Annotated in this window: 50 protein-coding genes and 1 pseudogene (1 of these 51 running past the window's edge); 27 read left to right on the top strand and 24 right to left on the bottom strand. The window is 71.9% G+C overall.

Annotated features, from left to right (window positions below; genetic code table 11):
* From ACZ6D7_RS41730 to glgB, 3 genes are all read left to right on the top strand, one after another.
* On the top strand, positions 1–306 hold a 306-nt coding region (locus tag ACZ6D7_RS41730; RefSeq protein WP_469502619.1), incomplete at its 5' end, for an alpha-glucosidase C-terminal domain-containing protein.
* 85 nt (positions 307–391) lie between these two features.
* Positions 392–1,762: a maltokinase N-terminal cap-like domain-containing protein gene (locus ACZ6D7_RS41735; protein WP_469502622.1), complete on the top strand. Its 1,371-nt coding sequence runs from the start codon at positions 392–394 to the stop codon at positions 1,760–1,762.
* 13 nt (positions 1,763–1,775) lie between these two features.
* Entirely contained in the window at positions 1,776–4,163 is a 2,388-nt protein-coding gene (gene glgB, locus ACZ6D7_RS41740; protein WP_469502624.1) for a 1,4-alpha-glucan branching enzyme, read from the top strand.
* 16 nt (positions 4,164–4,179) lie between these two features.
* On the opposite strand, the gene ACZ6D7_RS41745 is transcribed toward glgB, so the two are convergent.
* The 4 genes from ACZ6D7_RS41745 to ACZ6D7_RS41760 form a co-directional block, all read right to left on the bottom strand.
* Positions 4,180–6,468 carry a HelD family protein gene (locus tag ACZ6D7_RS41745; protein WP_469502626.1) on the bottom strand — a complete coding sequence of 763 codons (2,289 nt, stop codon included), beginning with the start codon at positions 6,466–6,468 and terminating at the stop codon, positions 4,180–4,182.
* 131 nt (positions 6,469–6,599) lie between these two features.
* Positions 6,600–6,917, bottom strand: a complete 318-nt coding sequence (locus ACZ6D7_RS41750; protein ID WP_469502628.1) for a thioredoxin family protein — start codon at positions 6,915–6,917, stop codon at positions 6,600–6,602.
* A complete protein-coding gene (locus ACZ6D7_RS41755; protein WP_469502633.1) occupies positions 6,911–7,339 on the bottom strand; it encodes a MerR family transcriptional regulator in 429 nt (142 codons plus the stop codon). The genes ACZ6D7_RS41750 and ACZ6D7_RS41755 overlap by 7 nt, the downstream gene beginning before the upstream one ends.
* Positions 7,340–7,368: 29 nt before the next feature.
* Positions 7,369–7,878: an Lrp/AsnC family transcriptional regulator gene (locus ACZ6D7_RS41760; protein ID WP_469502636.1), complete on the bottom strand. Its 510-nt coding sequence runs from the start codon at positions 7,876–7,878 to the stop codon at positions 7,369–7,371.
* Positions 7,879–7,923: 45 nt separating this feature from the next.
* Here ACZ6D7_RS41760 and ACZ6D7_RS41765 point away from each other — a divergent pair, with 45 nt between their 5' ends.
* Both ACZ6D7_RS41765 and ACZ6D7_RS41770 read left to right on the top strand, forming a co-directional pair.
* On the top strand, positions 7,924–8,859 hold the full coding sequence (locus tag ACZ6D7_RS41765) for an NAD-dependent epimerase/dehydratase family protein (RefSeq protein WP_469502639.1): 936 nt from the start codon (positions 7,924–7,926) through the stop codon (positions 8,857–8,859).
* A 1-nt stretch (position 8,860) separates the two neighbouring features.
* Positions 8,861–9,766 carry an aldo/keto reductase gene (locus ACZ6D7_RS41770; RefSeq protein WP_469502642.1) on the top strand — a complete coding sequence of 302 codons (906 nt, stop codon included), beginning with the start codon at positions 8,861–8,863 and terminating at the stop codon, positions 9,764–9,766.
* 125 nt (positions 9,767–9,891) lie between these two features.
* Here ACZ6D7_RS41770 and ACZ6D7_RS41775 read toward each other — a convergent pair whose 3' ends face one another.
* On the bottom strand, positions 9,892–11,316 hold the full coding sequence (locus tag ACZ6D7_RS41775; RefSeq protein ID WP_469502782.1) for a cation:dicarboxylate symporter family transporter: 1,425 nt from the start codon (positions 11,314–11,316) through the stop codon (positions 9,892–9,894).
* A gap of 122 nt (positions 11,317–11,438) precedes the next feature.
* On the opposite strand from ACZ6D7_RS41775, the gene ACZ6D7_RS41780 reads away from it, so the two are divergent.
* Positions 11,439–13,097 (top strand): sensor histidine kinase, encoded by a 1,659-nt coding sequence (locus tag ACZ6D7_RS41780; RefSeq protein ID WP_469502645.1) that lies wholly within the window; start codon positions 11,439–11,441, stop codon positions 13,095–13,097.
* 59 nt (positions 13,098–13,156) lie between these two features.
* Positions 13,157–13,855 (top strand): response regulator, encoded by a 699-nt coding sequence (locus ACZ6D7_RS41785; RefSeq protein WP_469502788.1) that lies wholly within the window; start codon positions 13,157–13,159, stop codon positions 13,853–13,855.
* Positions 13,856–13,864: 9 nt separating this feature from the next.
* Here the strand turns inward: ACZ6D7_RS41785 and ACZ6D7_RS41790 are convergent, their stop codons facing one another.
* Both ACZ6D7_RS41790 and ACZ6D7_RS41795 read right to left on the bottom strand, forming a co-directional pair.
* Complete coding sequence (locus tag ACZ6D7_RS41790) at positions 13,865–14,314, bottom strand: PPOX class F420-dependent oxidoreductase (RefSeq protein WP_469502792.1); 450 nt, start codon at positions 14,312–14,314, stop codon at positions 13,865–13,867.
* 146 nt (positions 14,315–14,460) lie between these two features.
* Complete coding sequence (locus ACZ6D7_RS41795; RefSeq protein ID WP_469502648.1) at positions 14,461–15,486, bottom strand: ATP-dependent 6-phosphofructokinase; 1,026 nt, start codon at positions 15,484–15,486, stop codon at positions 14,461–14,463.
* A 195-nt stretch (positions 15,487–15,681) separates the two neighbouring features.
* Here ACZ6D7_RS41795 and pta point away from each other — a divergent pair, with 195 nt between their 5' ends.
* The 3 genes from pta to pyk all read left to right on the top strand — a co-directional run bounded on the left by pta (position 15,682) and on the right by pyk (position 20,524).
* Entirely contained in the window at positions 15,682–17,772 is a 2,091-nt protein-coding gene (pta, locus tag ACZ6D7_RS41800) for a phosphate acetyltransferase (RefSeq protein ID WP_469502651.1), read from the top strand.
* Positions 17,769–18,977 carry an acetate kinase gene (locus ACZ6D7_RS41805; protein WP_469502655.1) on the top strand — a complete coding sequence of 403 codons (1,209 nt, stop codon included), beginning with the start codon at positions 17,769–17,771 and terminating at the stop codon, positions 18,975–18,977. Before pta ends, ACZ6D7_RS41805 begins: the two co-directional genes overlap by 4 nt.
* Before the next feature lie 116 nt (positions 18,978–19,093).
* Positions 19,094–20,524, top strand: coding sequence for a pyruvate kinase (gene pyk / locus ACZ6D7_RS41810; protein WP_469502658.1), 1,431 nt, complete (start codon positions 19,094–19,096; stop codon positions 20,522–20,524).
* Positions 20,525–20,653: 129 nt separating this feature from the next.
* Here pyk and ACZ6D7_RS41815 read toward each other — a convergent pair whose 3' ends face one another.
* The 4 genes from ACZ6D7_RS41815 to ACZ6D7_RS41830 all read right to left on the bottom strand — a co-directional run bounded on the left by ACZ6D7_RS41815 (position 20,654) and on the right by ACZ6D7_RS41830 (position 25,043).
* A complete protein-coding gene (locus ACZ6D7_RS41815; protein ID WP_469502660.1) occupies positions 20,654–22,042 on the bottom strand; it encodes a hypothetical protein in 1,389 nt (462 codons plus the stop codon).
* A complete protein-coding gene (locus ACZ6D7_RS41820) occupies positions 22,032–22,661 on the bottom strand; it encodes a DUF6114 domain-containing protein (protein WP_469502664.1) in 630 nt (209 codons plus the stop codon). The genes ACZ6D7_RS41815 and ACZ6D7_RS41820 overlap by 11 nt, the downstream gene beginning before the upstream one ends.
* A 119-nt stretch (positions 22,662–22,780) precedes the next feature.
* Positions 22,781–23,416 (bottom strand): DUF6230 family protein, encoded by a 636-nt coding sequence (locus ACZ6D7_RS41825; protein ID WP_469502667.1) that lies wholly within the window; start codon positions 23,414–23,416, stop codon positions 22,781–22,783.
* A 649-nt stretch (positions 23,417–24,065) separates the two neighbouring features.
* Positions 24,066–25,043, bottom strand: a complete 978-nt coding sequence (locus ACZ6D7_RS41830) for a tetratricopeptide repeat protein (RefSeq protein ID WP_469502669.1) — start codon at positions 25,041–25,043, stop codon at positions 24,066–24,068.
* A gap of 238 nt (positions 25,044–25,281) precedes the next feature.
* On the opposite strand from ACZ6D7_RS41830, the gene ACZ6D7_RS41835 reads away from it, so the two are divergent.
* On the top strand, positions 25,282–25,911 hold the full coding sequence (locus tag ACZ6D7_RS41835) for a TetR/AcrR family transcriptional regulator (RefSeq protein WP_469502673.1): 630 nt from the start codon (positions 25,282–25,284) through the stop codon (positions 25,909–25,911).
* Between the two features lie 21 nt (positions 25,912–25,932).
* On the opposite strand, the gene ACZ6D7_RS41840 is transcribed toward ACZ6D7_RS41835, so the two are convergent.
* The 4 genes from ACZ6D7_RS41840 to ACZ6D7_RS41855 form a co-directional block, all read right to left on the bottom strand.
* Positions 25,933–27,633 (bottom strand): acyl-CoA mutase large subunit family protein, encoded by a 1,701-nt coding sequence (locus tag ACZ6D7_RS41840; protein WP_469502676.1) that lies wholly within the window; start codon positions 27,631–27,633, stop codon positions 25,933–25,935.
* A 115-nt stretch (positions 27,634–27,748) separates the two neighbouring features.
* The gene (locus tag ACZ6D7_RS41845; protein ID WP_469502679.1) at positions 27,749–28,090 is read right to left on the bottom strand and encodes a DUF3817 domain-containing protein; all 342 of its coding nucleotides are present in this window, start codon (positions 28,088–28,090) and stop codon (positions 27,749–27,751) included.
* 43 nt (positions 28,091–28,133) lie between these two features.
* Positions 28,134–28,643 (bottom strand): MarR family winged helix-turn-helix transcriptional regulator, encoded by a 510-nt coding sequence (locus tag ACZ6D7_RS41850; protein ID WP_469502682.1) that lies wholly within the window; start codon positions 28,641–28,643, stop codon positions 28,134–28,136.
* An 11-nt stretch (positions 28,644–28,654) separates the two neighbouring features.
* Positions 28,655–29,929, bottom strand: a complete 1,275-nt coding sequence (locus tag ACZ6D7_RS41855; RefSeq protein ID WP_469502685.1) for an MFS transporter — start codon at positions 29,927–29,929, stop codon at positions 28,655–28,657.
* 115 nt (positions 29,930–30,044) lie between these two features.
* Here ACZ6D7_RS41855 and ACZ6D7_RS41860 point away from each other — a divergent pair, with 115 nt between their 5' ends.
* On the top strand, positions 30,045–31,034 hold the full coding sequence (locus ACZ6D7_RS41860; RefSeq protein ID WP_469502688.1) for an ArsR/SmtB family transcription factor: 990 nt from the start codon (positions 30,045–30,047) through the stop codon (positions 31,032–31,034).
* Between the two features lie 23 nt (positions 31,035–31,057).
* On the opposite strand, the gene ACZ6D7_RS41865 is transcribed toward ACZ6D7_RS41860, so the two are convergent.
* Positions 31,058–32,092 (bottom strand): matrixin family metalloprotease, encoded by a 1,035-nt coding sequence (locus tag ACZ6D7_RS41865; RefSeq protein WP_469502691.1) that lies wholly within the window; start codon positions 32,090–32,092, stop codon positions 31,058–31,060.
* A gap of 181 nt (positions 32,093–32,273) precedes the next feature.
* On the opposite strand from ACZ6D7_RS41865, the gene ACZ6D7_RS41870 reads away from it, so the two are divergent.
* The gene (locus ACZ6D7_RS41870; protein ID WP_469502694.1) at positions 32,274–33,023 is read left to right on the top strand and encodes a hypothetical protein; all 750 of its coding nucleotides are present in this window, start codon (positions 32,274–32,276) and stop codon (positions 33,021–33,023) included.
* Between the two features lie 43 nt (positions 33,024–33,066).
* On the top strand, positions 33,067–33,702 hold the full coding sequence (locus ACZ6D7_RS41875; protein ID WP_469502698.1) for a TetR/AcrR family transcriptional regulator: 636 nt from the start codon (positions 33,067–33,069) through the stop codon (positions 33,700–33,702).
* A 209-nt stretch (positions 33,703–33,911) separates the two neighbouring features.
* Here the strand turns inward: ACZ6D7_RS41875 and ACZ6D7_RS41880 are convergent, their stop codons facing one another.
* Positions 33,912–34,205, bottom strand: coding sequence for an MTH1187 family thiamine-binding protein (locus ACZ6D7_RS41880; RefSeq protein WP_469502701.1), 294 nt, complete (start codon positions 34,203–34,205; stop codon positions 33,912–33,914).
* Positions 34,202–34,546: a DUF3817 domain-containing protein gene (locus ACZ6D7_RS41885; RefSeq protein WP_469502705.1), complete on the bottom strand. Its 345-nt coding sequence runs from the start codon at positions 34,544–34,546 to the stop codon at positions 34,202–34,204. The genes ACZ6D7_RS41880 and ACZ6D7_RS41885 overlap by 4 nt, the downstream gene beginning before the upstream one ends.
* A 169-nt stretch (positions 34,547–34,715) precedes the next feature.
* Between ACZ6D7_RS41885 and ACZ6D7_RS41890 the strand changes: the two genes are divergently transcribed.
* The 4 genes from ACZ6D7_RS41890 (at position 34,716) to ACZ6D7_RS41905 (ending at position 37,372) form a co-directional block, all read left to right on the top strand.
* Positions 34,716–35,348 carry an AIM24 family protein gene (locus ACZ6D7_RS41890; RefSeq protein ID WP_469502796.1) on the top strand — a complete coding sequence of 211 codons (633 nt, stop codon included), beginning with the start codon at positions 34,716–34,718 and terminating at the stop codon, positions 35,346–35,348.
* Between the two features lies 1 nt (position 35,349).
* Positions 35,350–36,000, top strand: coding sequence for an AIM24 family protein (locus ACZ6D7_RS41895; protein WP_469502709.1), 651 nt, complete (start codon positions 35,350–35,352; stop codon positions 35,998–36,000).
* Complete coding sequence (locus ACZ6D7_RS41900) at positions 35,997–36,803, top strand: AIM24 family protein (protein ID WP_469502712.1); 807 nt, start codon at positions 35,997–35,999, stop codon at positions 36,801–36,803. The genes ACZ6D7_RS41895 and ACZ6D7_RS41900 overlap by 4 nt, the downstream gene beginning before the upstream one ends.
* 92 nt (positions 36,804–36,895) lie before the next feature.
* Positions 36,896–37,372 (top strand): MarR family winged helix-turn-helix transcriptional regulator, encoded by a 477-nt coding sequence (locus ACZ6D7_RS41905; RefSeq protein WP_469502715.1) that lies wholly within the window; start codon positions 36,896–36,898, stop codon positions 37,370–37,372.
* Between the two features lie 12 nt (positions 37,373–37,384).
* On the opposite strand, the pseudogene ACZ6D7_RS41910 reads toward ACZ6D7_RS41905, so the two are convergent.
* The 3 genes and pseudogenes from ACZ6D7_RS41910 to ACZ6D7_RS41920 all read right to left on the bottom strand — a co-directional run.
* Positions 37,385–37,495, bottom strand: a pseudogene (locus ACZ6D7_RS41910) (ATP-binding protein); the annotation flags it as partial.
* A gap of 13 nt (positions 37,496–37,508) precedes the next feature.
* Positions 37,509–38,819, bottom strand: coding sequence for an MFS transporter (locus tag ACZ6D7_RS41915; protein WP_469502719.1), 1,311 nt, complete (start codon positions 38,817–38,819; stop codon positions 37,509–37,511).
* A 138-nt stretch (positions 38,820–38,957) separates the two neighbouring features.
* Entirely contained in the window at positions 38,958–42,722 is a 3,765-nt protein-coding gene (locus ACZ6D7_RS41920; RefSeq protein ID WP_469502722.1) for an nSTAND1 domain-containing NTPase, read from the bottom strand.
* A 160-nt stretch (positions 42,723–42,882) separates the two neighbouring features.
* Between ACZ6D7_RS41920 and ACZ6D7_RS41925 the strand changes: the two genes are divergently transcribed.
* Entirely contained in the window at positions 42,883–43,305 is a 423-nt protein-coding gene (locus ACZ6D7_RS41925) for a hypothetical protein (protein WP_469502725.1), read from the top strand.
* 16 nt (positions 43,306–43,321) lie between these two features.
* On the opposite strand, the gene meaB is transcribed toward ACZ6D7_RS41925, so the two are convergent.
* Entirely contained in the window at positions 43,322–44,278 is a 957-nt protein-coding gene (gene meaB, locus ACZ6D7_RS41930) for a methylmalonyl Co-A mutase-associated GTPase MeaB (protein WP_469502728.1), read from the bottom strand.
* A gap of 36 nt (positions 44,279–44,314) precedes the next feature.
* A complete protein-coding gene (locus tag ACZ6D7_RS41935; protein ID WP_469502730.1) occupies positions 44,315–45,514 on the bottom strand; it encodes an acetyl-CoA C-acetyltransferase in 1,200 nt (399 codons plus the stop codon).
* A gap of 148 nt (positions 45,515–45,662) precedes the next feature.
* Between ACZ6D7_RS41935 and mce the strand changes: the two genes are divergently transcribed.
* The 7 genes from mce (at position 45,663) to ACZ6D7_RS41970 (ending at position 55,558) form a co-directional block, all read left to right on the top strand.
* A complete protein-coding gene (gene mce / locus ACZ6D7_RS41940; RefSeq protein ID WP_469502733.1) occupies positions 45,663–46,103 on the top strand; it encodes a methylmalonyl-CoA epimerase in 441 nt (146 codons plus the stop codon).
* A 234-nt stretch (positions 46,104–46,337) separates the two neighbouring features.
* The gene (scy, locus tag ACZ6D7_RS41945; RefSeq protein WP_469502736.1) at positions 46,338–50,219 is read left to right on the top strand and encodes a polarized growth protein Scy; all 3,882 of its coding nucleotides are present in this window, start codon (positions 46,338–46,340) and stop codon (positions 50,217–50,219) included.
* A gap of 183 nt (positions 50,220–50,402) precedes the next feature.
* Positions 50,403–51,341: a cellulose-binding protein gene (locus ACZ6D7_RS41950; RefSeq protein ID WP_469502739.1), complete on the top strand. Its 939-nt coding sequence runs from the start codon at positions 50,403–50,405 to the stop codon at positions 51,339–51,341.
* 131 nt (positions 51,342–51,472) lie between these two features.
* Entirely contained in the window at positions 51,473–52,429 is a 957-nt protein-coding gene (locus ACZ6D7_RS41955; protein WP_469502742.1) for an ABC transporter ATP-binding protein, read from the top strand.
* A 2-nt stretch (positions 52,430–52,431) separates the two neighbouring features.
* Positions 52,432–53,202, top strand: coding sequence for an ABC transporter permease (locus ACZ6D7_RS41960; protein WP_469502745.1), 771 nt, complete (start codon positions 52,432–52,434; stop codon positions 53,200–53,202).
* 110 nt (positions 53,203–53,312) lie between these two features.
* A complete protein-coding gene (locus ACZ6D7_RS41965) occupies positions 53,313–54,674 on the top strand; it encodes an ABC transporter ATP-binding protein (protein ID WP_469502748.1) in 1,362 nt (453 codons plus the stop codon).
* The gene (locus ACZ6D7_RS41970) at positions 54,671–55,558 is read left to right on the top strand and encodes an ABC transporter permease (protein WP_469502751.1); all 888 of its coding nucleotides are present in this window, start codon (positions 54,671–54,673) and stop codon (positions 55,556–55,558) included. The genes ACZ6D7_RS41965 and ACZ6D7_RS41970 overlap by 4 nt, the downstream gene beginning before the upstream one ends.
* Before the next feature lie 4 nt (positions 55,559–55,562).
* Here ACZ6D7_RS41970 and ACZ6D7_RS41975 read toward each other — a convergent pair whose 3' ends face one another.
* Positions 55,563–55,904 carry an ATP/GTP-binding protein gene (locus ACZ6D7_RS41975; protein ID WP_469502754.1) on the bottom strand — a complete coding sequence of 114 codons (342 nt, stop codon included), beginning with the start codon at positions 55,902–55,904 and terminating at the stop codon, positions 55,563–55,565.
* A gap of 222 nt (positions 55,905–56,126) precedes the next feature.
* Here ACZ6D7_RS41975 and ACZ6D7_RS41980 point away from each other — a divergent pair, with 222 nt between their 5' ends.
* Positions 56,127–56,333 carry the 5' portion of an LLM class flavin-dependent oxidoreductase gene (locus tag ACZ6D7_RS41980; protein ID WP_469502757.1) on the top strand. The gene runs 822 nt beyond the window's last position, so 207 of the gene's 1,029 nt are visible here — the first part of the coding sequence; the start codon lies at positions 56,127–56,129; its stop codon lies beyond the right edge, outside the window.

The following is a 56,333-nucleotide window of genomic DNA, read 5'->3' on the forward strand; positions in this document are numbered from 1 at the left end:
CGCCGCATGATCGAGATCCGCAAACAGAACCCCGCCTTCGGACTGGGCACCTACACCGAACTCCAGTCCTCCAACCCCGCCGTCCTCGCCTTCCTGCGCGAGTACGAGGACGACCTGGTGCTGTGCGTGCACAACTTCTCCCGCTTCGCACAGCCCACGGAGCTGGATCTGAGGCGGTTCAAGGGGCGCTACCCGGTCGAGCTGTTCGGCGGGGTGCGCTTCCCGGCGGTCGGCGAGCTGCCGTATCTGCTCACGCTCGCGGGCCACGGCTTCTACTGGTTCCGGCTCCGCGGGGACGCCGTCTAGAACCCGGTGGCGGGGCGGTTTCCGCTGCCCCGCCCGGGGCACGCATCAGTAACACCCCGACCCCCGGGGAAAGGAATGTGACGCTATGGCGGACACGGTCACACGTTCCGGCACGACAAGCCCCGGCCTCCTCGCGTCACTGGACCCGCTGCTGCGGGAGTGGCTGCCGCGGCAGCGCTGGTTCGCCGGCAAGGGGCGTCCGGTCACCGGGTTCTCGCTGGTCGCGGCCACCGAGCTGCTGCCGGCCGGCGCCCGGCTGGGCCTGTACCACCTGCTGCTGCGCGCCCACCAGCCGGAGAGTCCGGGCGACTGCTACCAGCTGCTGATCGGCGTCCGCGAGGCGCTCCCGCCCCGGCTGGCACCCGCGCTGATCGGCCATGTGACGGCCGGACCGCTGACCGGGCGCACGGTGTACGACGCCCTGTACGACACCCGGCCCGCCGAGCTGCTCCTGGAGGCGCTGCGCACCCGGGCCCGGATCGGCGCCCTGCGCTGCGAACGGGACCCCGGGCAGGAGATCCGCTCCGGGCTGGTCCCGCGCCTGATGACCGCCGAACAGTCGAACTCGTCCCTCGTCTATGGAGATACGTTCATCCTGAAGCTGTTGCGCCGGGTCGTGCCCGGCGTCAACCCCGACCTGGAGCTGCCGCTTGCGCTGGCCCGCGAGGGCTGCCCCCGGGTGCCCGCGCCGGCCGCGTGGATGCACGCGGACGTCGAGGGCGACGCGTACGTGGTCGGGGTGCTCCAGCCGTACGTCCAGGGCGCGACGGACGGCTGGGAGCTGGCCCTGCGGGAGCTGGCCAAGGGCGAGGACTTCGGCGCCGAGGCGCGGGCGCTGGGGCGGGCCACCGCCGAGGTGCACCGGGCACTGGCCCGGGCGCTGCCCACGGCGACGCTCGGCACCGCACAGCTACAGCCCCTGGTCGACGGCATGGTCGTACGGCTCGACGCGGCGGCGCAGGCGGTGCCGGCGCTGCGGCCGTACGCGCCCGCGCTGCGCACCGCCTTCACGGCGCTGGCGGATCTCGCGGCGGAGGGGCACACCTGGACCGCGCAGCGCGTCCACGGCGATCTGCACCTCGGGCAGTGTCTGCGGGCGCCCTCCGGGACGTGGTCGCTGATCGACTTCGAGGGCGAGCCGGCCCGGCCGCTGGCCGAGCGCAGGATGCCGCAGCCGGCCGTGCGGGACGTGGCGGGCATGCTGCGGTCCTTCGACTACGCGGCCCGTTCGGCGGACCCGCCGGCCCCCGGCTGGGCGCACCTCTGCCGGGCGGCGTACTGCTCCGGGTACGCCGAGGTGTCCGGCACCGACCCGCGCACCGACCCCGTGCTGCTACGGGCCCTGGAGACCGACAAGGCGGTCTACGAGGTGGTCTACGAGGCACGGCACCGCCCCGACTGGCTCCCCGTACCGCTGTCCGCGATACACCGGCTCGCCGCAGCCGACCTGCCCTGAGGAGGACCCGTACGTGACTCCCCCGAAGAAGAAGGCCACCGGAGGAAAGAAGGCCGCGGCAGCCGCCGGGAGGACGGGAGCCAAGAAGAAGGCCGCCGCCTCGCCGGAGACGCCCCCCGCCGCGACGAAGAAGGCCGCCGCGCCGAAGAAGCCGGCCGCCTCGGCGAAGAAGCCGGCCTCGAAGAAGCCCTCCGGCGGTCCGCCGCCGGCCCCCTTCTCCCCCGCCCTCGACGCCGTCGACCGTGAGCGGCTGCTGCACGGCTCCCATCACGATCCGCACGCGGTGCTCGGCGCGCATCCGGTGCCGGGCGGGGTGGTGTTCCGGGCGCTGCGTCCGTTCGCGCGGTCGGTGACCGTCGTGGCGGGCGGGCTGCGGGCCGAGCTGCACGACGACGGGGACGGGTTCTTCTCGGGCCTGCTGCCGCTCACGGACGTCCCGGCCCACCGGCTCCTCGTGGCGTACGAGACCACCACCGTGGAGACCGAGGACGCCTACCGCTTCCTGCCCACGCTGGGCGAGCTGGACCTGCATCTGATCGGTGAGGGCCGGCACGAGCGGCTGTGGACGGTCCTCGGCGCGCACCCGACGACCCACCAGGGCGTGACCGGCACCCGGTTCTCCGTGTGGGCACCGAACGCGCGCGGGGTACGGGTGGCCGGGTCCTTCAACTTCTGGGACGGCACCGGCTTCCCGATGCGCTCGCTCGGGTCCTCCGGGGTGTGGGAGCTGTTCGTGCCGGGGGTCGGCGAGGGCGAGCTGTACAAGTTCGACATCACCCGCCCCGACGGCTCGCACACCCTGCGCGCGGACCCGCTGGCCCGGCGCACCGAGGTCCCACCGGCCACGTCGTCCATCGTGCACACCTCGCGGTACGAGTGGAGCGACGAGGAGTGGCTGGCCCGCCGCGCGGAGATACCCGTGCACGAGGCGCCCTTCTCCGTCTACGAGGTCCATCTCCCCTCCTGGCGCCCCGGACTGACGTATCGCCAGCTCGCCGACCAGCTGCCCGCGTACGTCAGGGATCTCGGCTTCACGCACATCGAGCTGATGCCGGTCGCCGAGCACCCCTTCGGCGGCTCCTGGGGCTACCAGGTCACCGGTTTCTACGCGCCGACGGCCCGGCTCGGCACCCCCGACGACTTCAAGTACCTGGTCGACGCCCTGCACCGGGCCGGGATCGGCGTCCTGATGGACTGGGTGCCGGCGCACTTCCCGCGCGACGACTGGGCGCTCGCCGAGTTCGACGGGCGGCCGCTGTACGAGCACGAGGACCCGCTGCGGGCCGCGCACCCCGACTGGGGGACGCTGGAGTTCGACTTCGGGCGGCGCGAGGTGCGCAACTTCCTGGTGGCCAACGCGGTGTACTGGTGCGAGGAGTTCCACATCGACGGGCTGCGGGTGGACGCCGTCGCCTCGATGCTCTATCTCGACTACTCGCGCGAACCGGGGCAGTGGACGCCGAACGAGCACGGCGGGCGGGAGAATCTGGACGCGGTGGCGTTCCTCCAGGAGATGAACGCCACCGTCTACCGGCGCTGCCCGGGTGTGGTGACGGTAGCGGAGGAGTCGACCGCCTGGGACGGGGTCACCCGGGCCACCCATCACCGGGGCCCGAGCGGCTTCGGCGGGCTCGGGTTCGGGCTGAAGTGGAACATGGGCTGGATGCACGACTCGCTCCAGTACATGAGCCACGAGCCGGTGCACCGCAAGTACCACCACCACGAGCTGACCTTCTCGATGGTGTACGCGTACAGCGAGAACTACTGTCTGCCGATCTCCCACGACGAGGTCGTGCACGGGAAACGGTCGCTGGTGTCGAAGATGCCGGGCGACTGGTGGCAGCAGCGCGCCAATCTGCGGGCCTACCTGGCGTTCATGTGGGCCCATCCGGGCAAGCAACTGCTGTTCATGGGGCAGGAGTTCGCGCAGGGCGCGGAGTGGTCCGAGGCACACGGCCCGGACTGGTGGCTGCTGGATCCGGCGTACTCCGCGGAGCCCGACCACCGCGGGGTGCGGGACCTGGTGCGCGACCTCAACACCGTCTACCGGTCGGCGCCGGCGCTCTGGCAGCGGGACACCGATCCGGCGGGCTTCCAGTGGGTGGTCGGGGACGCGGCCGAGGACAACGTCTTCGCCTTCCTGCGCCACGACGCCGAGGGCGTCCCGCTGCTGTCCGTCTCCAACCTCTCCCCGGTCGTCCGCCACGACTACCGGCTCGGCGTCCCGGACGACGTGCCGGCCTGGCACGAATCCCTCAACACGGACGCCGAGCGGTACGGCGGCAGCGGGGTCGGCCACACCGACCCGGTGAAGCCGGAGCCCCAGGGTTGGCACGGCCGCCCGGCCTCGATCCGGCTGACCCTGCCGCCCCTGGCCACCGTCTGGCTGCGGCCTGCCTAGGAAGGGACACGAACCGTCACGCCTGGGCCGTCCCGGTCGGCGCCAGGGCTGTCACCAGCGCCTTCGGCAGCTCCTTGGTGTGGACCACACCGAGCCGTTGGGTGGCCCGGGTGAGGGCGACGTACAGGTCGCTGGTGCCGTAGTCGGCCGGCTCCACCACGAGCACCGAGTCGAACTCCAGGCCCTTGGACTGGCGCGGGTCCAGCAGGACGACGCCGCGGGTGAGGTCCGGCTCGGCGCCCGCCGTCACGCCGTCCAGCCGGGCGGCCAGCCCCCGGTGCAGCGCGCGCGGGGCGATGACGGCCAGCCGGCCCTCGGCGGGGGTCAGCTCCCGTGCGGCGCGGGCGACCGCTTCGGGCAGGTCGTCGGTTTCGCGCGCCCAGGGCCGTACGCCGGTGGAGCGGACCGAGGCCGGGGGCTCGAAGTCCGGGTGCTCCGCGCGGACGACGGCCGCCGCGACCTCCATGATCTCCGCCGGGGTGCGGTAGTTGACCCCCAGGCGGGTGTGCTCCCACCGGTCCTCGACGTACGGCGTGAGGATGCCGGACCAGGAGCCGACGCCGGCCGCCTCGGCGGTCTGGGCCGGGTCGCCGACCAGGGTCATCGAGCGGGTCGGGCTGCGCCGCATCAGCAGCCGCCACGCCATCGGCGACAGCTCCTGCGCCTCGTCCACGATGATGTGCCCGAACGCCCAGGTGCGATCGGCGGCGGCGCGCTCGGCGGCGCTGCGGTGGTCGTCCTCCTCGTGCCGGTCGGCGAACCGCTCGGCGTCGATGATGTCGTGGGCCGACAGCACCTCGGAGCCGTCCGGGTCGCCGTCCTCCTTGTCCTCGAACTCGTAGGTCCGGGAGGCGTAGGAGACATCGAGCACGCCCTGCGCGTAGGCGACCTGGGTCTCCCGCTCCCGTTCGGCGCGGGCCCGCGCCAACCGGTCGTCCTCGCCGAGGAGTTCGGCGGCCTCGTCGAGCAGCGGTACGTCCGCGACGGTCCACGCCCGGGTCACGGGGCGGCGGACGGCGGCCGCGTCGGCGTCGCTCAGGTACCCCTCGGGTGCGGCGAGGAAGTCGGCGACCAGGCGGCGCGGGGTGATCCTCGGCCACAGCTGGTCGACGGCGGACCAGACCTCGGGGTTCTCGGCCAGCTCGTCGCGGATCTGGGTGATGTCGCTGGGGTCGAGCAGGTTCGTGCCGTCGTACGGGTCGGTGCCGACGCGTTCGGCGTACAGCTCGGTGAGCGTGTTGAGGATGTGCCCCTCGAAGTGCTCGCGGGCCGCGTTGTGTGGCAGCCGCGCGGCGCGGGTGCGCTCCCGGGCGACGCCGACGAGACCGTCGTCGAGCATCAGGATCTCGCGGTCGTGCGCGATCGCGATCACCGGGTCGGGCAGCGCCTGGCGGTCGCGTACGACGGCGGCGAGGACGTCCGCCATGTCGGCGCGGCCCTTCACGGCGGCCGCCTCGGGCGAGTCCGTGGCCGTGGCCTTCACGCCGGGGAAGAGTTCGCCGACGGTGGCCAGCAGGACGCCCGTCTCGCCCAGCGAGGGCAGCACCTCGCCGATGTAGCCGAGGAAGGCGGGGTTGGGGCCGACGATCAGGACGGCGCGCTTGGCGAGCAGCTCGCGGTGCTCGTAGAGGAGGTAGGCGGCCCGGTGCAGGGCGACGGCGGTCTTGCCGGTGCCGGGGCCGCCCTCCACGACCAGGATCCCTCGGTGCGGGGCGCGGATGATCTCGTCCTGCTCGGCCTGGATGGTCTGCACGATGTCGTTCATCCGGCCGGTGCGCGCGGAGGTGAGCGCGGCGAGCAGCACGGCGTCGCCGGACGGGTCCTCGTGGCCGGTCCGCTCGTGGTCGCCGAGGTCGAGGATCTCGTCGTGCAGGGCGGTGACCGTGCGGCCCTCGGTGGTGAGGTGCCGGCGGCGGCGCAGGCCCATCGGGGTGTGCCCGGTGGCCAGGTAGAAGGGCCGGGCGACGTCGGCCCGCCAGTCGATCAGCAGCGGGGTGCGCTCGGCGTCGTCGACGCGCAGGCCGATCCGGCCGATGTGGTGGCTGACGCCGGATGTGAGGTCGATCCGGCCGAAGCAGAGGGAGCCGTCCACCGCGTTCAGCGCGGCCAGCAGTCCCGAGCGCTCGACGACGAGGATGTCCCGCTCCAGGCGGGCCTGCATGGGCGTGTTGCCCTGGGCGAGGGCGTCCGTGACGGCGGTCTCGGTGTCGCCGCGCAGCGCGTCCACGCGTGCGTACAGGTCGTCGATGAATTCCTGCTCGCGCCGCAATTCACTGTCTGGAAAGTCGTTGTTTGACAATTCCACTCCCGCCCGGATATACTGTGCCCACTGAACTTCTTTGCGACTCCATTCATGTCGAGTCGCGAATCATCGAATATACGCAGAGAAATCCCCCGAGCGCAATTGCTCGGGGGATTTCCGCTGTTCGGTGCAGGTCAGAGCACGTCGGACAGTTCCTCCAGCAGCCGCCTCCGCGGCCTGGCGCCCACCATCGCCTTCAGCGGCTCACCGCCCCGGAAGACCATGAAGGTCGGCATCGACAGCACTTTGTAGGCGTTCGTGGTCACCGGGTTGGCGTCCACGTTCAGCTGCACCACCTTCAGGCGCTCCCCCTCCTCGGCGGCGAGCGCCTTCAGCACCGGCCCCATCTGCCGGCACGGCGGACACCAGTCGGCGGTGAACTCCACCAGCACCGGCAGCTCGGACCCGATCACCTCGGCCTCGAAATCCGCGTCCGTCACATCGATCACCATGGCCGGCCTCCCAGTTCGCACCCGGGCTCCGGACCCCCCGGAGCCTGCGCGTCGGCGGCCAGCTGGTCCCGCGCCCGCTCGGCCCGCACCAGCTGCCCGGCGACCTTCTCGCGCACCGCCCGCAGCTCGCCGATCAGCGCGTCCAGGTCGTCCAGCTTGCGCCGGTAGACCGCGAGCGAGGCCGGGCACGAGTCCCCCTCGGGGTGACCTGCCCGCAGACACTCCACGAACGGCCGGGTCTCCTCCAGCTCGAACCCGAAGTCCTGGAGCGTCCTGATCTGCCGCAGCAGCCGCAGGTCGCTCTCGTCGTACGTCCGGTACCCGTTCTCACCGCGCCGCGCGGGCAGCAGCCCCCGCGACTCGTAGTACCGCAGCGTTCGCGTCGTGGTCCCGGCCCGCGCGGCCAGCTCGCCGATTCGCATACGGACGAACGTACGGCTTGACGCCGACGTCAAGGCAACAGGGCTTTGCGCTCGACCGGCGAGGTGAGCACGATCGAGGTGGTCGTGCGGCCCAGGACCGAGACCTCCTCCAGCACCTCCTCCAGATGGACGGTGTCGGTGACGGCGACCTTGAGGATCCAGCAGTCCTCGCCGACCACGTGGTGCACCTCGGTGATCTCCGGCCGCGCTATCAGCTCCAGCGTCCTCGGGTGCTTCAGGTTGTACCCGCCGTGCGGATTGACCCGGATGAACGCCTGGATCCCGTACCCGAGGCGGGCCGGGACGACCCGGGCGCCGTAGCCACTGATCACCCCCGCGGCCTCCAGCCGCCGCACCCGCTCGGTGACCGCCGCCGGGCTCAGCCGGACCCTGCGGCCCAGCTCGCTGAGCTTGATCCGGCCGTCGTCCTGGAGCAGTTGGAGGATCTGCCGGTCCAGGGCGTCGAAGGACACCGATGTTTCGACGGCGGTGACGCGCGGATGCCGTGGTTCTTTTGGCACGGCGGCCGGAACTCCCATGGTTCCCCCTTCAGGACGGGCGGGTACGCCGGGAGAATTATGGTCATGGACAAGCCACGAGAGGTACTGGTCATCGGCGGGAACCGCTACTTCGGCAAGCGGCTGATCGCGCGGCTGCTCGCCGCCGGGGACCGGGTGACCGTACTGAACCGCGGGTCGTCGGCCCCGCCGCCGGGTGCCGTGCACCTCGTCGCCGACCGCGACGACGAGACGTCGCTGAGGAGCGCCCTGGGCTCCCACGTCTTCGACGTCGTCGTCGACCAGGTCTGCTACACCCCGCGCCAGGCGGCACTCGCCCGCCGGGTCTTCGGCGGCCGCACCCGCCGCTATGTGATGACGTCCACGGTCGAGGTGTACGAGTACGAGGACTCGGCCGCACCCGTACGGGAGACGGACGTCGATCCGCTGGCCGTCGCCGTGGACCTCGAACTCCCCTGGGACGACCCGGAGTTCCTGGAGGCCCACTACGGCGAGGGCAAACGGCAGGCGGAGGCGGTGTTCGCGGCGGACCCCGCGTTCCCGTACGTCGCCGTGCGGGTCGCCCATGTGCTGGGCGGGGACGACGACTTCACCGGCCGGCTGGAGCACTACGCCTCCCGTATCCGGGCCGGTGAGCCGATCACCGTGCCCGCGGTGAACCGGCCGGCGACCTACATCCACGTCGAGGAGATCGCCGACTTCCTGTTCTGGGCGGCGGGCCGGAACTTCAGGGGCCCGGTCAACGCGGCCTCCCACGGCCGGCTGACCACACGGGACCTGTGCGAGGCCGTCGCCGCGCACCTCCCGTACGGCAGGACGGTGTTCCGCGAGACCGAGATCGGCGAGGTCTCCCCCTTCTCCTTCCGTCGCGGTTACGCCATGGACAACTCCCGAGCCGCCGGGCTGGGTTATGTGTTCGGCTGGGCGCAGGACTGGCTGGCGGGGGCGGTGGCGGAGACCCTCGGGGCGGCCGTGCCCGCCGTATCCGGAAGGGACGCCTGACATGCGCCATCGCACCCTGGGGGATCTTCGGGTGAGCGCGGTCGGGCTCGGCACGATGCCGCTGTCCATCGAGGGACGGCCCGACGAGGCCCGTGCCCTGGCCACGGTCCACGCGGCACTGGACGCGGGGGTGACCCTGCTGGACACCGCCGACTCCTACCATCTGCCCGGCGAGGAACCCGGCCACAGCGAACGTCTGCTGGCGCGTGCCCTCGCCGCGTACGGCGGGGACACCGACGCCGTGCTGGTGGCGACCAAGGGCGGCCGGGGCCGGCCGGCGGGCGCCGACTGGACGGTGAACGGCGACCCCCGTCATCTCAAGGCCGCCGCCGAGGGCTCGCTGCGCCGGCTCGGCGTCGAGGCGATCGGCCTGTACCAGCTGCACAAGCCCGACCCGGCCGTCCCCTTCGAGGAGTCGGTGGGCGCGCTGCGGGAGCTGATCGAGGAGGGCAAGATCCGGCTGGCCGGGATCTCCAACGCGGACGCCGACCAGATCCGCACGGCCCGCGCGATCCTCGGCGACCGGCTGGTCTCCGTGCAGAACCGCTACTCCCCGGCGGTCGGCGACAGCGAGCCGGAGCTGCGGCTGACGGCGGAACTGGGGCTGGCGTTCCTGCCGTGGAGCCCGCTGGGCGGGATCTCCCGCAGCTCCCTGGACGGCCCGTCGGGCCTGGCGGCCGAGGGCCCCTTCACCGTGTTCCACACGCTCGCGCGAGAACGCGGCGTGAGCCCCCAACAGATCTGCCTGGCCTGGCTCCTGTCCCGCTCCCCCACCCTGATCCCCATCCCGGGCGCCAGCCGCCCGGCGACGGCCCGCGACTCGGCGGGGGCGGCGGACCTGGAGCTGACCGAGGAGGAGCTGACGCTGCTGGAGACGGCGGTGGAACGGGGGCGGGAGACAGCATGAGACCGGGCGGCTGAGCTACGGGGGAGTACTCAGCCGCCCGGAGTGGGGGGGGTGGTTGCCGGATGCCCGGCCCCGGTTCAGGCGGGGCCGGGCATCCGGAGTCGCGGGGACCCGGGGTGTGCGGATCAGGCCTTGGCCAGTTCCTTCTGGCCGTCCTCGCGCTGCTCGGGGACGTCCGTCCCCGCGCCGCCGTGGCCATCCTCGTCGAGCAGGGTCTTCTCGTCGAAGGGCAGCCCGCCGGCGAGCACCACCTGGACGCGGTCCCGGTCGATCTCCTTGGTCCAGGTGCCGATCAGGACGGTGGCGACGGCGTTGCCGGCGAAGTTGGTGAGGGCGCGGGCCTCGCTCATGAAGCGGTCGATGCCGACGATGAGGCCGATGCCGTCCACCAGGGCGGGCTTGTGCGACTGGAGACCGCCGGCCAGCGTCGCGAGACCGGCGCCGGTGACACCCGCCGCGCCCTTCGAGGCGACCAGCAGGAAGAGCAGCAGCGGGATCTGCTCGCCGATCGACATCGGCGTGCCCATGGCATCGGCGATGAACAGGGACGCCATGGTCATGTAGATCATGGTGCCGTCGAGGTTGAAGGAGTAGCCGGTCGGGACGGTGATGCCGACGACGGGCTTGCTGACACCCAGGTGCTCCATCTTCGCGATGAGGCGCGGCAGCGCGGACTCGGAGGAGGAGGTGGACAGGATCAGCAGGAACTCACGGCCCAGGTACTTGAAGAGCGTGAGGATGTTCAGACCGGCGACCACCCGCAGCAGCGTGCCGAGCACGATGAAGACGAAGAGGAAGCAGGTGACGTAGAAGCCGAGCATCAGCACGGCGAGGCTCTTGAGGGCGTCGACGCCGGCCGAGCCGGTGACGGCGGCGATGGCACCGAAGGCACCGATCGGGGCGGCCCACATCACCATGCCGAGGATGCGGAAGACGAGCCGCTGGATGTGCTCGACACCGCGCAGGATCGGCTGGCCGGCGTTGCCCATGGCCTGGAGGGCGAAGCCGGCGAGCAGCGCGACCAGCAGGGTCTGGAGCACCTCACCGCCGGTGAAGGCGGAGACGATGGTGGTCGGGATGATCCCCAGCAGGAACTCGGTGGTGTCCTTGGCCTCGGCCGAGACCTGCGCCTGGCCGGTCTCCTTCACCGCGTCCGTGACGGCCAGACCCGTGCCCGGCTCCAGGATGTTGCCGACGACGAGACCGATACCGAGGGCGACCAGCGACATGACCAGGAAGTAGCCGAGGGCGATACCGCCGACGGCGCCGACCTTGGCGGCCTTCCGTACCGAGCCGATGCCGAGCACGATCGTGCAGAAGATGATCGGCGAGATCATCATCTTGATCAGGTTGACGAAGCCGGTACCGATCGGCTTCAGCTCGACGGCGAAGTCGGGCGCGATCAGGCCGACGGCGATGCCGAGGGCGACCGCGACGATCACCGCGATGTACAGGTAGTGGGTGCGGTCCCGCTTGGCGGGTGCGGCAGGTGCCGTATCGGGGGTGCTGCTGGCGGCCACGGCTGCCCTCCTTGACGTCTTCGTCGGCATCACCGGCGTGCGGCTCACGTCCGGGGAGATATGGGGAATGCGGTGACTATCTCCCGGCCTGTGAGGGCGGTCACCCTTCCGTTCATTTAGTTCACGCTTAACGTCGGGGGCACACTGACGACATGCGCCTCCCCTCCTTCCCCCGGCCCCGCAGCCTGGCCGGCCAGCTGTTCGCCATGCAGGCGGTGCTGATAGCGATCGTCGTGGCGGGATACGCGCTGTTCACCTACGCCAGCAACCACAACCAGGCCGAGGAGGCGGCGGCCCGGCAGGCCACGGCGGTCGCCCGCTCGGTCGCCGACTCCCCCTCCGTCCGGGCGTCGATCCACACCGTGGACCCCAGCGCCGAACTCCAGCCGTACGCCCTGCGGGTCATGCGGGACACGGACGTCGACTTCGTCACGATCATGAACACGGACGGCATCCGCTGGACCCACCCGGACCAGAAGCAGATCGGCCAGCGTTTCCGGGGCAACACGGCGGCCGCGCTGGAGGGCCGCTCCTTCACCGAGACGTACACCGGCACGCTCGGCGCCTCGGTCCGCGCGGTCACCCCGATCGAGGACGACGACGGGCGGATCATCGGCCTGGTCAGCGCCGGCATCAAGGTCGAGGAGATCAGCAAGCGGGTGCAGGACCAGGTGACGGCCCTGCTCTCGGTGGCCGCCGGCGCGCTGCTGCTGGGGGCGGTGGGCACGTACGTGATCAACGCGTCGCTGCGCCGCCACACCCACGGGATGAACGCGGGCGAGCTGAGCCGGATGCACGACTACCACCAGGCCGCGTTGCACGCGGTGCGCGAGGGGCTGCTGATGCTGGACGGCCAGTACCGGGTGGCGCTGATCAACGACGGGGCGCAGGAGTTGCTGGGCGTGTCGGAGGAGGTGATCGGCCGGTCCGTGGCGGAGCTGGGTCTGCCGGCGCCGCTCACCGGCGCGCTGCTGGCCTCCGGGCCGCGGGTCGACGAGGTGCATCTGGCGGCGGAACGCGTCCTGGTCGTGAACACCTCCCCGGTGTCGGGCGGAGAGCACCGCGGCACGGTCGTCACCCTGCGGGACGTGACCGAACTCCAGTCGCTCATGGGCGAGCTGGACTCGGAGCGGGGCTTCACCCAGGCGCTGCGCTCCCAGGCGCACGAGGCGGCGAACCGGCTGCACACCGTCGTGTCGCTGATCGAGCTGGGCCGGGCCGACGAGGCCGTGGAGTTCGCGACGGCGGAACTGGAACTGGCCCAGGCGCTGACCGACCAGGTGGTGGCGGCGGTGAGCGAACCGGTGCTGGCCGCGCTGCTGCTGGGCAAGACGGCCCAGGCGAACGAGCGGGGCGTGGAGCTGGTCGTCTCGCAGGAGAGCCGCCTGGACGACGGACTCCTCCCGCCGTCCCTGCCCGCCCGCGATCTCGTCACCATCCTCGGCAACCTGATCGACAACGCCGTGGACGCGGCGCAGGGCAGCGTGCGGGCGCGCGTCACCGTGACGGCGGCCACGGAGGGCGTCGACGGCGGCGAGCTGCTGCTGCGGGTGGCGGACACCGGGACGGGCGTGGATCCCGCGCACGCGCTCCTGGTCTTCGAGCGCGGCTTCTCGACGAAGCCGGCCGGACCGGGCGGCCGTGGCCTGGGCCTCGCCCTGGTCCGTCAGGCGGTCCACCGCCACGAGGGGACGCTCTCGGTGACCGAGGCCGAGGGGGGCGGCGCGGAATTCGTGGTGCGGCTTCCATTGCGCGCGCCGGCTTCTTCCGGTACTTCCGGGTCGATGACGGGGGCTGGAGGCAAGGGATGACGGACGTGACAGGAGAGACGGGCGGGACGGGCGGCACCGGCGGGCCGGGCGTGCCGCGTGTGCCCGGGGGCGAGCCGATCCGGGTGCTGGTCGTCGAGGACGACCCGGTCGCCGCGGACGCGCATGTCATGTACGTCGGACGGGTGCCGGGTTTCGTCGCGGTCGGAAAGGCGCACACGGGTACCGAGGCCCGCCGGCTGCTGGACCGCACCCCGGTGGACCTGCTCCTGCTGGACCTCCACCTCCCGGACGGCCACGGCCTGCAACTGGCCCGTTCCCTGCGGGCGGCGGGCTATCACGCGGACGTGATCGCTGTGACGTCGGCGCGGGACCTGACGGTGGTGCGGGAGGGGGTGTCGCTGGGGGTCGTCCAGTACGTGCTGAAACCCTTCACGTTCGCGACGCTTCGCGACCGCCTGGTCCGCTACGCGGAGTTCCGGGGAGCGGCCGGCGAGGCGAGCGGCCAGGACGAGGTCGACCGCGCCCTGGCGGCCCTGCGCGCCCCGAGCCCCGCGGCCCTGCCGAAGGGCCTGAGCGGCCCGACCCTGGAGCGGGTGACGCAGGCACTGCGGGAGGCGGACGAGGGCCTGACCGCGGCCGGGGTGGCCGAGTCGGTGGGCATCTCCCGGATCACGGCCCGCCGCTACCTGGAGCATCTGGTGGAGGCGGGCCGGGCGGAACGCAAGCCGCTGTACGGGCAGGTGGGACGGCCGGAGCTGGTGTACCGGTGGACGACGGGGACGGCCAAGGCGAGGTAGGCGCCTCGCTCACAACACCCCTGGCGGAAACGGTTCCACCCCCACCACCCGGCGCACCCGTACCGGCTCGATCAGCAGCATCACCCGGCGTTCGCCCTCCAGCAGCCACGGATACCGCTCCTCCCCGATGTACTTCCGGGTCAGCCGGTCCATCGCCCGCTCGGCCTCCGCGCCCTCCACGAACCGCGCCACCCGTCCCCGGATCTCCACCCGGTCGTAGGGGTTCACGGGGTCGTGGTGGGAGAGGGACACCCAGGGGTTGCGCCGCAGGTTCCGCTCCTTCACGCGGCCGATCGAGGTGTTGACCATGACGTGCTCGCCCTCGAGGTCCGCCCACATCGGCGACACCTGGGGCGCGCCGTCCGGCGCGACCGTCGCGAGGTGCCAGAAGTTCGGGGCGAGCACCCGCTCGCGGACATGACCGTCCAGCGCGCCGTTCACCTCGTACAGACCGTCCATCACGACCACCCTCCCGAAACCCCGACCGCTCCGCCCGTACGTTCCTACGACCCGTGATTGTGGCCGAACAGTCCGTGGTCGCGACACCCCCAACAGCACGGCCGGCGTCGCGAGCGACGCCGGCCGTGACTTCCTCGACGCGGGCCCTAGAACACCGACTCCGCCTCGTCCATCCGGTCCTTCGGGACCGTCTTCAGCTCGGTGACCGCCTCCGCCAGCGGCACCATCACGACGTCGGTGCCGCGCAGCGCGGTCATCATGCCGAACTCGCCCTGGTGCGCCGCCTCCACCGCGTGCCAGCCGAACCGGGTCGCGAGGACACGGTCGTACGCCGTCGGCACGCCGCCGCGCTGGACGTGCCCGAGGATGACCGGCCGGGCCTCCTTGCCGAGCCGCTTCTCCAGTTCGTACGCGAGGGCCGTACCGATGCCCTGGAAGCGCTCGTGGCCGAACTTGTCGATCGCGCCCTTGCCGTAGTCCATCGTGCCGTCGGCGGGGTGGGCGCCCTCCGCCACACAGATGACGGCGAACTTCTTGCCGCGGGAGAAGCGCTCCTCGACCATCTTCACCAGGTCGGCCGGGTCGAAGGGACGCTCCGGCAGGCAGATGCCGTGCGCGCCCGCCGCCATCCCGCTCTCCAGCGCGATCCAGCCCGCGTGCCGGCCCATGACCTCGACGACCATCACGCGCTGGTGGGACTCGGCGGTCGTCTTGAGGCGGTCCATCGCCTCCGTGGCGACGCCGACCGCGGTGTCGAAGCCGAACGTGCGGTCCGTCGAGGAGATGTCGTTGTCGATCGTCTTGGGGACGCCGACCACCGGCAGCCCCGCGTCGCTCAGCATCCGCGCCGCCGTCAGCGTGCCCTCGCCGCCGATCGGGATCAGCGCGTCGATGCCGAAGTCGTGGATCATGTCCGAGGCGCTCTCGCAGGCCTCGATCAGCCGGTCCCGCTCCAGCCGGGACGAACCGAGGATCGTGCCGCCGCGGGCCAGGATGCCGCTCACCGCGTTGAGGTCGAGCGAGCGGTAACGGCCGTCGAGCAGACCGGCGTAGCCGTCCTCGAAACCGATGACCTCGTCGCCGTAGTTGTCGACGGCGCGGTGCACGACCGACCGGATCACTGCGTTCAGGCCGGGGCAGTCGCCACCTGCGGTGAGAACTCCGATGCGCATCGTGCTGTGTCTCCTGCTCGCTGTTGATGCCGGTGAGCCGGAACCGATTCTTTCACGCCGCCGTACGGGCTGTCTCTTGACGGGCGCCTTATCCACGCGCAGGGGTATTGTCAAGAGGGATCTGCTCACCTAGGTGGGCGATTTTTATGACCAGGGGCCGACATCACCGACATCACCCAGGAACGGAGAGCACGCGTGACCCGCAGCGTGTACGTGACCGGTATCGACCGCGGCGACGGCCGCCAGGTCGTCGAACTGGGGGTCATGGAACTCCTGACCCGCCAGATCGACCGGGTGGGCGTCTTCCGCCCCCTCGTCCACGACGGGCCCGACCGGCTGTTCGAGCTGCTGCGCGCCCGTTACCGGCTGGCGCAGGACCCGGCCACCGTCTACGGCATGGACTACCACGAGGCGTCCGCCCTCCAGGCCGAGCGGGGGGCGGACGAACTGGTCTCCACCCTCGTCGAGCGGTTCCACCGCGTCGCCCGCGCCTACGACGTCGTCCTCGTCCTGGGCACCGACTACGCCGACACCCAGTTCCCCGACGAACTGGCCCTCAACGCCCGCCTCGCGAACGAGTTCGGCGCGGCCGTGATCCCCGTGGTCGGCGGGCGCAAGCAGACCACCGAGTCGGTGCTCGCCGAGACCCGCAACGCCTACCGGGCCTATGTGGGCCTCGGCTGCGACGTGCTGGCGATGGTGACGAACCGGGTCGCCCGCGAGGACCGCGACAAGATAGCGGCCCAGCTCGACAACCGGCTGCCGGTGCCCTGCTACGTGCTGCCCGACGAGCCCGCGCTCTCCGCGCCGACCGTCTCGCAGGTCGCGCACGCGCTCGGCGCGAAGGTGCTGCTCGGTGACGACTCGGGGCTCGCCCGTGACGCGCTGGGCTTCGTCTTCGGCGGCGCGATGCTGCCGAACTTCCTGAACGCGCTGACCCCGGGCTGTCTGGTCGTCACCCCGGGCGACCGCGCCGACCTGGTCATCGGCTCGCTCGCCGCGCACAGCGCCGGCACCCCGCCGATAGCGGGTGTGGTGCTCACTCTGAACGAGGTCCCGACCGAGGAGGTCCTCACCCTCGCCGCCCGCCTCGCCCCGGGCACCCCGGTCATCTCGGTCCCCGGCCTCAGCTTCCCCACCGCCGAGCAGCTGTTCTCCCTGGAGGGCAAGCTCAACGCGGCCACCCCGCGCAAGGCCGAGACCGCGCTCGGGCTGTTCGAGCGGCATGTCGACACCGGCGGTCTGCTGAAGCGGGTCTCGGCCCCGAGCAGCGACCGCGTGACGCCGATGATGTTCGAGCACAAGCTCCTCGAACAGGCCCGCGCGGACCGGCGCCGGGTGGTCCTGCCCGAGGGGACGGAGGAGCGCGTCCTGCACGCCGCCGAGGTGCTGCTGCGCCGCGGCGTCTGCGACCTCACCCTCCTCGGGCCGGTCGAGCAGATCCGCAAGAAGGCCGCCGACCTGGGCATCGACCTGGGCGACTGCCAGCTGATCGACCCGGCCACCAGCGAGCTGCGCGACTCCTTCGCCGAGAAGTACGCCGCCTTCCGCGCCCACAAGGGCGTCAGCGTGGAACTGGCGTACGACGTCGTCTCCGACGTGAACTACTTCGGCACGCTCATGGTCCAGGAGGGCCTCGCCGACGGCATGGTCTCCGGGTCCGTGCACTCCACGGCCGCCACCATCCGACCCGCCTTCGAGATCATCAAGACGAATCCGGACGCCGACATCGTCTCGTCCGTGTTCTTCATGTGCCTGGCCGACAAGGTCCTGGTCTACGGCGACTGCGCCGTGAACCCCGATCCGAACGCCGAGCAGCTCGCCGACATCGCCATCCAGTCGGCCACGACCGCCGCGCGGTTCGGCGTGGAGCCGCGGATCGCGATGCTGTCGTACTCGACGGGTACGTCCGGATCGGGCGCCGACGTCGACAAGGTGCGCGAGGCCACCGAGCTGGTCCGCTCCCGGCGCCCCGACCTCAAGATCGAGGGGCCGATCCAGTACGACGCGGCCGTCGAGCCGACCGTGGCCGCCACCAAGCTGCCGGAGTCCGATGTCGCGGGCCAGGCCAGTGTGCTGATCTTCCCGGACCTCAACACCGGCAACAACACCTACAAGGCCGTGCAGCGTTCGGCCGGCGCGATCGCCGTCGGGCCGGTGCTCCAGGGCCTGCGCAAGCCGGTCAACGACCTGTCCCGGGGCGCCCTCGTCCAGGACATCGTGAACACCGTCGCCATCACGGCCATCCAGGCCCAGACCCCGATCGAGAAGGCCACCGCCCAGTGAGTTCCACGCGCGTCCTCGTCCTCAACTCCGGCTCCTCGTCGGTGAAGTACCAGCTGCTCGACATGCGCGACAGCAGCCGGCTGGCCGCGGGGCTCGTCGAACGCATCGGTGAGCAGACCTCGCGCCTCAAGCACACTCCGCTGGCGACCGGCGGGGAGAGTCGGGAGCGGACCGGCCCGATCGCCGACCACGACGCCGCGCTGAAGGCCGTCGCCGAGGAGCTGGCGCAGGACGGGCTCGGGCTCGACTCGCCCGAGCTGGCCGCCATCGGGCACCGCGTCGTGCACGGCGGCAAGCACTTCACCCGGCCGACCGTCGTCGACGACACCGTCCTCGCCGAGATCGAGCGGCTGATCCCGGTCGCGCCGCTGCACAACCCGGCCAACCTCACCGGGATCCGGACCGCGCGGGCGCTGCGGCCCGACCTGCCGCAGGTCGCCGTGTTCGACACCGCCTTCCACACCACGATGCCGGAGTCGGCCGCACGCTACGCGATCGACGTCGAGACCGCCGACGCGCACCGGATCCGGCGCTACGGGTTCCACGGGACCTCGCACGCGTACGTCTCCCGGGCGACGGCGAAGCTGCTCGGCAGGGCACCCGAAGAGGTGAACGTCATCGTGCTGCATCTGGGCAACGGGGCGTCCGCCTCCGCCGTACGGGGCGGGGCGTGCGTGGACACCTCCATGGGGCTGACCCCGCTCGAAGGCCTCGTCATGGGGACCCGCTCGGGGGACGCCGACCCGGCCGTCATCTTCCATTTGGCGCGGGTTGGCGGAATGTCCATCGACGAAATCGACACTCTTCTCAACAAGAAGAGCGGGCTCATCGGGCTGTGCGGCGACAACGACATGCGCGAGATCCGGCGCCGTATCGACGAGGGCGACGCACGGGCGAAGCTCGCCTTCGACATCTACATTCACCGTCTGAAGAAGTACATCGGCGCCTATTACGCGGTGCTCGGGCGGGTGGACGCGGTGGCGTTCACCGCCGGGGTCGGCGAGAACGCCGCCGAGGTGCGCGCGGCGGCCGTCGCGGGCCTGGAGACCCTGGGCCTGGCGGTGGACGACGGGCTCAACGCCGTACGCGGCGACGAGCCCCGGCTGATCTCGCCCGCGGACGCCCGGGTGGCGGTCGCCGTGGTGCCGACGGACGAGGAACTGGAGATCGCCACACAGACGTACGCATTGGTCGGGCGGTATTGATATGCGCCTCCGCCGCGTGGCAACTGAACAGTAAAGCAACTGAGCACGAGGCCGCCCATTTGTATCTTCCGCCAGACGGAATATTCCGGAGCGAAACAAACCGATAGGATCGCCCCATGCGCCGTTCGAAAATCGTCTGTACTCTCGGCCCCGCGGTCGACTCCCACGAGCAGCTCGTCTCTCTGATCGAAGCCGGCATGAACGTGGCCCGCTTCAACTTCAGCCACGGCACCCACGCCGAGCACCAGGGCCGGTACGACCGGGTCCGGGCCGCCGCCAAGGAGACCGGCCGGGCCATCGGTGTCCTCGCCGACCTCCAGGGCCCGAAGATCCGCCTCGAGACCTTCGCCGAGGGCCCGGTGGAGCTGGTGCGCGGTGACGAGTTCACCATCACCACCGAGGACGTCCCCGGCGACAAGACGATCTGCGGTACGACGTACAAGGGCCTGACCGGTGACGTCTCGCGCGGTGACCAGATCCTCATCAACGACGGCAACGTCGAGCTGAAGGTCCTGGACGTCGAGGGCGCGCGGGTGAAGACGATCGTCATCGAGGGCGGCGTCATCTCCGACCACAAGGGCATCAACCTGCCCGGCGCGGCCGTCAACGTGCCCGCGCTGAGCGAGAAGGACATCGAGGACCTGCGGTTCGCGCTGCGCATGGGCGCCGACCTGGTCGCGCTGTCCTTCGTCCGCGACGCCAAGGACGTGGCCGACGTCCACCGGGTGATGGACGAGGAGGGCCGTCGGGTCCCCGTCATCGCCAAGGTGGAGAAGCCGCAGGCGGTGGAGAACATGGAGGACGTCGTGATGGCGTTCGACGGTGTGATGGTCGCCCGTGGCGACCTGGCCGTCGAGTACCCGCTGGAGCGGGTCCCCATGGTGCAGAAGCGGCTGATCGAGCTGTGCCGGCGCAACGCCAAGCCGGTGATCGTGGCGACCCAGATGATGGAGTCGATGATCACCAACTCCCGGCCGACCCGCGCCGAGGCCTCCGACGTGGCCAACGCGATCCTGGACGGCGCCGACGCGGTCATGCTGTCCGCCGAGTCGAGCGTGGGCGCGTACCCGATCGAGACCGTGAAGACGATGTCGAAGATCGTCACCGCGGCCGAGCAGGAGCTGCTCTCCAAGGGCCTCCAGCCGCTGGTCCCGGGCAAGAAGCCGCGGACGCAGGGCGGTTCGATCGCGCGCGCCGCGTGCGAGATCGCCGACTTCCTCGGCGGCCGGGGCCTGGTGGCCTTCACCCAGTCCGGTGACACCGCCCGCCGGCTGTCCCGCTACCGGGCGTCCCAGCCGATCATCGCGTTCACCACGGACGAGAACACCCGCAACCAGCTGGCGCTCAGCTGGGGCGTCGAGTCGCACGTCGTGCCGTTCGTGAACAGCACCGACGAGATGGTCGACCTGGTGGACCAGGAGATCATCAAGCTCAACCGCTTCAACCCGGGCGACATCGTCATCATCACGGCCGGCTCGCCGCCCGGCGTCCCCGGCACCACCAACATGGTCCGGGTGCACCACCTCGGCGGCGGCGCGAACGACTGACCCGGCCGCCCCACGGGCGGGTTCGGCCCCGCGAAGGGGCGTGTACGGCGCTGAGGGCGCCCCCTGCGACAGGGGGCGCCCTCAGGCTTGTGCGGCTCCCGAACGGGCTTGTGCGGGGGACTGAGCGGTCTAGTCGGTGGTGTAGACGCGCATCCCCGGGATGTGCAGGTTGCCGCCCATCTGGCCGGCCTGCACGACCTTCACCTTGGTGAAGTAGATCAGCGGGATGTTCAGCGGCGGCGGGTTCTCCGGGTCGAAGGTGACCGGGATCAGACCGAACAGGTTCCCCGAGATGCTCTCGGTGTACATGATCGTGTCGCCGTCGGTGATCGTGGACGTGCTGCCCGAGGCCGCCTGGACGTGGTAGGTCTTGCCCGTCTGCTTGTCGTCGACCGTCTGGTGCAGATCGCCGATGTCGGTGCCGCCGGAGATGACGTACTTCAGGACCTTCTTCTTCGTCCCGTTGGCCGTCTTCACCTCGACGATGCCCTGGTAGTCGGCGCTCTTCAGCAGCAGCGAACTGGCGTTCAGGTACCAGGGGTCGTCCGCGAGGGGCGTCTTGTTGTCGATGCCGCTCTCGTCGAGGGTGGCGACGGGGCAGTCGTCGACGTCGGCCGTGGACTCGGACGGGCTGGGCGAGGCGGTGGCCTCGTCGGCGGCGTCCTCCGCGGCCTCGTCCGCCGTGTCGTCGGCGGCGTCGGCGGTGTCCTTCACCTCGCCGGTGACGGCGTCCGTGGCGTCCTTGACCTTGCCGGTCCCGTCCGTACCGGAGTCGTCCGTACCGGAGTCGTCCGAGGAGCCGGTGTCGTCCGAGGAGCCCCCGCCGGTGTCCGACGAGGAGTCGTCGGTGCCGGCCGACGCCGAGGCGGACGCCGACGGGGACGGGCTCGCGCTGGAGGACGCGTCGGAGCCGTTGTCACCGTCGAAGAGGTCCGTGATGGCGTCGCCGATGGTCTCCAGGACGTTCTTGTCCGTCTCCTCGGCCGACGGGGTCGCCGTGGCCGTGTCGTCGGAGGACGACGCGGCCGACTGCTGCTCGGTCGTGGACGCGGCCTCGGAGGACGCGGACGGCGCGGGCTCGGCCTGTTCGTCGGAACCTGAATCCGACGACGAGGAGTCGTCCGAACCGCTCGACGTGTCCTGCGAGTCGTCCGTCGAGGTGTCCGTGGAACCCTCGTCCGACGGGGAGTCGTCCTGCGCGTCGTCGGTCGACTCGGAGGCCGACGGCGACGGCGAGGCCGACGCGGAGGCGTCCGTGTCCTCCAGGGCCGCCACGCAGTCCTTGTACTCGTCGATGGTGAGGCTCTTCGACGTCGGCTGGTCCTCGGCGTTGGCGAGGGTCGGCGTGAAGCCCATCCCCATGAGGACCGCCGTGGGCATGGCGGCCAGGGCTATCGCCTTGCCGGCCGGCATGTGGAACCTGGTGAACAGCGGCTTCTTGGGTGCCGCGTGGCGGGGACCGGTTCTCACAGGGGACGCCTCCACGTCAGTCCCGTGAGTCACCTCGTCAGCCGGCACTGTGCCTCCCGTTCGCCCCGTTGGCCGGGCTCGTTCCTGACAGATCGTTCGGCTCGCCCTCGCCGTCGTCGTCCTTGGCGGGGGACGCGTCCTTGGTGAGGGAAGGGCCCGTGCTGTACGGGTTCTCGGTCAAGTCGCCCGCGGGGGCGGTGCTCCCGGGGTACGCGCCCTCGGGCGCTCCCGAGGCGGCCGGCCCGGCCGCCGGTGCCGCTTCCGGCACGGGCGGCGCGCCCGGTGCCCACGACACGGCCATCGCCCCGCCGATCAGCGCGAAGAGGAAACCGATGAGGAATCCACCGAGGTTGGAGACCGGGATGGACACCAGGCCGAGCAGGATCGCCGCGACACCCGCGAAAGTACGTACGTGCTTCTGGAACCACAGGCTCAGGCCCAGAACGCCCAGCAGCACACCGATGATCAGGGAGCCTGCGCCCGCGGTGGTCGCCATCGCCAGCGTCAGGTGGCCCACCTGGAGGTGCGCGTACGGGAAATAGGCGATGGGGAACCCGCTGATGAGAACGAACAGGCCCGCCCAGAACGGCCGTGTGCCCCGCCAGGCGCGGAACTGCTGCCTCCGGAGGGTGAACTGGCCGGGGGCGACAGGAGTCTCGGCGCTCATGGAAAACAGCTCCCTGGTGCGGCTTTGCTGTGGTGGAGATGTGGGCCGCGAGTGAAAGCGCGGCGCTTCAGAAGGGACGGGCGGGGGCGCCACCGGCCCCCCCGCCCGTCACCGAGTGCTTAGTAGCACTCCTTGACACCCGTCGACAGCGACATCTTCAGGCCGCTGAGCTTGAAGGTTCCGGCGGTGGTGGCCCACGCCGTCTGCTTCACGTCGGTGAGCACGGCCGAGTCGGCCTGCTGGCCGAAGCCGTAGGGGTTGGCCTGCTCGCTGCCGCCCTTCATGCCCGGACCCTTGTTGAGGTCCTTGGCGGCGACACCGATCTCGATGTTGTTGAACGTGGCGTCGGCGGCCAGTTCCTCGACGTCGATGTACAGGTTGTCGGCCTCGACCGGCTTGCTGCCGCCGCCGGCCTTCAGCGTGAGGCTGACCGAGCCGAGCAGCGGGATGTTCGGCGTGACCACGGACTGGCACATGTTCGTGATCGTGGCGCTCTTGAACGACGAGACGGCGACGGGGTGAGCCGTCTTCTTGCCGTCCAGGGTGTAACCCGAGTCGAGCGCGCCGTACTGCGCGAAGCCCGTGCCGACGAGCTTGTCGGCCGTGACCTTGAACGACTGACCCGACACGCTGAACGACGCGGCGAGCGCGCCCTGCGCGAGGGCGACGCCTATACACGCCGTGGCAGCCACGCTGGGCACCATGACGACGGCGAACCGCTTCCATCTGGTCCCGCCACGCACCTGGGACTCCATATTTCCTCCTTCTCGGACGTACATCTCCTGCCCCCGACTCACCACCGAGGCGGCGGCTCAGCCGGGCAGGGATGGGAGAAGTGCTACGTCCTCGGGAAGGGGAGCGCCCGTATTCGGAGGCGCTGTCCGCGCACCGATCACCGGCGATCACCCCCGAGCGACAACCACTGGTCGCGCCTGACACGCATCACGCACAACCTTGCTGGACAGGCTTCACCGACCGGCGAAGACCCCCCTGCCCGAGAGCCGGCGTCACAGCCGCCGGCCCTGCTCGGTGGGGACCCAGGAAAATCCGTTGACCCAACCGGCTGTCGGGGTACGGCTTTGGACCGAGCGTGGCCGATCGTGGTGCATTCTCGCCGCCCGCACAAGGGGGTTCGTTACTGGCTAGTAACGGCCGGATAACCGAACAACGACCCATAGGTCTCGGGTGGCGACGCAGGGTGGCAACAAGCCCCAGAACAAAACTATTGATCGAGGGACAGAACCCGACACAACAACGGCTTGGACTTACTTGAAGTAACAGCGGCCGCGATTACCAAGATTTGGTAAAGCGCGGCCGCAGGGGAACCTCGTAGGCGGAACCTTCACTCCGGAACCACACGCCCCGGCGTTTAGCGACTGGTCAGGAACCGGGCTCCCGCCCCGCTCAGAACAGCGCCCGCGCCAGCGCCCGGCGCGCCGCCGCCACCCGCGGGTCCTCGGGCCCGACGACCTCGAACAGCTCCAGGAGCCGCATCCGTACGGCGTCCCGGTCCTCGCCGGCCGTGCGGCGCACAGTGTCGATCAGCCGTCCGAAGGCGTCCTCGACATGACCGCCCACCAGATCCAGGTCGGCGGCGGCGATCTGTGCCGCCGGGTCCTGCGGCTTCTCGGCGGCGTCCTTGCGCACCTGCTGCGGGTCCAGGTCCTGCACCCGGTGCAGCAACTCGGCCTGCGCCAGACCGAGTTTCGCCTCCGTGTTCGCCGGGTCGTCCACGAGGACGTTCCGGTACGCCTGGACCGCGGCACCGAAGTCACCGGCGTCCAGGGCCTCCACGGCGGCTTCGAGGAGGGTGTCGTGGGGGCCGGCCGGGACCTCGGCGGGCGCCGCCTGGCCGCCCCCGGGCTCGGCGTCGGGGTCGACGGTCAGGCCGGTCAGCCCGAAGCGCTGCTCGGCGACCTGCACCAGCTGGTCGAGGGTCTGGCGGATCTGTTCCTCACCGGCGGCACCCTGGAAGAGCGGCAGGGCCTGCCCCGCGACGACCGCGAAGACGGCCGGGATCCCCTGGACCCCGAACTGCTGCATCAGCATCTGGTTCGCGTCGACGTCGATCTTGGCGAGCAGGAAGCGGCCGTCGTACTCGACGGCGAGCCGCTCCAGGACCGGGCTCAGCTGCTTGCAGGGCTGGCACCACTCGGCCCAGAAGTCGATGACGACGGGCACCTCGGCGGAGCGCTGCAGGACGTCCCGCTCGAACCCCGCCTCGTCTACGTCGATGACGAGATCGGCCGGGGAGACGGCGCCCGCGCCGCCCTGCCGGGCCGTTTCGGCGCGCGCCTGCTCCGCCTTCGCCTTGGCCTCCTGGGCCGCCTTCACCGCGGCGAGGTCGACGACTCCGCTCATGGACATGTTCCGTGGCTGCATGCGTCTATCCTCCCCCGTCCGCGCGTGTACGTGAAAAGCGTTCCGAAAGCGATCCCGAACGAGCGCTGGGGTCCCCACCCCACGCGCAGCGGTCGCGACCCGCGCACGTCCCGCACGGGCTTTCGCTACGAGTCGTAGCGTAATGGCGCGAGGTGCCTTCGTGCGGCCACTCCCTGGTGATCTCCCTCACGGCGACACGGGAAACACCATGGCGGAAACCGGCGGTTATGGTCGGGGGATGCAGAGCCGCACCCCTGTCCGCACCGGCCGCCCCCGCAGCGCCGCGGCGGACGCCGCGATCCTGGCCGCGACCCGGGCGGCCCTGGTCGAGCTGGGCTGGTCGAAGCTCACCCTGGGGGACGTGGCGACCCGCGCCGGGGTGGCGAAGACGACCCTCTACCGCCGCTGGGCGGGCAAGAACGAACTGGTCGTGGACGCGGTCGCGGAACTCTTCGGCGAACTGGAGCTGCCCGACCGCGGCAGCCTGGCCGCGGACATCGAGGGCGTCGTCCTCCAGTTCGCGGCGATCCTGGCCCGCCCCGAGGCGAAGAGCGGGCTGATGGCGGTGGTCGCGGAGTCCACACGCGACGACGCCCTGCGCGAGCGCATCCGCGCCTCCATCGTCGATCCCCAGAAGGACCTCGTCCTGGAGGGCCGCGCCCGCGCCCAGACGCGCGGCGAACTCCCCCCGGAGACCGACCCCGAGGAGGCCGCCCGCACGGTCGACCTCATCTTCGACATCGTCGCGGGCGCGGTCGTCCACCGCACCCTGGTCAGCGCGGAACCGGCCGACGAGGAGTGGGTGCGCGACTTCACGCGCGTGCTCCTCCTCGGCCTGACGGCGACCGACCGGAAGGCCGGCAACTAGAACCGACCGGAAGGCCGGCTCCTAGAAGCCCGCCGGCTCGGTGTACACCCCCCACTCGTCCCGCAGGGCGTCGCAGATCTCGCCCAGGGTCGCCTCGGCGCGGACGGCGTCCAGCATGGGCTCGATCATGTTCGAGCCGTCACGGGCGGCGGCCAGCATGGCGGCCAGCGCGGCCCGCACCCGTGCGTCGTCGCGCCCCGCCCGGCGCTCCCCGAGCACCCGCACCTGCTCCCGCTCCACCTCGTGGCTGACGCGCAGGATCTCCAGGTCCCCGGTCACCGACCCGGTGTGGGCGTTGACGCCGACGACCCGCTTCTCGCCCTTCTCCAGGGACTGCTGGTAGCGGAAGGCGGACTCGGCGATCTCGCCCGTGAACCAGCCGTCCTCGATCCCGCGCAGGATCCCGGAGGTGATCGGCCCGATCGGGTGCCGCCCGTCGGGGTGCGCCCGCAGCCCGCGCTCCTTGATCTGCTCGAAGATCCGCTCCGCGTCGGCCTCGATCCGGTCCGTCAGCTGCTCGACGTACCACGAACCGCCCAGCGGGTCCGCCACGTTGGCGACGCCGGTCTCCTCCATCAGCACCTGCTGGGTGCGCAGCGCGATCTCGGCGGCCTGCTCGCTCGGCAGCGCGAGCGTCTCGTCGAGGGCGTTGGTGTGCAGCGAGTTGGTGCCGCCGAGGATCGCCGAGAGCGCCTCCACCGCCGTACGCACCACGTTGTTGTACGGCTGCTGGGCGGTCAGCGAGACACCGGCGGTCTGGGTGTGGAAGCGCAGCCACTGCGCCTTCTCGGACGTCGCGCCGTAGACGTCGCGCATCCAGCGGGCCCAGATCCTGCGCGCCGCGCGGAACTTGGCGATCTCCTCGAAGAAGTCGAGGTGCGCGTCGAAGAAGAAGGACAGGCCGGGCGCGAAGACGTCCACGTCCAGGCCGCGGGACAGGCCGAGTTCGACGTACCCGAAGCCGTCCGCCAGCGTGTAGGCCAGCTCCTGCGCGGCCGTCGAACCGGCCTCGCGGATGTGGTAGCCGGAGACCGACAGCGGCTTGTAGGCGGGGATGCCGGCCGCGCAGTACTCCATCAGGTCGCCGATCAGCCGCAGATGCGGCTCGGGCGGGAAGAGCCACTCCTTCTGCGCGATGTACTCCTTGAAGATGTCCGTCTGGAGCGTGCCGTTGAGGACGGCCGGGTCGACGCCCTGGCGCTCGGCGGCGACGAGGTACATGCAGAAGGCGGGGACGGCCGGACCGCTGATGGTCATCGACGTCGTCACGTCACCGAGGGGGATGTCCTTGAACAGGACCTCCATGTCGGCGGCCGAGTCGATGGCGACGCCGCAGTGGCCGACCTCGCCCAGGGAGCGGCGGTCGTCGGAGTCGCGGCCCATGAGCGTCGGCATGTCGAAGGCCACCGAGAGGCCACCGCCGCCGTTGGCCAGGATCATCTTGTAGCGCTCGTTGGTCTGCTCGGCGTTGCCGAACCCGGCGAACTGCCGGATGGTCCAGGTGCGCCCCCGGTAGCCGGTCGGGTACAGGCCACGGGTGAAGGGGTACTCGCCCGGCCAGCCGATCCGCTCGAAGCCCTCGTAGATGTCGCCGGGCCGGGGCCCGTACACCGGCTCCACGGGGTCTCCGGAGAGCGTGGTGAAGTCCGCGTCGCGCTTGCGCGAAGCGTCGTACCGGGCCTGCCAGCGACGGCGGCCCTCCTCGATGGCGTCAGCGTCCATGACTCAAATTTACTTGGACGTCCTAGTAAATGTCGACAGCTATTAGTAGGACGTCCTAGTAAATCTTGGTACGACACCGCCGCACGCGCGACGCGTACGGCGGTGGGGGGTGGCGTTACGCCTTGACGGCGGCCGGAGAGGCGTCGGCGGCGGCCGTCGCGTCCAGCTCGCGGGTGATCTTCCGCTCCACGAAGAAGGCGGCCGTCGGGATCGTCCCGGCGAGCAGCACCCACAGCTGCTTGGCGACCGGCCACTTCGCCTTGGAGCCCAGGTCGAAGGCGAAGACCAGGTAGACGACGTAGAGCCAGCCGTGCGCGATGGAGACGGCCCGCGTGGCGTCCGCCGCGCCGTCCAGGTCCAGTACGTACTTGCCGATCATGCACAGGCACAGGAGGACCAGCAGCACACCGGTGACGTAGGCCATGACGCGGTAGCGGGTCAGCACGCTCTTCTTCATGCCGTCGAGCGTAACCGCCCGTTCCGGCCGATCTTGGGGCGGGTCAGTCCTCCTCGAAGTCGTGCGCCGCGACCCGCAGCGGCCGCAGCATCGCGAAGATCTCCGCGCACTCCTCCTCGTCGTACGCCCCGAGACCGAAGTCCATCGCCATCAGGTCGCGGGTGGCCGCCTCGACGACCTCGCGCCCCTTGTCCGTGATCACGGCGAGGGTGCCACGGCCGTCGTTGGGGTTGGGCCGCCTGGCGACCAGGCCGGACCGCACCAGCCGGTCGACGGTGTTCGTCACCGACGTGGGGTGCACCTGGAGCCGCTCACCGATCTTCGACATGGTCAGCTCGCCCTCCTTGGAGAAGGTGAGCAGCACCAGCGCCTCGTAGCGGGCGAACGTCAGCCCGTACGGCTTGACCACCGCGTCCACCTCGGCGAGCAGGATCTGGTGGGCGCGCATGATCGAGGTGATCGCGGCCATCGAGGGCACGCTGCCCCATCTCTGCTTCCAGAGCTCGTCGGCGCGGGCGATGGGGTCGAAGGGCAGGCTGCGGGGCTTCGGCACGGCACCAGACCCTACCCGCCGGTCATATCCCGGGCAGCCTCGTCTCGGCTTTCGGTCCGCCGGGCCTCCCGGGCCAGCAGCACACAGCACACGGTCCCCAGCGCTCCGGCCCCGGCGACCGCCGCCCGCACGCCCACCAGCTCCGCCGCGACCCCCGCCAACGCCATCCCGACGCCCTGGAAGGTCATGAGTCCGGCGGTCAGCAGGGTCATCGCCCGGCCGCGCAGCTCCTGCGGCACGGCCCGCACGAACCACTGGTCGAGTCCGAGGGTGTACGCCGCCCCGGCGCCCGAGACCACCAGCAGCAGGAGGGAGACGGCGAGGCCGGGGCGCAGGGCGTAGCCGAGGTAGGGCAGCAGGGTGAGGCAGACCAGCGGCAGGGCGACGCGCTCGCGGGCGGCGGGGCGCAGCCGGGACCCCGCGTACAGCTCGCCCGCGACCGTGCCGACGGGCAGCGCGCACATCAGCAGGCCGAGGGCGAGCGGTCCGGCGCCGACGTCGTCGGCGTAGGGCGCCGCCAGGGCCTCCGGCGCGACCGCGAACATCGGCGGGATCCAGGTGAGCAGGAGCAGCGCGCGGACCCGCCGGTCGGCGAGGACGAGCCCGGCGCCCCTGAGGGACTCCCGGACCAGGGTGCCGCCGTCGCGGGACCGGGCCGGGCGGCGGTGGGTGCCCAGGCGCAGGATCACGGCGGAGGCCAGGAAGGTGGAGACGGTCACGACCAGGGACTGGCGCGGGGAGGCGACGGTGAGCAGCAGGCCGCCGAGGCCGTAGCCGGCCAGGAGCGCGCTCTGCGAGACGATCCGCAGCAGCGAGCGGCCGAGGACGAACAGGTCGCCGTCGCCGAGGATGTCGGCGAGCGTCGCCATCCGGGTGCCGGCGAACACCGGTGAGACGACGGCGAGAGCGCAGCGCAGGGCGAGCAGCACGGCCAGCGGCGCCCCCCGCACGGTCATCGCCGCGACGCACACCGCGCACACCAGGTCGCAGAACACGAGCACCCGGCGGGCCGGGAAGCGGTCGGCGACGCCCGCGAGCAGGGTGCCGCCGACGACGTAGGGCAGGAAGCCCAGGGCGAAGGTGAGCGCGCTCATGAGCGGCGAGCCGGTGAGGTCGTAGACGAGGAGGGACAGGGCGATCTCGGCGACGACCACGCCGAGCAGGGAGAGCGTGTGGGCGGCGAAGACGGCGCGGAACTCGGGGACGGCGAGGACGCGGGCGTACCCGGACCCGGCTCCGGACCCGGACCCAGGTGCTTGTGGAGTGGCGGTGGTGACCTCTGGCATGTCCGGCAGCGTGCTCGGGGCGGGCCGCGGAACCTATAGATTCGGCCCCAGCCGAATGTTCCGCGCCCGGCCTGGCTCCGGCCAGGCCGCGGCCGCCACCGCCCCAGGGGGTCCCGTGCCGTCGCGTCTGCACTTCGGCGAGGACGACTTCCTGCGCTGCCGCTTCGCCGTGTCCCCGCTCTGGGAGACGCAGGAGGTGGTGCGGATGCTCAAGCGGCCCGAGCGGCACGGCTATCACGCGCCCTGGCTGCGTCGCCGGGCCGCGGTGGCGGCCGGGCTGGACCTGACGGGTCTGTGGCTGCTGATGCCGCGGCGGGGCCACTGCCCCGACTGGCTCTGCCCGCCGCCGATCGGCCCGGCCGCCTCCTTCGAGGAGGAGATCGCCGCCGTGCGGGCGAGCGATCCGGCGGCGGCGCGCGCGGACACCGCCCGGTCGCTGGCCGACACCCCGGGCGCCCTCGGCTCCCCTCGCGGACGGAGGTGGCTGGAGGATCCCGCCGGCATGGTCCGGGAGCTGTCGGACGCGCTGGAGGAGACCTGGCACGCCCTCGTGGCGCCGGACTGGCCCCGGCTGCGCGCCCTGCTGGAGGCGGACGTGGCGTTCCACTCGCGTCGGCTGGCCGAGGTGGGGCTGGGCGGGCTGCTGCCGGAGATCAGCCGGCGGTTCGGCTGGCGGGCCGGGACGCTGACCGTCGAGTTCCGCGGCGAGCACGAGCGGCGGCTGGACGGGCGGGGCCTGGTGCTGATGCCGAGCGGGTTCATCTGGCCGGACGTCGTGAGCACCTTCGACCCGCCGTGGCAGCCGACGCTCGTCTACCCGGCGCGCGGCATCGGCGGCCTGTGGGCCGAGCCCGAGGGCCGGGCGCCCGAGGTGCTGGTACGGCTCCTGGGCCGCGGGCGCGCCGCGGTGCTGGCCGCGCTCGACGAACCGGCCGGCACCGTCGCCCTCGCGCACCGGCTGAGCCTCGCGCCGTCGTCGGTCTCCGCGCATCTGACGCTGCTGCGGGACGCGGGGCTGCTCGTCGCGCGGCGCTACGGCCACCAGGTGCTGTACGAGCGGACACCGCTCGGGATGGCGCTGGTGGCGGGCGACGGTCCGGACTGAACCCGTCGCCCCGTACGTTCGGTTCAGTACAGGTGGCGCAGCCCGAGGACGTCGCCCTTGCCGAGGGTGCGGGCACTGGTGGTGCAGGCGTACGAGTTCGCGTACATGGTGAGGTTGCCGTGGCCGGCGCCCGCGTGACCGAGGCCGAAGACATGGCCGGCCTCGTGCGTGGCGACGCTGCGGATGTCGTAGGCGTTGTCGCAGGAGCCGCTGGTGGGGCGGTTGGTGAAATGGTAGTGGCGGGTGTTGAAGCGGACGTCGGCCTCGATCAGCTGGTCGGGGCGGGGTCCTGGCACCGGGTGGCTCCAGGAACAGGTGGTGGCGACGACGCCGCTGCTGAGGTCGCCCGCGTCCCAGACGTTCAGGCCGTCGCGCGTGGTGCAGCGGGCCTCGCTGTCGACATCGGCCTCGTGGTGGGTCGGGGCCACGAAGCGCGCCTTCGCCATGACCGTGTCGCCGATCCCGCAGTCGTTGCGGCTGCTGGTGATGGTGGCGATGGCGTCCTCGAAGGCGCGGCGGGCCTCGGCGCGGGTGACGCCGCCGGGCTGCGGGCCGTCGCCGATGAACCAGTCGTAGGTGTTGTACTCCTTGCGGTCCTCGGTGGTGAACGCGGAGTCGGTGCAGGAGGCGGGCGAGTCGGCGCGGCTGCCGCTCGTGGCGGCCGCCGGGCGGCCGGCGTGCCCGTCCCGGCCGCGGTGGTCGTCGTGGCCCTCGTGGCCCTCGTGGCCCTCGTAGTCGTAGGACACCGTGCCGTCGGCGGCGACGCGCACGGTGAGGCCGTGGGCGGAGCCGTCCGCGGTCAGCGCCTCGACGGCGACCGTGGTACCGGGTTCGGGGACGGCGACGCCGACGCCGTCCCGGATGACGAGCCGGCCGACGGCGGCGCAGCGGGTCACGGAGGATCCCGCGGGCAGATCGTCGACCGTGAGGGCGCCCCGGGCGGGCCCGCACCCGGTCGCCCGGCCGACGTCCCCTCCCCCGGGGACGGACAGGAGTGCCGTCACCACGAACGCCGTGACCGCCCTGCCGAGAAGTCCCGGCCCACGCCACCCAGTCACGCATCCTCCCGCTGAACGCCAGGCCATTCGCCTGTGATCGATCCGGGGAGACATTAACCACGCGGACGGGCCCGAAACCCCTCACTCCGTCGCCCTATTGAGCGACCGCTCAAACGGGTGTACCGTCCTCCCGGATTGTTTGAGCGATCGCTCAAAAACCGGTCCGACATGGGGGATTCACATGGGGCTCTACGTCGAGGCGCGGATCCGCGCCGACCTGGACGAGGTGTGGGCACGTACCCAGGACCCCGCTCTGCACCGGCGCTGGGACCTGAGATTCACCGAGATCGCCTATCACCCGCGCGCGGAGGGCGAGCCCCGGCGCTTCCGCTACGCCACGCGCGTGCTGCCGTTCCTGACCCTCACCGGGACGGGCGTGGCGGCCGGCGAGCACGAAGGCCCGGACGGCACCCGCGTCTCCGCCCTGCGCTTCGTCTCCCCGCACCCCCTGTCCCTGCTCGCCGAGGGCGGCGGCTACTGGCGCCACGTCCCGGACGGCGACGGGGTCCGTTTCCTCACCGGCTACGACTACCGCCCCCGCTGGGGCACGTTCGGCGTACTCGTCGACCGGTTCTTCCTGCGCCCGCTGCTGGGCTGGGCGACGGCCTGGTCCTTCGACCGGCTGCGGCTGTGGCTGGAGCGGGGCATCACCCCGGAACGCGCCCTGGCCAACTGGCTGGTGGAAGTGGCGGTACGCGCGTGTGCCGTCATGGTCGCCGTCGCCTGGCTGGGCGCGGGCCCCGCCCTGCGGCTGTTCGGGGCGTTCGCGGCGTCACTCGCCTACCTGTGCCCGCTGCTGCTGAGCGTGGTGGTCTGCGTGGCCCTCTTCGCGTCGCCCCTGGCCTGCACCCCGGCGGCCCGCCGCTGCCTGCGCCAGCCCGTGACCCACGTACGGGCACCACGCGTGCTGCGCGCCCTGGAGAACGGGTGAGCTTCGTGCGCACCCGGCCCGACGCCCGGACGGAGGCGCGCACGTGAGTACGGACACCAGGACCAGGCTCCTGGAGGGCGCCCTGCGGACGCTCACCGAGCAGGGCATCGCGAAGACCTCGGCCCGTACGGTCGCCGCGGCCGCCGGGGTGAACCAGGCACTGGTCTTCTACCACTTCGGGTCGGTCGACGAACTCCTCGCGGCGGCCTGCCGCTACGGCGCCGAGCGCACGGTCTCCCGCTACCGCGCCCGGTTCGACGAGGTGACCTCCCTGACCGAACTGCTCGCCCTGGGCCGTGAGATCCACGAACAGGAGCGGGCCGGCGGCCATGTCATGCTGCTGGGCCAGCTGCTGGCCGGCGCCCAGACCCACGGGGCGCTGGGCCCGGCCACGGCCGCCGGTCTCGACCTGTGGATCATGGAGATCGAGCAGGTCCTCGACCGGGTCCTCGCGGGCACCCCGTTCGGCGAGTTCACCGACCCACCGGGCCTGGCCCGGGCGGTGGCGGCGGCCTTCGTCGGCATCGAACTGTACGAAGGCGTCGACACCGCCGGAGCCGCGTCCGCATTGGACGCCCTGGAACAACTCGGCCTGCTGGTAGCGGCCCTCGAAGAACTCGGCCCAGTGGCCCAACGGGCCGTACGACAGTACCTACGCCGAGCATCGACCCGCCGCTGAACTCCGGGGTGTCCGGCGACCGGTGGGCCACGGTCCCCGTGGGCACACCCAGGACGATCGCCTGGCCGGGGCCCACGCCGCGGACGTGCTACGCGAAGGCGACCTCCAGCAAGCCGCCGACCGGTCCGACGGTGGCCCCGGTCGAGCCGCCGTGGACACGCAGCGGACCCGACGACCCATGACCCCCGCGCCCCGTGACCCGGGTGCCCCTACTCCCCCAGATACCTCTCCACCGTCGCCACCTTCGACGTCAGGCCGTCCGTGACGTCGGGGCGGATGTCTGCCTTGAGGACCAGGGAGACCCGGGGTGCGCGGGCCTCGACGGCGGCGACGGCGCGCTTGACCACGTCCATGACCTCGTCCCACTCGCCCTCGACGGAGGTGAACATGGCGTCGGTGCGGTTGGGCAGGCCGGACTCGCGGACCACGCGGACGGCGTCGGCGACGTACTCCCCGACGTCCTCGCCGACGCCCAGCGGGGTGACCGAGAAGGCGACGATCATGCGTTCACGACCCCCTGCTTGCGGGCGCGGGAGGCGATGACCGCGTCCTCGGCCTCGCGGCGCAGCCGGCGCTCGGCGAAGAAGCCGCCGGCCGGGAGGACGGAGAGGACGAAGTAGAGGGCCGCGGTCTTCAGCGACCACTTCGTGCGGTTCCAGGCGTCCGCCCAGAAGAGCACGTACAGGACGAACAGCACGCCGTGGACCATGCCCATCACGGGTACCGCGTTGAAGTCCGTGGTCCGCTTCAGCACCGAGCAGACGAGCAGCAGCAGGAAGGACACGGCCTCGGGGGCGGAGACCAGGCGCAGGCGGCGGAGGGCGGAGGCTGTCTTCAGGTCCACGGGTCACCTTCGGGGGTTCGACGTCGATGGCGGGGCGGTTTGTGAACGCGCGCACAAGCGTTCGCCCCATTGTGGCAAATGGTCCCCCTAGGGGTGCCGTCAGGGTCGGGATCCACCCATGGGTGCTGTTCCATCCACCCGTTCGACGGCTACCTTTCGCAGCGTGGCGATGTTCCGACTGCAAGGCAGCAAGGTGCTCGCCGTCGACATGACCGGGGACGCCGTGAAGGCGAAGAACGGCTCGATGGTCGCGTACGACGGTCAGATGACCTTCAAGAAGCTCAGTGGCGGCGGTGAGGGCATCCGGGGCATGGTCACCCGGCGGCTCACCGGCGAGCAGATGACCGTGATGGAGGTGACAGGACAGGGGACGTGCTGGTTCGCCGACCGCGCCTCCGAGATCAACCTCGTCCGTCTCCAGGGGGACAAGCTCTACGTGGAGTCGAGCAACCTGCTCGCGACCGAGGCGGGTCTGCGGACGGGCACGAGTTTCACCGGGCTGCGCGGCGCGACCCAGGGCAACGGTCTGTTCACGACGACCGTCGAGGGGCACGGCCAGGCGGCGATCACCTCGGACGGCCCGGCCGTCGTGCTGCGGGTCAGCCCGCAGTACCCGCTGACCGTCGACCCCGGCGCGTACATCGCGCACCAGGGTGACGTCCGGCAGTCCTTCCAGTCCGGGGTGACGTTCCGCACACTCATGGGCGAGGGCGGCGGCGAGGCCTTCCAGATCCGGTTCGAGGGGGACGGCCTGGTGTACGTCCAGCCGAGCGAGCGCAACACGATCGCGGGGGACGTCTGAGATGGCCTTCCGTGAGATCAACTCCAAGATGGTCGAGGCGACGGTGGTGCCCGGCCAGCGGCTGTTCAGTCAGCGCGGCGCCATGCTGGCGTACCGCGGCGAGGTGTCCTTCACCCCGAACAGGCAGGGCGGCCAGGGCGGTGTGATGTCCATGATCGGGCGGCGCCTGGCCAACGAGGACACGCCCCTGATGAGCGTCGAGGGCAGCGGCACGGTCCTCTTCGGGCACGGCGGCCACCATGTCCAGGTCATCCAGCTCACCGGGGACACACTCTGCGTGGAGGCGGACCGCCTGCTGGCCTTCGAGGGCGCCCTCCAGCAGGGCACGATGTTCCTGGGCTCGCAGGGTGGGGTCATGGGCATGGTCCGGGGCCAGGTCAGCGGCCAGGGTCTGTTCACCACGACGCTGAAGGGGCACGGCGCGGTCGCCGTGATGGCCCACGGCGGTGTCTTCGAGATCCCCATCACCCCGCAGCGCCCGGTCCATGTCGACCCGCAGGCGTACGTCGCCCACCACGGCGACGTACGGAACAAGCTGTCGACCGCGCTGGGCTGGCGGGACATGGTGGGCCGCGGCTCCGGCGAGGCGTTCCAGCTGGAGCTGAGCGGCAACGGTGCGGTGTTCGTCCAGGCGTCGGAGGAGAAACTGTGAGCGGCTACCCGGGCGCGGGACTGACCGTGCACGACCCCATGACCCTTCCGGTCGACGACAACGTGAACCCGTACACCTTCTGTGTGGAGCTGAAGGGGAGCCAGTGGTTCCTCCAGAAGGGGAAGATGATCGCCTACTACGGCTCGATCGACTTCAACGGCGTCGGGCACGGCCGGCTGGACCGTCTGGTGCGTACGTCGTTCCATTCGCCACTGCACGCGAGCGACTGGGTCGTGGCGGAGGGCTCGGGCAAGATGCTCCTCGCCGACCGGGCCTTCGATGTGAATTCCTACGACCTGGACAACGGCAACCTGACCGTTCGCTCCGGCAATCTGCTCGCTTTTCAGCCAAGTCTGTCGCTGAAGCAATCGATCGTGCCGGGTTTCCTCACGCTGATCGGAACCGGAAAGTTCGTCGCCGCATCTAACGGTCCGGTGGTGTTCATGGAGCCTCCCCTCCGGGTGGACCCGCAGGCGCTGGTCGGCTGGGCCGACTGCCCCTCGCCCTGCCATCACTACGACCACGGGTACATGACCGGCGTCATGGGCGGTCTACGTGCACTGACAGGGCTGGGCGGGGCCTCCGGGGAGGAGCACCAGTTCGAGTTCGTGGGCGCCGGGACGGTGCTGCTCCAGTCGACCGAGACCCTCATGGCCGAGCAGGCCACGGGGGCCGTTCCGCACGAGCCGGGAGTGCCCGGCGGGGGCGGGATGCCCGGCATGTCGGGCGGGCACGGCGGGCAGTCGGGGGGACCGCGCCTTCCCGGACAGCTGGGGGACCTCCAGCGTCGCTTCGGGCTGTGAACGGTAGTCTGCGGAGTGTGACATCGAACGCGTGCCCACTGTCACACCACCCTCACTAGTACGCATTTCAACATTTTAGGTAGACTTCATTCATGGAGACCGAAACGGCCACTCGCTGGCTGACCGATGCGGAGCAGTGCGCCTGGCGCACCCACCTGGAGGTCAACAGGCTGTTGACGTACCAGCTCGAGAAGGATCTCCAGCCGTTCGGCCTGACGATGAACGACTACGAGATCCTGGTGAACCTCTCCGAGTCGGAGGGCGTCCGGATGCGGATGAGCGATCTCGCGTCCGCCACCCTTCAGTCCAAGAGCCGTCTCTCGCACCAGATCACCCGCATGGAGAACGCGAACCTGGTCCGCCGTGAGAACTGCGAGTCCGACCGCCGCGGTCTGTACGCGGTGCTGACGGAGCACGGCATGGAGACGATGCAGAAGGTCGCGCCCCACCACGTGGCGTCCGTGCGGCGCCACTTCATCGACCTGCTCTCGCCCGAGGCCCTGGTCGACCTCGACAAGTCCCTCAAGCCCATCGCCGAACACCTCCGCGGGCAGCGCGGCCGCCCGTAGGTGCCCTCGGACGACCGGCAGGCGCAGCTCGAACAGGGCTGCGCCTTCCGGCGTCCCACGGACCGTGAGCGTGCCGCCGTGCCGCACGGCCACGTCCCGGGCGATGGCCAGGCCCGGACCCGCACGGGCAGGTCGCTCAGGGCCTCGACGATTGACGCTCCGGCGTCCGAGCGAGGGGAACGGGGCCGCTCGTACCCTTCGTGTCCCGCGTATCCCGCGTATCCGTCGCAGCCCTCACCTCCCTCGTAGCCCTCGTAGCCCTCCGGGGGTTCCTGGCGACGGCCGCCGCCGTCGCCAGCACCACCGCCCCCGTCACCGCGAAGCACACCCCCACCGGCAGCCGCCCGGCCAGGGCACCCGCGGCCGCCGTCCCGGCCGTGCTCCCCGCGTTGACGGCCGTGTTGACCCACGCCCCCGCCCGCACCCTGGCCTGAGGGGCGGCACTCTCGTCGGCCATCAGATACGCGGTGGTGATCGTCGGTGCCACGAAGAACCCGGCGACCGCGACGGCGGCACCGAGGGTCACGATGCCCGGCGCCAGTCCCGCGCCGCACACCGCGAGGCCCAGCCCCGCCGTGAGCAGCGGCAGCCGTGCCCCGGCCGGGATCCGCCAGGCGACGGCCCCGTTGAGGAGCCCGCCGACGGCGCTGCCGGCCGACAGGGCGGCCAGGACCCAGGCCACGCTCGACCCGCCGTGTCCGTGCCGCTCGGTGAACGCCACGACCAGCAGGTCCGTCATGCCCAGCGCGAGCCCGACGCCCGCGACGGCGGTCATGGCCCGCCCCAGTCCGCGCGGGCCACCCCCGCCCCGCCGCACCGAGCGCTTCCCCGGCGGCACCTTCCCCGACGGCATCTCGCGCACCGCCGGCGACGCCACGAACCCGGCCGCCCCCACGGCCATCAGCGCCGCCCCCACGACGATCCCGGCGACCGGCGGCGCGAACCCGACGAGGACGCCGACCAGCAACGGTCCGGTGACGAAGAGCAGTTCCTCGGCGACACCGTCGAGGCTGTAGGCGCGCTGGAGCAGCGCCCGGTCCGGGGCGAGCCGTCCCCAGACGGCCCGCATGGTCGGCCCGAGCGGCGGCACACAGGCCCCGGCGGCCGCGGCGAGGGCGCCGAGGACCGGCGACGGGACGGCGCCCGGGCGGGCGACGGCCAGGGTCAGCAGGCCGAGCGCGGCGAGGTAGGCGGCGGTCATCGGGACCAGCGCCCGGCGCGGCCCGTACCGGTCGACGAGGGCCGCCCGCGCGGGCGACAGGAGGACGGCGGTGGCCCCGAACAGCGCCATCACGGTGCCGGCCACCACGTACGACCCCGCGGCGCGGTTCACGGCGAGCATCACGGACAGCGGGACGATCCCGTACGACAGCCTGCCGACCAGGGCGGCGGCGAAGGTGCGGCGGGCATGCGGAAGGCGCAGGACGGCCGCGTAGGAAGCGGGCATGAGGAGTTCCTCGCATCGGCTCAAGGCAGGAAAAAGGGGACGCCTGATCGCCGCGACCGGACAACGGCCGAACGCCGTCTCGCCGGTCGCGGGCCGGGGCGGGCCCTACGCCAAGAGGAGGAACACGGGGCGAACGTATCAGCGCGGCGCGGCCGCTGACGACGTGTTTTCTCCGCCTTCTCCGCACGGCGGCTGGTGGCCGATGCCCGGCAGCCGCAGGTGCCACTGGGCCTTGGTCAGCGGCGCGCCCACCGTCGCGCAGACCCGGCGCGCGGCCTGCGCCGCGTCGGTGGTCCACACCCGGACCGTGTACTGCGCGGCCGTCAGCACCACCCGTCCGTCGGCGCTCACGGCCGCGTCGTCGAACGTCTCGCCCGGGCTGTCCAGCCGTTCCCGTACGACGGGTTCCGCACGGTCGAGGGACCACAGCAGCGCCGCTCCGTCCTCGCCCGCCGTCAGCAGGGTGCGCCCGTGCCGGGCGAAGGCGAGGGCGGCGAGGTGCCGGGTGTGGCCGAGGAGTGCGCGGGGTTTCCCGTCGGGCCGGTGCCGGGCGTCGTCCGGGTCGAGCCGCCACACCAGCACCGCCCCGTCCTTGCCGCCGGAGGCGAGCAGCCCGCCCCGGTCGGCGAAGGCGACGTCGGTGACGAGCGCCGTGTGCCCGGACCGCGTCCACAGCGGCCGCGGCGCCCCGCGCCCCCGCGCGTCCCACAGCCGTACGGCGCCCCCGGCCTCCCCCGTCGCCAGCACCCGCCCGCCGAGCCCGAAGGCGACCCCCTGGACGCCTCGGTCGCCGTCCAGCCGGGCGCGTGCGGTGAGGCGGCCGTCGGCGGAGACGTCCCACAGCCGTGCCCCGGTCTCGCGGGCGCCGCTGGCCAGCCGGGTGCCGTCGGGGCTGAAGGCGACGTCGTTCACGGTCCCGTGGTGGAGCGTGGCGTGTCCGAGCCGCCGCGGGGTCCGGGACCCCACGTCCCACAGGGTGACCGTGCCGTCCCGGGCGCCCGTGGCGAGCCGGGTGCCGGTGCGGTCGAAGGCGAGGGCCGTGACCCAGGTGGGGTGCGTCAGGGTGGCCAGCCGCCGGGGCCGCGCCGGATCGCGTACGTCCCACAGGGCGGCCGTGTCGTCGAGCGCGGCGGTGGCCGCCCGGGCGTGCCGGTCGTCCAGGGCGACGGCGTAGACCTGCCCCTTGTGGCCGAGGAGCTGCGGCAGGGGCAGCCGCCAGACGGAGACGGTGCCGCCGCTCGCCGGGCCGACGTGGAGCGTGCGTCCGCCGGGGCCCCAGGCCAGGGACTGCAAGGGCGTCGGATGGGCGAGGGTGGTCAGCACCAGCCCGCTCTCCGGGTGGCGGAGTTGGACTCCCCCGGCCTCCCCGGCCACGGCGAGCAGTGCGCCGTCGGGGCTGTAGGCCATCCCGGCCGTGTACCCCTCCGCGCGCTGCCCCGTGCGCAGGGGAGCGGCGCAGCGTCCCCTCCCGTCCAGGGCGCACGTCCACACGTCGCGGTCGGCGAGCCCGGCGGCGAGGTGGCGCCCGTCGGGGCTGAGCGCGGCCTCGCCGACCGAGGCGCCGGTATAGGACACGTGGTCGACGGGCTCGTAGGCGAGCCGGTGCGTGCCGCGCGCCCACACGGTGGCGCGCCCGTCCTCCCCTCCCGTGGCGAGGCGGGTGCCGTCCCCGCTGAAGGAGACCGAGTACAGCGGCCTGCCGGACACCCGGTGGACGACCGGCGGCCGTCGCGGGTGGTCGAGGTCCCACAGCCGCAGCGTCCCGTCGGCGCCGGTGACGGCGAGGGTCCGCCCGTCGGGCGCGATCCGGGCGTCGCGCGCGCCGCCGTCCGCCCACAGCACGGCGCCGGGCCGGGCGGATGCCCCGTCGACGTGCCACAGCCGGGTCTCGACCGTGTCCGCGACGACGAGACGGCGCCCGTCCCCGGCAAGGGCGAGCCCCCACACGGCGTGCCCCGCCCCCAGCCGTACCTGCCCCGCGGGCCGGGTCCCCCGCCACAGCCGTACGACGCCCTGCCGGGTGCCCACGGCCGTGCGGCCGTCGGGTCCGAAGGCGAACGCCGAGACGGTGACGTCGTTGCCGGGCAGCGGGGTGGGGTGGGGCAGTCCGGTGCTGCTGAGCAGGGCGCCGCGGGCGGCCACCAGGTGGGGCGCCCTGCGATGGGCGGCGACGGAGAGGGTGGCGGCGAGGGCCGGGTCGGAGGTGCGCAGCGCGGCGGTGCGCTCGGTCATGGCGACGGCCTGGGCCTCCCGGGCCTGCAGCCGGGCCTTCTCCCCGTTGGTGACCGCGACCGTGGTGGCGATCAGCAGCAGCCCCAGCAGCCCGGCGAGGGCGGCCAGAGCCCGCCGCAGCCGCCGCAGCCCCCGGTCGGCCTCCCGGCGGCCGGCCGTCAGGAACTCCCGCTCGGCGGGCCCGAGCCGCCTGGGACGGTCGGCGGCCCACTGCTCGGCGACCGCCAGGACGGCGCCCTGGAAGAGGAGTTCGGGGCGCCGTCCGCCGTCGGTCCAGGCGCGGGCGGCGTCGGTGAGCCGCTGGTGGGTGCGCAGCCCCGCCCGGTCGGCGTCGATCCAGCCGGCCAGCCGGGGCCAGGCCCGCAGCAGTGCCTCGTGGGTGATCTCCACACGGTCGCCGTCGACGGTGAACAGCCGCGCCCGGGTGAACGCCTCCAGCGCCGCCTCGGCCCCGGGAACCAGCCGGCCGCGTTCGACGTGCCGCCTGCTGTCCGCGCCCTCCTCGCCGACCCGCACGAGCTGGAGCGTCAGCTGCCGTGCGATGTCCCGCTGTTCGGTCCCGAGGTCGAGGTAGGTCCGCTCGGCGGTGGCGGCGACGGCGCCCTGGATGCCGCCGGTCCTGCGGTACCCGGTCACGGTGAGCCGTCGGCCGGTGCGCTGCTGCCAGGTGGCCAGCAGGGCGTACGACAGCAGGGGCAGGGTGCCGGGTTCGTAGCCGCGTCCGGCCGGGTCGAGGTCGTGCAGCAGGACGTCGAGAAGCCCGGCCTCGATCTCCAGGCCGGCCAGTTCGGCGGGCCGCAGCACGCACTCGGCGAGTTCGTCCCGGCTCATCGCGCCCAGCGCCATCGGCCGGCGCTGGACCGCGCCGACGAGCGCCGGGTGGGCGAGGCACCGGTCGAAGAAGTCGGCGCGTACGGCGATGACCGCGAGCGGCAGCGCGCACAGGGCGTCGACGAACGCGCCGCGCTCGGCGGGGTCGGCGCAGAGCGTGAACGCCTCCTCGAACTGGTCGACGACCAGCAGCAGCCGCGTGACGTCACCGCTCTCCCCGAGGTCCTCGCCCGCCCTGATCCGCCCGGCCAGCTCGGCCTCCCCGACGCCGAGGGGATCGGCGAGTGCGCGGGCGAGGGTGTCCACGGGGCGGGCGGTGGGCGTCACGACGACGCCGTGCCAGGGTCCGCCGGGCGGCTCGGGCAGCGCGCCGGCGGCCACGGCGGGCAGCAGTCCGGCCCGCAGCAGCGAGGACTTGCCCGACCCGGAGGCTCCGAGGACGACGACCGGTCCGGTTCCGGTACGGAGGGCCTCGGCGACCCGGTCCACGAGCGCGGAGGTGGCCCGGGCCCGGCCGAAGAACCAGCGGGCGTCGTCCGTGCCGTAGGCGGCGAGGCCGCGGTAGGGGCAGGGGGTGACGCGCTGTCCGGGCAGGGTGCCGGGTGTGCCGCACAGGCGGCGCAGGGTCGCTCCGGAGCCGAGGGCCGTGTCGAGTGCCTCGGCCAGTTCCCGGTGCGGGCGCTTGCGGCCGTGCTCGATGTTCGACAGATGGCTCTTGCTGTACTTCACCGCGTCGGCCAGCTCGGAGAGTGACATTCCCTTCTGTCGGCGGATCCGCCGCAACGCCGCCGCGAAGTCCTCCGCCGCCGTTTCCTCCCGCATCACGTTCCCCCAGGTCACAGGCCGTATTCCAGGGCGCCCCCGATGGGGTACGCGCCGGGCCTAGCGTGCCGGTTCCGGGGCGGGCAACGTGCTGTCAGCGGGCCGGGATCAGCACTTTGAGTGACGGTGCGGCGGGTTCCGCGTTCCTTCCATCCGATCGACGAACGGAGGCATTCTCATGCCCGGAAAGATCATTCAGACCAGGTTCGCGGTGGCCGCGGCGGTGGTGGCGGCCATCGCCACCACGGCCACCGGCCCGGCGCAGTCGGCGCCGCGGGAGACGGTGCGCGCCGCGCACGTCACGACGTGTCAGGCCGGCGGCGGCGCAAGCGGCGCCCGCGCGAAGATCACCTGGACCAACCGGTCCGCCACGGTGGACCTCGTCGCGTGGGACAGGGGCACCTGGTTCCGTCCGACCAAGGCGTTCATCGAGGCCCACGCGGGCCGTACGTACGTCGACAGGAAGGACCTCACGGCCGACGAGGGACAGGCGACCGGCAGGTTCACGTTCAGCACCACCGAGCCCGGCGGCATCACGGTGATCACGCTGTGGACCAAGCTGGGCCTGGACGAGAGCCAGAAGAAGCTCTGCAGGCGCTGACCCGCCCCGGCGGGGCTCACCCCTCGGTGAGCCCCGTCACCAGTTCGTCCGCCGCGCGGTACGGGTCCAGTTCGCCGGCGACGATGCGTTCCGCGAGGGCGCTGAGGCGGCGGTCGCCGTGGAGGTCACCGATGCGTTCGCGCAGGGCGGTGACGGCGATCGTCTCGACCTCGCGTGAGGCGCGGGCGCGGCGGCGCTCGGCCAGGACGCCTCGCTCCTCCATCCAGGCCCGGTGCTTCTCCAGGGCCTCGACGACCTCGTCGATGCCCTCGGCGCGGGCGGCGACCGTCTTGACGATCGGCGGGCGCCAGTCGCCGGGGGCGCGCGACTCGCCGAGGCCCAGCATGTGGTTCAGCTCACGTGCGGTGGCGTCGGCGCCGTCGCGGTCGGCCTTGTTGACGACGTACACGTCGCCGATCTCCAGGATGCCCGCCTTGGCGGCCTGGATGCCGTCGCCCATGCCGGGGGCCAGCAGGACCACGCTCGTGTCGGCCTGGGAGGCGATCTCGACCTCCGACTGGCCGACGCCGACCGTCTCGACCAGGATCACGTCGCAGCCCGCCGCGTCCAGGACGCGGATGGCCTGCGGGGCGGACCAGGCGAGGCCGCCCAGGTGGCCCCGGGTGGCCATGGAGCGGATGTAGACACCGGGGTCGGAGGCGTGGTCCGACATCCGGACCCGGTCGCCGAGCAGGGCGCCGCCGGAGAAGGGGGAGGACGGGTCGACGGCCAGGACGCCGACCCGCTTCCCCTGCTTGCGGTACGCCGTCACCAGCGCCGAGGTGGACGTGGACTTGCCGACGCCCGGCGAGCCCGTGAGGCCCACCACGTACGCGTTGCCCGTCAGCGGGGCCAGGGCCGCCATGACCTCCCTGAGCTGCGGGGACGCCCCCTCTACCAGGGAGATCAGCCGGGCCACGGCCCGCGGCCGGCCTTCCCTGGCCTGGGCGACCAGCGAGGAGACGTCCTGCATCACAGCTCCGTTCGGGAAAAGGTCGGACAGCGGGGCTCAGGCCTTGGGTACCCGCACGATCAGCGCGTCACCCTGACCGCCGCCACCGCACAGCGCGGCCGCGCCGACGCCGCCGCCCCGGCGCTTGAGCTCCAGGGCCAGGTGCAGCACGATCCGGGCGCCGGACATGCCGATCGGGTGACCCAGGGCGATCGCCCCGCCGTTGACGTTCACCTTTTCCGAGGACACGCCGAGGTCCTTCATTGACTGGACCGCGACGGCGGCGAAGGCCTCGTTGATCTCGACGAGGTCGAGGTCGGAGACCTCCAGGCCCTCCTTGCGCAGGGCGTGCTGGATGGCGTTGGAGGGCTGGGACTGCAGGGAGTTGTCCGGCCCGGCGACATTGCCGTGGGCGCCGATCTCGGCGATCCAGGCCAGGCCCAGCTCCTGCGCCTTGGCCTTGCTCATCACGACCACGGCCGCCGCACCGTCCGAGATCTGCGAGGAGGTGCCGGCGGTGATCGTGCCGTCCCGGGTGAACGCCGGGCGGAGCTTGCCCAGGGAGTCCACGGTGGTGTCGCCGCGGATGCCCTCGTCCTTGCTGAAGACGACCGGCTCGCCCTTGCGCTGCGGGATCTCGACCGGGGTGATCTCGGCCTCGAAGACGCCGTTCTTCTGCGCGGCGGCGGCGCGCTGGTGGGACAGGGCCGCGATCTCGTCCTGCTCGGGGCGCAGGATGCCCAGGCGCGTGTTGTGCTTCTCGGTCGACTCGCCCATCGCGACGTTCTCGAAGGCGTCGGTGAGACCGTCGTGCGCCATCGCGTCGAGCATCTCGATCGCGCCGTACTTGTAGCCTTCGCGGGACTTGGGCAGCAGGTGAGGGGCGTTCGTCATGGACTCCTGGCCGCCGGCCACCACGATGTCGAACTCACCCGCGCGGATCAGCTGGTCGGCCAGCGCGATCGCGTCGAGGCCGGACAGACACACCTTGTTGATGGTGAGCGCCGGGACGTTCATCGGGATGCCGGCCTTGACCGCGGCCTGGCGGGCCGGGATCTGGCCCGCGCCGGCCTGGAGCACCTGGCCCATGATCACGTACTGCACCTGGTCGCCACCGATCCCCGCACGGTCGAGAGCGGCCTTGATCGCGAAGCCGCCGAGGTCGGCTCCCGAGAAGGACTTCAGCGAGCCCAGCAACCGACCCATGGGCGTCCGCGCGCCCGCGACGATCACCGAGGTGTTCGTTCCAGAAGACATGAGCTGTGATCCCCTTACCGGCCTGCACAGCCGAGGAGTGAACGAGGGTTTACTTCGAATGTACTGAGCGGTACTCCACCCGTCATCGGCCCTTCGGTGTGATCGCGCGCACGTTGCGTAACCACCTCCGGAGCGCTCCACTAACAGCATGCTGACGCGAATCGACCACATCGGGATCGCCTGCCACGACCTCGACGCGACCGTCGAGTTCTACCGTTCCACGTACGGCTTCGAGGTGTTCCACTCCGAGGTCAACGAGGAACAGGGCGTGCGCGAGGCCATGCTCAAGATCAACGATACGTCCGACGGCGGCGCCTCGTACCTCCAGCTCCTGGAGCCCACCCGGCCGGACTCCACCGTCGCCAAATGGCTGGACAAGAACGGCGAGGGCGTCCACCACATCGCTTTCGGTACGGCGGATGTCGACGGCGACTCGGCGGCCATCAGGGACAAGGGCGTACGCGTGCTGTACGAAGAGCCTCGACGCGGCTCCATGGGGTCACGAATCACCTTCCTTCACCCGAAGGATTGCCACGGAGTCCTGACAGAACTGGTCACATCGGCGTCTGTTGAGTCACCTGAGCACTGACCCTCGTACATATGGGCCGGTAGGGTTGGGGGCGGTCGCCGCGCAGCCAGGGCGACCGGTCCTGTTGCCTTGCGGCGGCGGGACCTGGCCGGGGTCCGGGTTTCGGGGGACGAGCGTCGGGGCAGCAGCCCATGCTCCGCCGTTGATCTGACACCATTCCCCGGGGGCCCCGTTCGGCGGATGGACGGGGACTCGTTCGGGAAGCATGCGACCAGGGACGGATGGGACCGCGCAGTGCGGGGCTACGAGAGCCAGGAGCGGGAGCCGGCGGCTGACGTCGATCACCTGACTCGGTTCGAAGCCGAGATGAAACGGCTGAAGACCGAGCGGGAAAAGGCGATTCAGCATGCCGAGGACCTCGGCTACCAGGTCGAGGTGCTGCGCGCCAAGTTGCACGAGGCGCGTCGCACCATCATGTCCCGGCCCGCCTTCGACGGCGGCGACCTCGGGTACCAGGCCGAGCAGATGCTGCGCAACGCGCAGATGCAGGCCGACCAGCTGCGGCAGGACGCCGAGCGGGAGCTGAGCCAGACGCGGGCGCAGACCCAGCGCATCCTCCAGGAGCACGCCGAACAGGCGGCCCGGCTCCAGGCGGAGCTGCACCAGGAGGCCGTCACCCGCCGCCAGCAGCTCGACCAGGAGCTGGCGGAGCGCCGCCAGACCGTCGAGTCGCATGTCAACGAGAACGTGGCCTGGGCCGAGCAGCTGCGCGCCCGCTCCGAGGCGCAGGCCCGCCGGCTGATGGAGGAGTCCCGGGCGGAGGCCGAGCAGGCTCTGGCCGCCGCCCGCGCCGAGGCCGAACGGGTGGCCGCGGAGGCACGCCAGCGGCTCCAGGCCGACGCCGAGGCGGCCCGCGCGGAGACCGAGCAGCTCCTGCTGCGCGCCCGCACGGACGCCGAGCGGATGCTCAACGCCGCCTCCACCCAGGCCCAGGAGGCCACCGACCACGCCGAGGCGCTGCGCAGCTCCACGGTGAACGAGTCGGACGCGGCCCGCCGCCAGGCCGGTGAGCTGAGCCGCGCCGCCGAGACCCGGATGGCCGAGGCGGAGGAGGCGCTGCGCAAGGCGCAGTCCGAGGCCGAGAAACTGGTCGCCGAGGCCAAGGCGGCCGCCGAGAAGGCGCTCAGCAGCGCCGAGTCGGCCAACGAGCAGCGCACCCGTACGGCGAAGGAGCAGGTCGCCCGGCTGGTCAGCGAGGCCACCAAGGAGGCCGAGACCACCAAGGCGGACGCCGAGCAGGTCGTCGCCGACGCGCGCGCCGAGGCCGAGAAGATCGTCGCGGAGGCCTCCGAGAAGGCCCGCACGCTCACCGCCGAGGAGAGCGCGACCCAGCTGTCGAAGGCGGCCAAGACCGCCGAGGACGTCCTCATCAAGGCGCAGGAGGACGCCCAGCGCACCACGAAGGCCGCTGCCGAGGAGGCCGAGCGGATCCGCCGGGAGGCCGAGACCGAGGCGGACCGGCTGCGCGCCGAGGCGCACGACATCGCCGAGCAGCTCAAGGGCTCGGCGAAGGACGACACCAAGGAGTACCGCGCCAAGACGGTCGAGCTGCAGGAGGAGGCCCGCCGGCTGCGCGGCGAGGCCGAGCAGCTGCGCGCCGACGCGGTCGGCGAGGGCGAGAAGATCCGCGCGGAGGCCCGCAAGGAGGCCGTCCAGCAGATCGAGGAGGCGGCCAGGACCGCCGAGGAGCTGCTGTCCAAGGCGAAGGCCGACGCGGACGAGCTGCGGCAGAAGGCCACCACGGACAGCGAGAAGGTCCGTACCGAGGCCATCGAGCGGGCCACCACCCTGCGCCGGCAGGCCGAGGAGACCCTGGACCGCACCCGCAAGGAGGCCGAGCGCCACCGCGCCGAGGCCGTGGAGCAGGCCGAGGGCATCAGGGCCGACGCCGAGCAGGCCGCGCGCGAGCTGCACGAGGACACCGAGCGGGCGGTCGAGGCCCGGCAGGCCGAGGCCGCCGACGAGCTGACCCGGCTGCACACGGAGGCGCGGACCCGGCTCGCCTCCGCCGAGCAGGCGCTGTCGGACGCCCGGGAGGAGGCCGCGCGGATCCGCCGCGAGGCCGCCGAGGAGACCGACCGGCTGCGCGCGGAGGCCGCCGAGCGGATCCGTACGCTCCAGCGGCAGGCCGCCGACGAGGCCGACCGGCTGCGCACCGAGGCCGCCGCCGACGCGTCCGCCTCCCGCGCCGAGGGCGAGTCCGTCGCCGTACGGCTGCGGTCGGACGCCGCCGCGGAGGCGGAGCGGCTGAAGGCGGAGGCGCAGGACACCGCGGACCGGGTGCGCGCGGAGGCGCAGGCCGCCGCCGAGCGGCTGGCCACCGAGGCGTCCGAGACGCTGGCCGCCGCCCAGGAGGAGGCCGTCCGCCGGCGCCGCGAGGCCGAGGAACTCCTCGGCTCCGCCCGCCAGGAGGCCGACCAGGAGCGCGAGCGGGCCCGCGAGCAGAGCGAGGAACTGCTGGCCTCGGCGCGCAACCGCGTCGAGGAGGCGCAGGCCGAGGCGGTCCGGCTGGTCGAGGAGGCCGACCGGCGCGCCAACGAGATGGTGTCGGCGGCCGAACAGCACGCCCAGCAGGTACGGGACTCCGTGTCCGGGCTGCACGAGCAGGCCCAGGAGGAGATCACCGGGCTGCGCAGTGCCGCCGAGCACGCGGCGGACCGTACCCGGCGGGAGGCCGAGGAGGAGGCGGACCGGGTCCGCGCCGACGCCTACGCCGAACGGGAGCGGGCCTCCGAGGACGCGGGCCGGCTGCGCCGCGAGGCGAGCGAGGAGACGGAGGCCGCCCGGGCGCTCGCCGAGCGCACCGTCGGCGAGGCCATCGCGGAGGCGGAGCGGCTGCGGTCGGACGCGTCCGCGCACGCCCAGCGGGTGCGCACGGAGGCCTCGGACACCATCGCCCAGGCCGACCAGGACGCCTCGCGCTCCCGGGCCGACGCCCGCGACGACGCCAACCGCATCCGTTCGGACGCGGCGACGCAGGCCGACACGCTGATCACCGAGGCGCGCAACGAGGCCGAACGGCTCCAGACGGAGACCATCGCCGAGGCGGAGCGGCTCCAGTCGGAGACGATCGCGGAGGCCGAGCGGCTCCGGGCCGAGTCGGTCGCCAAGGCGGAGAAGCTGATCCAGGACGCCACCGGGGACGCGGAGCGGCTGCGCGCCGAGGCCGCCGAGACGGTGGGATCCGCGCAGCAGCACGCCGAGCGGATCCGGGTCGAGGCGGAGCGGGTCAAGCGGGAGGCCGCGGCGGAGGCCGACCGGATGCTGAGCGTGGCCCGCGACGAGGCCGACTCGACGCTGGACGACGCCCGCAAGGAGGCCAACAAGCGGCGCTCCGAGGCGGCCGAGCAGGTCGACACGCTGATCACGGAGACCACGGCCGAGGTCGACAAGCTGCTCGCCGAGGCGCAGGAGCAGGCGCTCCAGACCACGGCGGACGCCGAATCGCAGGCGGACACGATGGTCGGCGCGGCCCGCAAGGAGGCCGACCGGCTGGTCTCCGAGGCGACGATCGAGGGCAACAGCCGGGTGGAGAAGTCCCGTACGGACGCGGACGAGCTGCTCGTCGGCGCCCGCCGGGACGCCACCGCCATAAGGGAGCGGGCGGAGGAGCTGCGCGACCGCATCACCACCGAGATCGAGAGCCTGCACGAGCGGGCCCGCCGTGAGGCCGCCGAGACGATGAAGTCGACCGGCGACCGCTGCGACGCGCTCATCAAGGCGTCCGAAGAACAGCTCGCCAAGGCGCAGGCCAAGGCGAAGGAACTGGTGTCGGAGGCCAACTCCGAGGCGGGCAAGGTCCGTATCGCCGCGGTGAAGAAGGCGGAGGGGCTGCTCAAGGAGGCCGAGCAGAAGAAGTCGACGCTGGTGCGGGAGGCCGAGGAGCTGAAGGCCGAGGCGATCCGCGAGGCGCGGCGCACGGTCGAGGAGGGCAAGCGCGAGCTGGAGGTCCTGGTGCGCCGGCGCGAGGACATCAACGCCGAGATCTCCCGTGTCCAGGATGTCCTGGAGGCCTTGGAATCCTTCGAGGTGCCGTCCGCGAACAAGGACGGGGGCGTGCGAGCCGGGGCGGCCATCGGAGCGCCACGATCGGGTGGCAAGTCCTCAGACAGCTAGCGGAATGTGTGTATTGCGTTAAAGTCTGGGGACTTTGACTGAGTTTTTGGCAAGCGGCGCACCGTGCAGCCACTCAAAAGGGGTGTCATTCTCCAGATCAAACACGCATCCGCTCGATGACACACCGCTTCGGCCCCTAGGATTCCACCTATCACCTCACCGGTCTCATTCGACAGGAACCCCATGAGCGACACTTCCCCCTACGGCTTCGAGCTAGTGCGGCGTGGGTACGACCGCGCTCAGGTGGACGAACGGATCTCCAAGCTCGTCTCCGACCGTGACAGCGCTCTCGCCCGCATCACCGCTCTGGAAAAGCGCATCGAGGAGCTCCACCTCGAGACGCAGAACGCCCAGGCCCAGGTAAGCGACGCCGAACCGTCGTACGCCGGCCTCGGCGCGCGTGTCGAGAAGATCCTCCGCCTCGCCGAGGAGGAGGCGAAGGACCTGCGCGAGGAGGCCCGGCGCGCGGCCGAGCAGCACCGCGAGCTGGCCGAGTCCGCCGCCCAGCAGGTCCGCAACGACGCAGAATCGTTCGCCGCGGAGCGCAAGGCCAAGGCCGAGGACGAGGGCGTCCGGATCGTCGAGAAGGCCAAGAGCGACGCGTCGCAGCTGCGCCAGGAGGCGCAGAAGGACGCGCAGTCGAAGCGTGAGGAGGCGGACGCCCTCTTCGAGGAGACCCGCGCCAAGGCCGCGCAGGCCGCCGCCGACTTCGAGACCAACCTGGCCAAGCGCCGCGAGCAGTCCGAGCGCGACCTGGCGTCCCGTCAGCAGAAGGCGGAGAAGCGCCTCGCGGAGATCGAGCACCGCGCGGAGCAGCTGCGTCTGGAGGCGGAGAAGCTGCGCACGGACGCCGAGCGCCGCGCCCGCCAGACCGTCGAGACGGCGCAGCGCCAGGCCGAGGACATCGTGGCCGACGCCAATGCCAAGGCGGACCGGATCCGTTCGGAATCCGAGCGCGAGCTGGCGGCTCTCACCAACCGCCGCGACAGCATCAACGCCCAGCTGACGAACGTCCGCGAGATGCTCGCCACGCTGACGGGTGCCGCGGTCGCCGCGGCCGGCACGCCGGCCACGGACGACGAGCCGATCTCCCGCGGAGTGCCGGCGCAGCAGTCCCGGTAGTCACCGAGGTGGGTGAGGGGCGGTGGGACCTGGTCCCGCCGCCCCTTTCGTGCGCGCGTGCCCAGAACACCGGCGCCGCTGTTCGCATCGCCCGGGTGGCAGGCGCTGTGTGCCGGTCATAGCGTGACGGCATGATCGAGGTCGAGGGGCTGACGAAGCGGTACGGCGACAAGATGGCGGTGAACAACCTCAGCTTCACCGTCGGCCCCGGCATCGTCACAGGCTTCCTCGGGCCCAACGGGGCCGGCAAGTCCACCACCATGCGGATGATGCTGGGCCTGGACCGGCCGACCTCCGGTGACGTCCGGATCGACGGCACCCACTACGACCGTCTCAAGGACCCCCTCACCTACATCGGCGCCCTGCTGGACGCCAAGGCCATGCACGGCGGCCGCAGTGCCTTCAACCACCTGCTGTGCCTGGCGCAGAGCAACGGCATCCCGCGCGACCGGGTCCACGAGGTGCTCGACACCGTCGGGCTGACGGCCGTGGCGAGGAAGAAGGCCAAGGGGTTCTCGCTGGGCATGGGCCAGCGCCTCGGCATCGCGGGCGCGCTCCTCGGCGACCCCCGGATCCTGATGTTCGACGAGCCGGTCAACGGCCTCGACCCCGAGGGCATCCACTGGATCCGCAACCTGATGAAATCGCTCGCGGCGGAGGGCCGCACGGTCTTCGTCTCCTCCCACCTGATGAGCGAGATGGCGCTGACCGCCGACCACCTGGTCGTGATCGGCCAGGGCCGGCTGCTCGCCGACACCTCCATGGCCGACTTCATCGCCCGCAACTCCCGGGCGTTCGTCCGGATCCGCACCCCGCAGCGCGAGCGGCTGCTCGATGTTTTGCACGAAGCCGGGGTCACGGTCGTGGAGAGCGGCAGCGGAGTGCTGGAGGTGGACGGCGGCAAGCCCGAGCGGATCGGCGAACTGGCCGCGCGGCATCAGATCGTGCTGCACGAGCTGAGCCCCCAACAGGCCTCCCTGGAGGAGGCGTTCATGCGGCTCACCGCCGAGTCGGTGGAGTACCACGCACACGCGCAGACCCCCCGGGAGAAGCAGTCGTGGGGCGCGGACCGGACGAGGAGGGGCTGAACATGGCGACGATCCAGATCGTCCGGTCCGAATGGACCAAGATCCGGTCAGTGGCGTCCACGGTGTGGACGCTCTCGCTGGCCGTGGTCGTCACCGTCGCCCTCGGCATGCTGATCGCCGCGCTGTCGAAGAGCGAGTTCGACGACATGAGCGCCCGCGACCAGCTCTCCTTCGACCCGACCTTCATCAGCTTCGCCGGGATGAGCCTCGGCCAGCTCGCGATGATCGTGTTCGGGGTGCTGGTGGTGTCCAACGAGTACAGCACCGGCATGATCCGCACCTCGCTGGCCGCCGTGCCGCAGCGCGGGACCTTCCTGTTCAGCAAGATCGCGGTGGCGGGCGGGCTGGCCCTGGCCGTCGGCCTGGTCACCAGCTTCGTGACGTTCTTCCTGGGCCAGTCGATGCTCGGCTCGCACCGGGCGGACCTCGGCGACCCGGGCGTGCTGCGCGCGGTCATCGGCGGCGGGCTCTACATGACCCTCATCGCGCTGTTCTCCATGGGCGTGGCCGCGATGCTGCGCTCGCCGATGCTGTCGCTGGGCATTCTGATGCCGTTCTTCTTCCTGATCTCCACCATCCTCGGCAACGTCGGCGCGACGAAGAAGATCGGCCGATATCTGCCCGATCAAGCCGGCAGCCGGATCATGCAGGTGGTCACTCCGGTCGACGACGACACCCCGTACGGCCCCTGGGGCGGGCTCGCGATCATGGTGGCGTGGGTGGCTGCCGCACTGCTCGGCGGCTACCTGCTGCTGAAGAAACGCGACGCGTGACGCTTTCGGCTTTGCTTTCATTTGAACGGAACCGTCAGCGCGCGGATAAGCTCCTAACCCTTACGGGGGCGTGTGCCCTGCTGTCCTGATCCTTTCGATGGGTGCGGAGCATGATCGAGGCTGTCGGCCTGACCAAGCGCTACGGCGACAAGACCGCCGTGTACAACCTTTCCTTCCAGGTACGGCCGGGTGCCGTCACCGGCTTCCTCGGGCCCAACGGCTCGGGCAAGTCGACGACCATGAGGATGATCCTCGGCCTGGACAACCCGACCGCGGGCACGGTCACGATCGGCGGCTACCCGTACCGCAAACTGCCGAACGCGCCCCGTCAGGTCGGCGCCCTGCTCGACGCCAAAGCCGTGCACGGTGGCCGACACGCCCGCAACCATCTGCTCTCCCTCGCCCAGCTCTCCGGCATCCCGGCCCGCCGGGTGGACGAGGTGCTCGGTGTGGTCGGCCTCCAGGACGTGGCGAGGAAGCGGTCCAAGGGCTTCTCCCTGGGCATGGGCCAGCGGCTCGGCATCGCCGCCGCGCTGCTCGGCGACCCCCAGGTGCTGCTCTTCGACGAGCCGGTCAACGGCCTCGACCCCGAGGGCATCCTCTGGGTGCGCAACCTGATGAAGTCGCTCGCGGCGGAGGGCCGCACGGTCTTCGTCTCCTCCCACCTGATGAGCGAGATGGCGCTGACGGCCGACCATCTGATCGTCATCGGGCGCGGGCAGCTGCTCTCCGACATGAGCGTGAGGGATTTCATCTCGGCCAACTCCGCCGACTTCGCGCGCGTTCGCACCCCGCAGACCGAGCCGCAGCTGCGCGAGAAGCTGGCCTCCGCGCTCACCGGGGCGGGCGGCCACGTCCTGCCTGAGCAGGACGGCGCGCTGAGGGTGACGGGACTGGCCCTCCCCCGCATCAGCGACATCGCGCACGACACCGACGTACGCCTGTGGGAGCTGTCGCCGCACCAGGCCTCGCTGGAGGAGGCGTACATGCGGATGACGCAGGGCGCCGTGGACTACCGGTCCACCATCGACCAGAAGGCCGGGCTCCAGCAGCCGCTGCCGCCGGGTGCCCAGCCGCCGATGCCGGTGCCGGGACAGGGCCAGCCGGGCTGGTACGCCCCGCCGCCCCCGCACCAGGGCTACGCGCCTCCGCAGCCGGCCCAGGGGCCCGCGGCGGGTGCCTACGGCGGGTACCCGGCCCCGGGCGCCCCAGCCGCACCGGCAGCCCCGGCCGCCCCGGCCGCCCCGGCCGCCCCGCAGGGGGCGTACGGCGCTCCGGCGCCCGCGCCCACCGACGCCAACCCGTACGCCCAGACGTCCCCGCAGGCCCCGGCGCAGCCCGCGGCGGCCCCCGCCCCGCAGCCCGCCCAGCCGCCCGCCGCGCCCGCCTCGCTCGACAAGGCGCCGCCGCCCGCCCCGCCCGCCCCGGCCGGCCCCTCCGCCCCGACGACCCAGCCCGAGGACGCCCGATGAGCACCCCGCAGCAGCCCTCGCCGCAGGCCGCGCCCGCCTGGCAGGCGGCGCCCGGTCCCGCGTACGCCGCGCCCCAGGGCGGCCCCGGCTACACCTCGCCGATCCCAGTCGTCCGGACGCACCTCGGGAACGCCATCGCCTCGGAGTGGACGAAGATCCGCTCGGTGCGCTCCACGATGTGGACGCTGGGCGTGTTCGTGCTGCTGGTCGTCGGCATCGGCATGGTGGTCGCCCTGCTCGTCGACGCGAACGCCTCCGAGGGGGATCTGGCCGGCGAGAGCCCGCTGTCGTTCGGCTTCTTCGGCGTACTCCTGGGCAGCATGCCGATCCTGACCCTTGGTGTGCTCACCACCGCCTCGGAGTACGGCACCGGCATGATCCGCACCACGATGGTCGCGTGCCCGTCCCGCGGCCGGGTCCTCACGGCGAAGGCCATCGTGTTCTTCGCGATCGCGTTCGTGGTGACGCTGGTGTCGACGGGGTTCGTCGCCATGGTGGACGCCGCCCTGTTCACCGACGCCCGTGAACCGTCCGGAAGCGAGTGGCTGAAGGCCACCGTGGGTGTGTCCCTCTACGTCGCGCTGCTGGGCCTGCTGTCGCTGGCCGTCGGCTCGATCATCCGGCACTCGGCGGGCGCGATCACCATCATGATCGGCCTGCTGCTGGCCCCGCTGGTCATCGCGATCTTCATGTTCTCGGCGTCTCTGGAGGGTCTGCGCGACGCCCTGTTCGAGTACTCGATCCCCAGCCAGCTGGGCGTCTGGTACTCGGCCGAACTCACCGAGTCCGGCCCGACCGGCTGGGACCCGCTGTGGATCGCGCTCGGCGTGACGGCCGCCGCCTTCGCCGCCGCCTTCGCCCTGTTGGAGAAGCGCGACGTGTAGAGCGTCAGAAGCGAGGCGTGTTACGAGACCGCTGCACCCCCGGGGTGCGGCGGTCTCGCGCGTTCCAGCACGCCTTGTGCCAGTGTCGGCGGTCGTCCACCCCCGAGTGCTCCGGCCAGGCGACGACGTGCGGGACGCCGTCCGGGATCAGCTGGTCGCAGCCCGGACACCGGTACGCCTTGCCCTGCGCGCTCGCGCCCGCCACGTGCCGTACGCTCCACTCCTCGCCGTGCCAGTTCACCGAGGACTGCCAGCCGCCGTAGCGGCTCGCGCGGTCGTCCTCGGCGCTCGGGCCGGAAGAGTCGGACGAACCAGCACCCTTGGGTCGGTTGCGACGCGGGGACACGGGACACCTCACGGGGCTATACAGGAAGCAGGGTTCGTGTCCAGCCTACGCGGCACGAACGGGGGCACCCGTAGGTCACCGATCCCCACAAGTCGCCCTCCCCGGCACCCCATTCTCCAGACAATCGGCAAATCTCTCCGCCAGGCCGTGTCCTCGGCACGTGTCAGACGGTTATGCCGGGTGGGGGAGCTCCGCGTCGGAGCCAAGGAAGCAGGAAAGTCCATGCGCGTTGGTAGTTTCGTGTTGGGTGCCCAGTTCCCCGGGCAGGGCCAGGGGGAGGCGCTGCATCGCGCGGTCCGCTCCGCCGAGGTCGCCGAGGAGGCGGGTCTGGACTCGGTCTGGCTGGCCGAGCACCACTTCGTGCCGTACGGCACCTGTCCGTCGGCGGTCACGCTCGCCGCTTTACTGCTGGGCCGCACCCGCCGCATC

This window comes from Streptomyces sp. NPDC041784 (assembly GCF_055591025.1).

Excerpts from the sequence above, each read along its gene's own strand:
- ACZ6D7_RS41735 (WP_469502622.1), top strand. The coding sequence starts at position 392 with ATGGCGGACACGGTCACACGTTCCGGCACGACAAGCCCCGGCCTCCTC.
- ACZ6D7_RS41750 (WP_469502628.1), bottom strand. The coding sequence starts at position 6,917 with ATGGTGATCGATGTGACGGACGCGGATTTCGAGGCCGAGGTGATCGGG.
- ACZ6D7_RS41755 (WP_469502633.1), bottom strand. The coding sequence starts at position 7,339 with ATGCGAATCGGCGAGCTGGCCGCGCGGGCCGGGACCACGACGCGAACG.
- ACZ6D7_RS41760 (WP_469502636.1), bottom strand. The coding sequence starts at position 7,878 with ATGGGAGTTCCGGCCGCCGTGCCAAAAGAACCACGGCATCCGCGCGTC.
- ACZ6D7_RS41765 (WP_469502639.1), top strand. The coding sequence starts at position 7,924 with ATGGACAAGCCACGAGAGGTACTGGTCATCGGCGGGAACCGCTACTTC.
- ACZ6D7_RS41770 (WP_469502642.1), top strand. The coding sequence starts at position 8,861 with ATGCGCCATCGCACCCTGGGGGATCTTCGGGTGAGCGCGGTCGGGCTC.
- ACZ6D7_RS41775 (WP_469502782.1), bottom strand. The coding sequence starts at position 11,316 with ATGCCGACGAAGACGTCAAGGAGGGCAGCCGTGGCCGCCAGCAGCACC.
- ACZ6D7_RS41780 (WP_469502645.1), top strand. The coding sequence starts at position 11,439 with ATGCGCCTCCCCTCCTTCCCCCGGCCCCGCAGCCTGGCCGGCCAGCTG.
- ACZ6D7_RS41790 (WP_469502792.1), bottom strand. The coding sequence starts at position 14,314 with ATGGACGGTCTGTACGAGGTGAACGGCGCGCTGGACGGTCATGTCCGC.
- ACZ6D7_RS41795 (WP_469502648.1), bottom strand. The coding sequence starts at position 15,486 with ATGCGCATCGGAGTTCTCACCGCAGGTGGCGACTGCCCCGGCCTGAAC.
- pyk (WP_469502658.1), top strand. The coding sequence starts at position 19,094 with ATGCGCCGTTCGAAAATCGTCTGTACTCTCGGCCCCGCGGTCGACTCC.
- ACZ6D7_RS41820 (WP_469502664.1), bottom strand. The coding sequence starts at position 22,661 with ATGAGCGCCGAGACTCCTGTCGCCCCCGGCCAGTTCACCCTCCGGAGG.
- ACZ6D7_RS41825 (WP_469502667.1), bottom strand. The coding sequence starts at position 23,416 with ATGGAGTCCCAGGTGCGTGGCGGGACCAGATGGAAGCGGTTCGCCGTC.
- ACZ6D7_RS41830 (WP_469502669.1), bottom strand. The coding sequence starts at position 25,043 with ATGCAGCCACGGAACATGTCCATGAGCGGAGTCGTCGACCTCGCCGCG.
- ACZ6D7_RS41835 (WP_469502673.1), top strand. The coding sequence starts at position 25,282 with ATGCAGAGCCGCACCCCTGTCCGCACCGGCCGCCCCCGCAGCGCCGCG.
- ACZ6D7_RS41840 (WP_469502676.1), bottom strand. The coding sequence starts at position 27,633 with ATGGACGCTGACGCCATCGAGGAGGGCCGCCGTCGCTGGCAGGCCCGG.
- ACZ6D7_RS41845 (WP_469502679.1), bottom strand. The coding sequence starts at position 28,090 with ATGAAGAAGAGCGTGCTGACCCGCTACCGCGTCATGGCCTACGTCACC.
- ACZ6D7_RS41855 (WP_469502685.1), bottom strand. The coding sequence starts at position 29,929 with ATGCCAGAGGTCACCACCGCCACTCCACAAGCACCTGGGTCCGGGTCC.
- ACZ6D7_RS41870 (WP_469502694.1), top strand. The coding sequence starts at position 32,274 with ATGGGGCTCTACGTCGAGGCGCGGATCCGCGCCGACCTGGACGAGGTG.
- ACZ6D7_RS41880 (WP_469502701.1), bottom strand. The coding sequence starts at position 34,205 with ATGATCGTCGCCTTCTCGGTCACCCCGCTGGGCGTCGGCGAGGACGTC.
- ACZ6D7_RS41890 (WP_469502796.1), top strand. The coding sequence starts at position 34,716 with ATGTTCCGACTGCAAGGCAGCAAGGTGCTCGCCGTCGACATGACCGGG.
- ACZ6D7_RS41895 (WP_469502709.1), top strand. The coding sequence starts at position 35,350 with ATGGCCTTCCGTGAGATCAACTCCAAGATGGTCGAGGCGACGGTGGTG.
- ACZ6D7_RS41905 (WP_469502715.1), top strand. The coding sequence starts at position 36,896 with ATGGAGACCGAAACGGCCACTCGCTGGCTGACCGATGCGGAGCAGTGC.
- ACZ6D7_RS41915 (WP_469502719.1), bottom strand. The coding sequence starts at position 38,819 with ATGCCCGCTTCCTACGCGGCCGTCCTGCGCCTTCCGCATGCCCGCCGC.
- ACZ6D7_RS41925 (WP_469502725.1), top strand. The coding sequence starts at position 42,883 with ATGCCCGGAAAGATCATTCAGACCAGGTTCGCGGTGGCCGCGGCGGTG.
- meaB (WP_469502728.1), bottom strand. The coding sequence starts at position 44,278 with ATGCAGGACGTCTCCTCGCTGGTCGCCCAGGCCAGGGAAGGCCGGCCG.
- ACZ6D7_RS41935 (WP_469502730.1), bottom strand. The coding sequence starts at position 45,514 with ATGTCTTCTGGAACGAACACCTCGGTGATCGTCGCGGGCGCGCGGACG.
- mce (WP_469502733.1), top strand. The coding sequence starts at position 45,663 with ATGCTGACGCGAATCGACCACATCGGGATCGCCTGCCACGACCTCGAC.
- ACZ6D7_RS41950 (WP_469502739.1), top strand. The coding sequence starts at position 50,403 with ATGAGCGACACTTCCCCCTACGGCTTCGAGCTAGTGCGGCGTGGGTAC.
- ACZ6D7_RS41955 (WP_469502742.1), top strand. The coding sequence starts at position 51,473 with ATGATCGAGGTCGAGGGGCTGACGAAGCGGTACGGCGACAAGATGGCG.
- ACZ6D7_RS41960 (WP_469502745.1), top strand. The coding sequence starts at position 52,432 with ATGGCGACGATCCAGATCGTCCGGTCCGAATGGACCAAGATCCGGTCA.
- ACZ6D7_RS41965 (WP_469502748.1), top strand. The coding sequence starts at position 53,313 with ATGATCGAGGCTGTCGGCCTGACCAAGCGCTACGGCGACAAGACCGCC.
- ACZ6D7_RS41970 (WP_469502751.1), top strand. The coding sequence starts at position 54,671 with ATGAGCACCCCGCAGCAGCCCTCGCCGCAGGCCGCGCCCGCCTGGCAG.